Origin of the sequence: Endobacterium panacihumi, from assembly GCF_050847465.1 — a bacterium.
GTDB lineage: Bacteria > Pseudomonadota > Alphaproteobacteria > Rhizobiales > Rhizobiaceae > Neorhizobium > Neorhizobium panacihumi.
Map to the genome: position 1 here is coordinate 1 of NZ_JBOZRA010000011.1, position 57,671 is coordinate 57,671.

Consider the following 57,671-nt stretch of genomic DNA (forward strand, 5'->3'; position numbering starts at 1 on the left):
CGCGCCCATTTCATGGTTGCGCCGTCGGACCGCAGGACGGGTTTAGACATCTCCAGCATCTTGGTCAGATGGTGTGGTTTAGCGTACCATGAATGAGGCTTGATACTTGCGCGCCGACGTCCAGGAACGACATCAGGCAATTGATGCTCGCAACTCGTCCTCCGAAATATGACGGCGGACCCAGTGGGCATGGTTCGCTAGCGAAACGTTGGCCTCCCTTTCCACTTCGCCACCGTCGCCGATCTTGCGGGTAGGGATAACGAGCCCTCGGACGATATGTGGGCAGCGGGCCGCCAGCATTTCAAAAGCGGGCGTAAGATCGGTGTCATTGGTCACGAGCACCACCTGATCAACTTCACCGCGGATCGCATCGTCGTAGAGTTGAAGAGCCAGGCTCACATCAGACCGCTTCTCTTCGAGCTTCCAGACCTGAACCTTGTCACAGTCACGTGGCCAACGATTTGGATCGTCGGCCGGCACCACATGTTGGTTGGCCTTGTAGAGCGAGTATGAACCCATGACGAAGGAGACACGACCCTGGCAATGGGTTGTTAGCGCATTGTGATAGTGCGCTTGCGACGACACCGAGTCGTCGCCTTTGGCGGCACTTTCGATAATTTTTGCCGTGAAGTATTTGACGGCGCAGTCGGGGTCCAAGACCACTGTGGCCGAATTGCCCTTGGGGGTAGGGCGGTAGAGAATGCTGGGTAAGATCTGATGCTCAAACAGAGCCAAGACATCGAGCCATTTAAAAGCGGTTTGGCGCAGGCATCCGTAATAGAGATTGTAGCCGTCGATATAGACGCGTGTTCGTAAAGCCGGCACTCTCTGCCCCCAAGACATAAAAAAACCGGCTTGCGCCGGCTTTTTCCCCCAACCTCCCGGAGCCCAAAGTCTCTCAGGTTGCTGGGTTAGTTGTTAGGCGGAACATAGGCTGTACCCACGTCAAAGTCAATAATCGAGGCTCAGTACGGAGCAGGGCAGACAACAGATTTGCTGCGAAAGTCGTGACGTTGAACATTTGAAATGGGACTATCATCCGAGTTCGAGGTTTCGTGGAATAAGCCGATCAAGCCTGTGGCCAAACGATAACCGATTCTCTTCGCTCTATGGCAAATCCTACTCTGCTCGCTGATCTACAAGAAATCATTGTCAGCTGACAATTTGTTTAAGTTATTGAAAAACATATTTTTCTTAGATCTTTCGATTTGGTTAACGCGCGTTAACCAAAAACTGCTTGACGCAAAGGCGCTCTATGAGATCATTTGCGGAAATTCCAGGGAATTATTGGATTTACCGTGAATGGCGAATAAGACCGCAAAACGAGCTAAAGTCGAAAAAATCGAGCGTGTCTCGATTGATAAAACCATTGCTGATGATTCTGCAAAATTAAGCAGCAATCTCCAGGAGTTGTCTGCTCGCCTGTTCTCGCCGGATGAACAGAAGGCGCTTCGTCGATTCAGCAGCACGGAGGCGGCCAAGCTGCTCGGGGTGACCGATAGCTATGTACGCCATCTCGCATCACAGGAAGATTCCGTAACGTCGGAGAAAACATCAGGCGGCCGTCGGACGTTCTCTCTCTCAGAGATCAACACCATTCGGCAGCTGCTCGGCAAGACGAAGCCCGTCTACCTTCCTGGGCGCCGGGAAGACGATCATTTGCAGGTTATCGCCGTCACAAATTTCAAAGGCGGCTCTGGCAAGACGACAACATCAACGCATCTCGCGCAGTATCTTGCTCTGCGCGGGTACCGCGTTCTAGCGGTTGATCTTGATCCGCAGGCATCCATGTCTGCGATGTTGGGGTATCAACCAGAATTTGACGTCGGAGAAAACGAGACGTTGTTCGGTGCTATCCGATACGATGATATCCGGCGTCCGGTAGGGGAGGTGGTCCGCGAGACCTATTTCCCAGGGTTGGATCTAATCCCCGGAAATCTCGAGCTGCATGAGTTCGAACACGACACTCCGAGAGCATTGGCGGAACGTACTGGTTCTGAAACCGATATGTTCTTCATGCGCGTCGGCAATGCTCTTGCCGATCTCTCCGATCGATACGACGTGGTCGTCATCGACTGCCCGCCGACGCTAGGATTTCTAACGCTTTCGGCGCTGTGTGCGGCGACCGCGGTGCTGATCACCGTGCACCCGCAAATGCTCGATGTCGCTTCGATGAACCAGTTCCTAGCAATGACCTCTGATCTTCTCTCTGTGGTCAAGGATGCAGGTGGAAATCTCGAATATGATTGGATGCGCTACCTAGTGACACGTTACGAGCCGAACGACGGCCCGCAGGCACAGATCGTTGCCTTCCTTCGAAGCCTCTTTGGGGATCGTGTTCTGACCTCGATGATGGTCAAGTCGACCGCGATTTCAGACGCAGGTCTGTCCAAGCAAACAATTTATGAGGCTGCTCGGGAGTCAATGAACCGGCAAACTTATGACCGAGCGGTGGAGGCGATGGACGGAGTTAACCTGGAAGTCGAGGCTCTGTTGAAGAGCTCATGGGGAAGAGCATGAAGAAGGGTCGCGACATCCTCCGAAATATGGTCAGCACAGCTGGTTCAGAGCCGTCGAAGTCGGCTGCGCAACCTCAGGCGCCGCACAAGCCGGCTGGCGCCGTACGGGCAATGAACCTATCCCTCGGACGCCTCAGCGACGAGGCTGCGGCGGCGAAAGAGCTGCGCGTCGCGCTGGCGAGCGGCGACAAGGTCGTCGAGTTGAACACTGCGCAGATCGAAGCTTCATTCATCCAGGATCGCATTCCGACTGAGCATGACGCTGCCCTCGACGATCTTATCTCGTCCATGCGTGAAAGCGGCCAGCAGGTTCCAATTCTGGTTCGGCCTCACCCGACCAAGGATAATCACTATCAGGCGGCTTACGGGCACAGGCGATTGCGCGCTGCCATCATTCTCGATCGTCCTATCAAGGCTGTCGTGCGCCAGCTGTCGGATGAGGAATTGATCGTTGCGCAGGGGCAGGAAAATGGACCGCGCGTCGATCTCAGCTTCATCGAGCGTGCATTGTTCGCGAAGCGGCTGGGGGATCACGGGTTCGATCGAGATCGTATAGCCTTGGCACTTTCGGTCGATAAGCCTGAAACCTCTCGCCTGTTGCAGGTCGCAGAATCCATCCCGACGGACTTGATCCTTGCGATCGGCCCTGCTCCGAAAATCGGTCGACCGCGCTGGTTGGCATTCGCTGAGCTGTTGAAAGACAAGGCGGCATCTACCCGAATCGCCCAGGCCGTAGCAGAAACTCAATTCTCGGGGATCGACACAAACGATCGATTTGCGCGTTTGTGGGCGAAGGGACAAGGGCCGAAGGCGCCTAAGAAGGAAGCGGGTGGCAAAGTGCGCACCCGCAAAGGCATCGTTCTTGCTTCGGTCGAGAAGACCTCGAAGGGAGCAAGGATTACAGTAACATCAGAAGAGTTCGCACAGTTTCTGGACGCCCGTATGGACGATCTGGTTGAACAGTTCGAAAGAGAAAACGCTTCTGGATCAGATCATTAGATCAATTGTCAGCTGACAATTGATCGCCAACTAGGAGATCAAACCGCAAAAGAAAAAGGCCCCCAAACGTCGCCGTCGTGGAAGCCCTTCTCGTCTGTGTAGCAACTAGAGAATCGCATTTCCCCGAATCCCAGTCAAGAGTCTTTGGCGCTGTTTTGGCGAGCGGATTTCTTTTGCCTAATTGGTGAAGGCTGAAGAGATGCAAACGGGAAATGTGACGACGCCTTTCGGGCGGCGGCCGATGACGCTTGCCCTGGTAAAAGGGCAGCTGGATGCGGCCGGACCTCGGCCGGAACGGGCCGTGGAAAAATGGAAAGTGTTTCGTGATGTCGCGGAGGCGCGTCAGCTGCTTGGTCTGCAGGACCGGGCCGTTGCCGTGCTCGATGCGCTCCTGACCTTTTATCCCGGCAATGAGCTGAAACCCGATGGCAGCCTGGTGGTGTTCCCTTCGAACGCCCAGCTGTCGATCCGCGCGCATGGCATTGCCGGCACGACTTTGCGCCGGCATCTGGCAGCCCTCGTCGAGGCTGGCCTGATCCATCGCCGAGACAGTCCGAATGGCAAACGCTACGCGCATCGCGACAATGACGGCCAGATCGAGCAGGCTTTCGGTTTCGATCTCGAGCCTCTGGTGTCTCGCGCTGCCGAACTTGCCGGCCTTGCCCAGCAGGTGGCGGAGGAGGGGAGGGCGTTTCGTCGTGCAAGGGAAGCGCTGACGATCTGCCGTCGTGATGTTCGCAAGCTGATTTCCGCTGCCATGGAAGAGGGTGCTGACGGCGACTGGGAGATGATCGAGACGATGTATGTCTCCATTCTCGCCGGCCTTCCGCGCACGCCAAACCGCGTCCAAGTCGAAAATACCCTCGAAGAGATGGGACTCTTGCGCGAGGAAATCATCAACCGTCTGGAAATCCAGCTTAAATCTGAAAAAACAGACAGCAATGACGTCCAGAATGGGCGCCACATACAGAATTCAAATCCCGAATCCAGCTATGAACTTGAACCTTGCTCTGGAATGGAGCAGGGGGCGAAACCTGAGCCAACCAAGCCCCGTGTTGCCGAGCCGATAAAGGCATTTCCGCTTGGGATGGTGATGCGGGCCTGCCCGCAGATCGCAGATTATGGGCCCGGCGGTGAAATTGCGAACTGGCGCGACCTGATGGGGGCCGCGGTGGTGGCCCGATCGGCGCTCGGCGTCAGCCCGTCGGCCTATCAGGAGGCCTGCGAGGTGATGGGGCCGGAAAATGCGGCCGCGACGATCGCCTGCATCCTCGAGAGGGGAGGGCACATCAATTCGGCCGGCGGATATCTGCGCAATCTGACTGAACGCAGCCGGAAGGGTGAGTTTTCGCTCGGGCCAGTCCTGATGGCGCTGTTGCGGGCGCATGGCGGTGGAGAGGCACTTCGTGCGTGAAAGGCTGGCAAGTTCTAGCTTTCGTGGTAGAGTGCTGAAAGGTAACACCTAGGAATACGCCATGCAGATCACGACCAGTCTCAAGCTTGATAGCGAAATAAAGGACCGCGTCCAACGGCTCGCATCCGCCAGGCAGCGCAGTGCGCACTGGCTGATGAAAGAGGCGATTGAGCAATATGTCGAGCGAGAGGAAGAACGTCAGAAAGCTCGTGACGATGCTTTCGCGGCCTGGCATCAATATCAGGCCGATGGTTTGCACGTGACCGCCGAGGAAGCCGACGAGTGGCTCGCCCGACTGGAAGCCGGTGAGGATGTGGATCCACCTGAATGTCACGGTTGATCTGGTCTCCGAGAGCACTGCAGGATGTGCGGCGTCTTCATGCCTTTCTGGCATTGAAGAATAACGAGGCGGCAACCAAAGCGGTTCGGGCAATCAGGCAGGGCGTGAAGTTTCTGGAGCAGCATCCAGAAGCCGGCCGACCTGCCGAAGAGATGCCGGTCGAGTTTCGAGAGTGGCCTATTGATTTCGGAAGCGCGGGCTATGTTGTGCTTTACCGCGTGGATGAGAAGGGCGTCGTCCTTTTAACTGTACGGCACGGGCGAGAAGAGCGGCGGACGTAACGGAAAAACTGGGAGACAGAGAAGGCGCGGGGACGCATCCGCCTTCTCCGATAGTGGTGGCCGTTCTGCGTGGTCCGGCCCAGCTAGAGAACTGCGTCAGATGCAAGCTTCGAGATCGTGCTAACCATCAGGACTTTCTCTTTAGTCTACGTATTTGAAGGTCTTAAGCGTGGCCAAATGCTGCAAACCTGCCTTTATCTGTTGGAGACGCTCTTTTGAATCACCGCGGATGATGTTGGGTCCAGAAGAGGGAAGCGGATAGTTCGCGCGAAGATCAAATGCGACATAGAGCCAGCCACTTTCTGTCAGGAGATAAAGACCAAAGCGTAAGCCTTTCACCCGACCAAAATTGCCCCACCACCGCCAGAACGTTGCGCCAACGATGTCACGATGCTCGTCTCTAGCCAAAACTCCGCAGCTGCCGTCACTAAAATGGTAAGAGTCGGTTGGTATAGCCTTTCCATGTCCGCCTAAGCGCCAATCCCGACGAGCCTCAAAAGTAACTTGCGGGGAGATCAGACTTTCTGCTGGCAACATTGGGGGGAAAAAGCTCTCTGCGACGTCGATAGAGCGCTTGCCTCCCAGCGTTCGCGCCACGGGGCAAGTTCTGGAATGTTTTGCAGCTCAGTTGGATATGGATGCCGCATCTCCATGCCAAGGTCAAGAAAGCTGCCCGGTAACTCTGCTTCGGGAAACAATGTTGCGAAATCAGTGGCAGCTTTACTGCCTTGTCGATCCTGATGCTTTTTCGAGCCATCTACGGCGAAATTACCGTGTTTCAGCTGAGCCCGTAGAGTGTTCCAGTTCGAATGCCCGGTGAGTTTGGCGATGATTTTCAACCCTTCGCCGAGTGAAAGGTCGATATTTTTCTCGCGCAAGGATGAGACAAGAATCTTTGCGAGCGAAGTCGCGTTTTGTGAGATCTTCACTGAGTTTCCCTTCAATGGGTCAATCTCAACGTCAGTGCTCACGTTGCTGACGTGATCGACCCGTTCAAGGAAAATCGCCGTCGTCATTTGATGCTTCTACCATTCCCTGCGGGGTGTGAGCGGTCGGCAGCATCAGCCTTGTGGAGAGGATGAAATCGCGCGCGCCTTATGTCAAGGTGCCTAACTGTGGATGTCGGATCCTATCGAGTTCCCGATTATTGCAGAATCGCTCTGCATCATGATAGCTGATCTTCGATGCGCAAGACGTGCTGACCCTGAAACAGGAACAAGGTCACGTCATGCCCGAAATTCAAACATCGTCCGTCGCAGTATCGCAGGACGATAAAAAGTCGCTCTCCTCCATCGAGGGTCAGACCGCGAACAACTCAACGCCCCTTCAGTCGGAGCCGCTTCAACGCAAGTCGAACGCGCCCGTGTTCCGGGATCGACTACTTTCCGACAAGGATGTCGCGGCCCGTTATCAGGTCGAAAAGCAGACGATCTGGCGCTGGGCCAGGACTTCAACCAGTTTTCCCAAGTCGTTTAAGATCGAGGGTACTGCCCGTTGGTCGGAGAACGAACTCGACGAGCATGATCGCAAACTGAAGGAGGCACGCCAGTGACCTCTTTCAATCGACTACCAGCTCTGCCGACCCCGATCGGTGATTTTGCGCTTCGTCTCGCGACAAAAAACACGAGCTGTGAAGATAAGACGCCTTGCGAGCTTGCAAGGGACGTGGCGAAAAGCCAGTCACCGGCATCCACCATGAACATCTCACGCGCTACTGTAGCTAATGGCCAAATCGGCAAAGCCGTAAACGTGCGGCACGACAGCCGCTCCCGTGCTCACGTTATGACGCTTCAGATCGTTGATTTGCAGAACGTCTTTAAGCATCTTAAAAAGATTGCACCGACGCTCGGTTTGAAACGGGGCTGTCTGAATACCCTTGAGGCTTTGGCATTTTCTCATCGAACCCACAAATTGGCGTTTGGAGAGCCGTTTATTGTGTTCCGCTCTAATCGATCGCTTTCCGAGAGGACCGGGTCGCCGGAGTCGACATTGCGGGACCACTTCAAGGTACTAATCAGGCTGGGCTTTATGTCCCGTCGGGATAGCCCTAATGGTCAACGACGCTCGCCTCGCGGCCGTGATGGCGATGCTTACGGCTTTGATCTGTCGTTGTTGCTTTCGAGGGCCGATGAGTTTGCCGAGCTCGCCCGCGATATTGAGGAAGAGGAGAGGGAACGCGACCACGTGAAACGTGCCTTAGCCAACTGCCGTTCGACTCTGACCAAAGTCATCGAGGATGCGATGGTACGGAACCCGAGCGAGGAATGGCAAGACCTCACGCTTCGCTTCGAGGCATCCTGGGCGAAGCGGATGCGAAACCCGACTCTGAACCAGCTGATAGAAAAGCTTCGCGAAACCCAGCTGCTACGTGAAGAGGCGGAAGCGCTGTGGATAAGGTCCGGTCAGGCGCCGGAAACCGGTGCCAATGGCAGCGAAATCCAGCGGCATATACAAAGTACAAGTCTAGAATCCTTGTCTGAAAAACAAGGCGAGGAAACGCCGGCCTTTAACGCGGCGGCCAGGTCGGCGACGGCTAAAGTCATCTCGCACAAGGGTATGACCGTGGACCAGATCTGCCGTGCTTACCCCTCCTTGGAAGATTACGGACCAAGTGGGGCGATTGTCAGCCCGTATGACTTTCAGCGTGCAATCGATACGGTTACCAAAATGCTCCAGATTACGCCCAAGGCCTATGACAAGGCTTGCGAGATTATGGGGCGTGATAACGTTGACATCACCATTGCGTACATCCTGCAACTTGGGGAGCAGGTTAGGTCGCCGGGCGCATATTTGCATGCGCTGGCCAAGCAATTTCAGCATGGCGACTATTCGCCCAGCCTAACCGTCAGCAAATTTCTGGTTGGGCCGCGCGGTTAGCGATTCTTGCCGCGCGAGACCGTTCGCGTCGTGAGAGAGCTGGTAACCTCTTGGGTTGTCGGCCTTGTAAAAGGCCGACCCCTGCTCCTCTCGGAAATTAGTCAGTGAAACGTCGGACCGTTGATAAGTTGCCATACGTCAACGTCGTCTGCGTCATCAGTAGCCAGGCTATCCTTCGCGGCCGCGTCAGACGCGATCTCATCATCAAACCTGAATTCACGCAGACGGCTTTCAACAAACTCCAACTGGACGACCTGCCGCATGCAAATTGGCTCGAGCATGCGCCACAGCGGCTCCCGCATTGGCCTCTCTCCCTTCGCCAGCTTGCGCATGTACTCTGGAGACCTGTTCATGTGAAATGCCATGCGTCCGGTCCACGCTTCCCCGAACAACGCCGTACCAAGGGCTGCAAAGTCGCGACCGCTAAGTTTGTCGATGCATGCAGAAGAATTATCGGCATGCGTAGCTCGTTGCTTCTTCCGGCGTTGCACCAGACGCTCGTGCCAGCGCAGGATGTGTGTCATTCTTTCCACAGTGAGCCTCTCCAGATCCGGCCACAGAGAAGGCGGAATGGGGGCTCTTCCGTTTATAAGGCTTGTTACATATTGGCGGCTCAAGCCAAGATGCTGAGCAAGAGAGCTTGCGGGACGTGCTGGAAACATGAAGCGCCCAGCAACCTCGAACATTGTCGAATTGAATTTCAGCATTTCATCCAAGGATTGTCGAACTTCGATCGATATGGCTACAGAAAACAAACAAGAGAGACGAAAACAATCATAAGTAGATCTTTAAAGCTACTCATGCCCTCTCGTTGATGAAACAATTATAGACCTAAATGGTTGGTTATGATATATAAATCTGTGATGAGAGTGTTTATTTTCGCCTGAATTTCTTACCCCTGCGCTTTTGTGTTGACTCGGGTGTGTAACCTTTGATTGAACGTGCAAGATGATGAAATATCGAGTATCTAACTACAACCAGCCCTGCGAATTGATGCAGGTTTCGGCGTTTCTGTCCCCTGTAACCGTTGTTTTTGACAAGGCGATCCCGCGCGCTTGGGCGGCGCGCTGGGCCAGGTTGTTTTCGGACATCAGGAGCAGGTCTGCAGCAACACTGTCCCAGCTATGGTCGATGTAATGAAGCAGACAGGCAAGGCGAAGACTTCTCCTCCTGAGCCCCGACGCAGGACTAAGGGTGCCATGGATTACCATCCCCGGATGCTGCCAAAACTACGTGCGTTATTGGATGCAGGGCGCGATGAAAGCGAGATCGCTGCCTGGTTCGGCGTGAGTGTTCGAACGCTGCGAAGGTGGGCCGATGAGCATAGCCCACTCAAACAAGCTTTAGATAGCCGAGAAGATATTCGGGAGTGGGACGAGCCGCGGAACCTGAAAATGGCCTACGCACTCTCGTCTCGCGGGGCTACGTCGGTTGAAATTGCGCAGGCATTCAATGTTTCATCCCGCACGCTCGCCCGGTGGCGGCAGCGATGCCCCGAGTTCGACGAGGCTCTGACGATGGGTTTCCAGGCTCAGCTGAAGGTCGCAGAGCAGACGCTCTTCAATGTTGCGACGGGTTATGTTTACGAGCAAGAAAAGGCTATTTCCACAAAGGATGGCGTGACCAAGGTCATTGAGCAGAAGATCAGCCACCCCAACCCGGCGATGCTTCGCATGTTCCTCGAAGCCAATAAGCCTGAAAAATACCGGGCCAGCGCGAAGGCGCCGGAGGAGGGAGATCTGCTGAGTGAGCTTCTCCGCGAGGTACAGGAACGAGAAACCAGCCAAGTCAGCATCAACTACAAGGATGCTGGTTGAACGCGGTTCGATCAGAAAATCAACGGAAAACGAGGGCTGGGTTTGCGCCCTAATCAGCGTGAACGATACCTCTTTCCTGTATTGGATCTATCGTATTTGGTATTCCGGATACATTACGTACAGGCGACACAATCTTTGAGCTCATCAAAAAAAGAAACTGTGCGGGTCGAAAATTCCCTAGACATGATCGGAGATTATGGAATTCTGTTGCAGCTGGCCAGTCATCCGGCAAAATTGGGGGAGTGGTGCGTGAACTGGCACTCCTGCCGCGCTGCCCGCGGCAATCGAAGGATTGCCTAGGAATGGTTAGTTGTGCTTTGCGAGATGGAGACAGGTGTGGGCTCGGTACCGTCCTGTCTTAACAGGTTAATCCCTTGACATCATGGTGACCGATATCCGGTTTTGCGCGCGGTTGCCGCAAGACCGGCATCGGAACCGGTTCTCGACCTCCTGCACTCGTGCAGTCGGCAAGAACTGTCTTTTGATCCTGCTCCAATAGACCTTGCCAACATGACCGCATTTTCCGCAGCGACCTTCCAGCATGTGCCATTCCGCCAGCTGCGACACGCTCTCAGTTACTGACAGGTCGACGCTGCTTGCATGTTTCATCAGGGATCCTCGACCGTAAAGCTGATGGACCAGCCGGCACCGACATACCGTCCGCTTGCCATGCGCTCGACCTCCAGAAACATCATGGCATTCGAGATCTCGTCGCTGCGGTCAACATGACTTCTGAGGAAGGTTTCCACTTCGCCGGCGAGCACGACCTCGTCGTATTCCTCGTCACCGCGCGTGAAATGAACATGGATCATGCGATCTTCAGATTTTGCTTCCGGCATCATTGCCTCCTTCGATCAGGATCTGCGCTTGCAGCAGACAGGGAAAACACGCCTCGCAGCCGTCTGTTCCGCGGCGGTCGCAGCCGATCGAGAGGATGCGACGCAATTCGACGAACGGCGTGGAGGCCCCGAACTTTTTCACCAGTGCCTTGCGATCATATTCGCCGTGCCGGTCACAGCGCCGGCAGGTCATGTCGATCCGCTCGCCGCGGAAATCCTTCAAGGTCGGCAAGCTCATATCGCCCTCGCAATCGGCAATTCAGATATTCTTGTCGTGTATCGTGGTGTGCGCATGTCCGCCTTTACCTCAAAGCCGCGCCGTACGCCCTCCGAGGCTAAAACCACGGTCTTCTTGCCCCAGCGATCGTTGACCGCATCGAGTGCCTTTGACAGCCGTGCTGCCGGCGCATGTGCATGGGCGAACAGATCGACCGGCGCCAGCTCCTCCGCCACAAGATCGCTCAACAGGACGCCGGCCTTGAGATAGGCAAAACCATTGCCGCCGGGATCACCTGGCCAGCCGCGCTCGACACTTCTAAGCGCCGCATCGACAAGCGCAAAAGTCGTGCTGGAAGGCGGCGAAAGTTTTGCCGATCGCGAGACACTGCTCTGCCTTGAGCCGTTATGCGGATTGGTATGGAAGAAAGTGGTGATATGGCTGGCGACAAGTCCGTGCCGCCGCAGCTTCTCTGCCGCGCGCGTTGCATGCGCAGTCACAGCTTGCTGCAGCACGAACAAGGTCGTCATCGGTGTGCCTGTCGAGCGTGTCACCGCCATGCCCTTGCGCTGCGGTTCGATATCCTCGATCTCCATGCAGCGCACGCCCTGCAGCTCGGCGACCGTGCGCTCCAGGACAACGGTGCCGATCTTGCGGGCCAGCGGCATGGGCATGTCCCGCAGCTGCGCCACCGTATTGATACCAGCAGCGCGCAGCTTGGTCGTAGTCTGCCGGCCAACGCCCCAGATCTCGCTGACATCCGTGCGGCTCATGCAGAAATCGGCAACTGTCTGGTCAGTGAGATCGCAGACGCCACCAAAAACCGGATTTTTCTTGGCAATGAAATTGGCGAATTTCGCTAGCGTCTTGGTCGGAGCGATACCGACGCAGGTCGGCATGCCGATTTCACGTCGCACGGCTGCCCGCATCTCGGCCGCATGATCGAGCATGCGGGAGCCAAAGCCGGACAGGTCCACAAACGTCTCGTCGATCGAATAGACTTCCGTCACCGGCGAAAACCGACCGATGACGGTCGCCACGCGCCGGCTGATATCGCCATAAAGCGTATAGTTCGACGACAGCAGCCGGATGCCATGTTCCTTCGTCTTGTCTTTGAAGAAATGCGCCGGTTCGCCCATCTTGATGCCGAGCGCCTTGGCTTCTTCGGAGCGAGCCACCGCGCAGCCGTCATTGTTCGAAAGCACCACGACCGGCCGGCCATGCAGTCTCGGATCGAACAGCCGCTCACAGGACACATAGAAATTGTTGCAGTCGATCAGGGCGATGGGGCTGGAATTCGTATAAGTCATGTCAATCCACCGGATAACGGCGGGCAATGCCGGCGACGACACCATAAATCTCGGTCGCCTCGGACACTGCGATCGGCGGATAACGGTCCTCTGAGCGAGCTTCCAGCCACAGGCGGCCGTCACGTCTGGTCAGCAGCTTCAAAAGCATGTCGCCATTGTGCAGCGCCAACACGGTGCGGCCTGGCACAATCTTGCCGGCCCGGTCGATTGCCACGAAATCACCGTCCATGATGCCGAGGTCTGAGAGCGAGTTGCCGCTGACCTGATACCAGAAGGTCGCATGCTCATGGCGGATCATCCAGGCGACGAGATCGACCGGACTTTCCAGATCGTCGCCGGCGGGCGAGGGGAAGCCGGCCGAAACCTTGAGGTTCGACGAGCGGATTTCGCGGGTGATGTATTCGACCGATACCGGTTGTAACAGGGCGGCGCCAGAAATCGGCACGAGTTCTCTCCTTCGCGCCGAAGCGCGTGCTAACAGACAATGATGTAAAGGGAGCTCACCGCCGCCAAGCGGCCCCGCGTGTTCTGATTATGTTCTCGTGGTAGCGCGAGTCAATAAGCTGTCGCTGAGATTTAACCGAGCATTATTCGCATTTAGTCTGCGATGCATTTCTTCGTCTCCCCATTACAACACGACAGTAGACGAATTTCAAAACATGACGCAGTATTACGTTGTCACGATCCTGCGGGCGTATGCACCTGCAGAAATAGCGTTGTTAATCGGAGCCAGGATATGAGCACGTCGATAACCAATGAGTCTGAGCTACTTGCCGAAACCTTGGCCTGGACCGTGGGGATGATCGCACAAAGCAATACGATGGATCGGGAGCGGATCGCCGAGGCTTACACGGAAGCACAGCAGGTCGTTGCTAAAATTCCCAAGGACAACGGTGATGCCCGACCCCGAATTGTTGCGTGCTTCGCGCGCTCCGATGCCTACAGGCTAAGCATGGATGTCGCATGTGTCGGGTGGACGCTGACAGCGATTGAGGAGCGCATCAACGAACGCGATCTTCCTGACTGGCGCACGTTTCGAAAGGTCATCAGGTCGTCGGTTGGGCTCTTGAATAGCGCGCGCCCCACTGTCCATTGATCGGGTCGCGTCACCAGCAGGCAATATGTCGGTCAGGTCTGGGAGAGCTCGTCGATCCAGGCCGTGATGTCTGTGGACATCCACCGGACTGAATGCCCCAGTTTTTTCGGCGGGGGGAATGTACCTTCTTTGACTCTGCGATAAATCGTTCCTCTCGACATCGACAGGTATTCCGCGACGTCTGCGATCCTCATTAGTTTTGGACCGGACAAGATATCATTGCTGTGTTGGGCATCCGCAGGTTTCTGCTGGATGCGTGCGGCATCCGGTTTAACCTGACTACGCTCAGCTTTTTCCACCTTCTCGGCCAAGGAACTTATCTCATCCTTTTGCGCTTTCATCCGGACGATGACGGCTGCGAACGCCTCAACGATTGCAAGCATTTCCGGATCGAGTTCGGCGATCGCACTCGATGGTGAGTGTTTCGTTTTCATGAAGGTGCTCCGAAATTGTGAAGCTACCCTGATAACCCAACAGCATGTCGAAGCTGTGCCCGTCAGCAGAGCTCGTACAAGTGAACGGGCGCGGTAATGGAAATCACGAGTGGTGGAAACGATCCGTGGTTGCCACCAGAATCGTTGAGCCCGGCGAGGCTTATGACATACATACGCTCGCCAGGTCTCTGGTTTCGGCTAACGACAAAGGTGATGATAGCGGGCGCGTTTCGTACCCGTTACCAGAAACGAAACAGCAGGAGCTGACTTTGGTGTCACGCCACGTGCTGCGACCGATCGATTATGGACGGTCGATTTAGTAAACATAGCGGACAGGCGCCGGCTGTGAATGCGACTACTTTGGTCCTACTTCCAAACGCTGCTTCAGCAACTAGTCCCATAATTCCGGATTACCAAGTGCCGCTCCCTCGACATCCGAATGGTTCACACCTTCCAAGACGGAGAGGCGCGCATTCCGCTTCAGTGTTTTGAGGCGCTCATACATGATAACCGAATCGGACAGAGGAATAACGTCGTCCTCTGTTCCGTGAAAGACCCAGAAGGCAGCCTTCTCGTTTGTTCTGCTCAGATAGTGCCGATTGCCACCACCAGCGATGGGAACGACGGCTGCGAACGTGTTAGGAAACTGTTCCGCCATGGCCCACGCTCCAAAACCTCCTCTGCTGTAACCGACGACATAGATACGTGAGCGATCGACGCGGTATGCGGATAGCACGTCCTCAAGGGCCGCTTTCACCGCCTCAATAGGGTAGAGCAATTCTTCGCTAGGATTTTGTGGCGAGAAAACGAGGAAGGGCAACTGCTTCCCATCCTCGATCAGTTTGGGAATACCGCTCGACTTGACTTTTTCTATGTCGCTACCGCCCTGATCTCCTCCATGCAGCCATACGATGAGTGGATATGTATCACTGGATGTCTCGTAGCCAGCCGGCGTGTGCATTAGATACCGAATGTCAGCTTTCACGGTTGCTGTCGAGGTCATAGCCACCTGTTCGGCATATGCGGGATAGGCGGTAAATATCCCCAATGCAGCGACCATAGTCGCAGACAGAATTTCTCGTCTCATCGTTCATCTCCTCCTCAATAAAGTCGGAGGATCGCATAAGTGGCTGGATCTGGACACCTGTCGAAACTTAAATGGATAACAAGAGGCGCACAGTGTGAGCCTCAGTTTCCGGAACAAAGATTCGCTTTGTCGCACAATTTCTGATTAGTGCGACGTGCAGGTTGTGTCGCACTAGTCGGCCATGGGTAGGGTACTGGCTTCCTCTTTCGGCCCGAAGCAACCATACGGAGCCTCAAGCCGACATTGCAAGGATTGTAAGACCGATAGGAGGCGCCGCAACGGTCAGTAAGTACGCCGCGCTATGCTCGGGTACCCGAACTGCCTCCAACGCTGCACCAGCACGATCGCTCTCGATAATATTCCCGCCATCCGTCACCACGAAGACAAAGAGAAGGAGGCCGGCGCCCAGAGAATGAGCGAATTGCCGATCCTGGATGGGTACTGTGACGTGTTCGATAAGCAGATATGTGAACAAGATAGCGACGGCTCCTGAGATCATGAGAAAGGAGCGAACGCTCCAGCTCAGGATGATCAGCAGGAAGGGCAAGACGTAGGAAGCCAGCGAATGAGCCAGGTCCGGATCATTGATCGAACACAGATCCCCCGGAAGACCTGTAGGGCATCGACCGCCATTGTCGGCCGGCCCGCATCCTATCGCGGGAAACTTGCGACCAAGCCCCTCACTTCCCGCGCTCGAGCACACCAATGACCTTGCCACCGTCTCTTTCAGAGCCGCCGGCAGTGTCGGTGTGCTGTCGTTTGCGGCTCAAGCGTCTTGTCCCATTCGGGTCACGGCTACGGAATCGAGTGTTGCACCCCGATTTTTGATATCCCGCTTCCCGTGAACCTCAAACGATCTTACTAATCAGCGCCATTGATGGGGATATGGGGGCTACATTGGCGAGAAGAATAGTGTCGGCCGAGGCCGGTTCCAGCGCGTCAGGACTGAGGCTGGACGACAGAATCGATATTCAGTGGCAAAAGTTGATCGATGATCGCGACGATTGGAGCGACGAAATCAAAATCAGGGATGCCACGTGGGAAATCACAAAGACGGGGGAAAAATATCGCCTCGCCGGTTCGTACGGCATGATCGTAGATGAAGATGACCGGCGTTGGATAAAAAGGGCGCTGGAGGACGACGCTCCTGTCGTAGTGGTATCACCGTACGTTGCGCGCGTGAACGAGATCCAGACTGATGACCGACGGGAACCCCAGATCATCAAGATAGAGGTCATGACCGGTCCTGACGCCGAGGCGTTTCTCACGACGGAAAAAACTGGCGAGCAGATCGACACGCTGAAGAAAAACTGGCTGCTGATCCTAATTGCGATTGGGGTCGCATGGTGGTGGTTCTTCTAGCTTTGCAGCCCAAGCCAGAGGGGCGCAGGTTGCGGTTTTTACCCTGCTTTCACAGCTGACATTGCATGTGCAATTATTAGCCTGTTTCAGTTTCACATGGGACGAATTCATAAGAAAAAGAGCCTATGCGCCCTGGGGCTCGTTACAGCGTCATTCACATCCGCTTTCGCACAGTTTCCTGTCATCATGGAAATGCGGCAAGCTCGTAGAAGGCCAGAAAACGGTCCTGCAGCTGATCGAGGAAGGATATTAGATCCGTGGCGCACCTGGTCCGCTGCTTCTCCTGCAGAAAGATAAATCCCTCTTTGGAGGCTCTGCCTATATCATCGGGCCGGCCGACATGAACCGTGCGGAAATATCTGCCAACAGGATCCCATGCTCCGCCATCCGATAGCAAATCGTCGCCCTTTGCGGCAGATCAGAGACCCGAGATATCTGGCTTAGAACGGAATATCGTCCGATGGCCCAAAAGATATTTCGGGAACCGCTCCTGCGGGAAGTGGAATTCTGGTGACGACGAAAAGGTTTAGAATGTCGTCCCGATCCATGAAAAGGATTTGCGCTCTCCTGCTCTGGTCCAGCTTCCCCCCGAGCCAATTACGCGCTTGCTTGGTGATATCGCCACCAGCAACGATGAAGGCGTGATCCACAAGGACACGCCTGTTGAGCTCAGGGTCAAAGATCTCGTGGCCAAGCATCATTGAGACCTGATTATAGATCTCCGCAACATTGGCGTTACCACTTTTAGTAACGCCGGAGGAATCGATCTTGCCTTTTTTTGCTTGGATGCCGAAGTAAATCACATGCATTGTAGGCAGGGTAAACCGCATCCAGATATCTTTGCCGTACTCAAGCTGCTTATCTGCATGCCCAGCCGCGGTGATGCGGTGATAGCCAAGCTGCCGGAACATTGGCAGCAAAACCTCTTCGATTAGTTCGTCTTCACTGCATGTGTCGAGGTAATCCGATAATTGCCCCCTCTTCTTGATCTCTTCCGGGGCAAGTGGTCGGTGTGGGTTCGACACTTCAGTGATTTTATTGGTCCTGATGTGCCGGAATTGTAGCGTTGCGCTCTCGTCAAAATAGGCTTCGAACCCTTCTTTTCGGAAAGGCACGTTCAAGACCTCAAGCGCCTTCGTTCGATCGGTGTCATCACCTTCCGCCTCGGAACAATCCATAAGCGTTCTGAACAAATGGACGAACCTAGATGGTAGGGTGTTTGGCTGCGAAGATGGCTCAGCCAATAGCTCCACCAGTCTGTCTGTCGCCCAGATGTAGCGTGTCGTGCCGTCGTGGCGGAAGGGAAGATCGCAATCTTCGAAGAACTGGCTGATGTAGAAGCTGGAGCGATAAGGAAAATGCTCCGCGTCTCCTATTACGCAATCCGCGAGCAGTCTCATATTTTTGGATTTAAACATTCTTCCCCGACTTCTTTGAACCGAAAAATATCGACCCGCTGTAAGATTGTTCTTCTCATAAGAAACAAGAAGGGCAAAGGGCCTTGGCTTTTTGTCTGAGGAGAAAGACCGGCCGCCGGTCTCTCCCCACAAGCTCAAAATCCTACCCCCATCCTTACTCACGCGGCCGCGGCCGCGATCGTGTAGGAGCCGCCAGGATCCGCATGCGCGGATCGTGGCAGCCCCTTCGGGTGGGTGATACCGCTCCCGATTTTAAGCTTGTCCGCTCTCTCCCAATCGGATCGCCGATTGCTGCGGATCAGGAGCGCAGCCCCTGCCCGACCGGGCAAGGCCGCTTCGCGGAAAAGGAGAGCAGGACAATGGCAATACTCACAAAGCAGCAGCGCAAGGCCCATGTCGAAGCCGAAGCAATCTTGACCAAGGACCGTTTGACCGAGGACGAGCGGGAATTTGTATTCCGCAACAGGCACGAGGGCGCGGAGTTCAGATGGAATCTGCCAGCTCTTCCTTCAGTGCAGCCATCAAAGACTCTAATGGGTCTCGCGTTCCTGTAGGATATAGTGCCCTGTGCGCCACGCGAGGGAATGTGTCGCCCCGCCAGAACCGACGTGGGATGAAACTGAATTTGGCAACTAACCTACGTCCAAAATCCATTTCGGCCTGCTGGTAACTTCCTGAAGGTCTTACATCATATATCTCGGGATATTCCCCAAGGAGATAACCCTCTTGCAAATGCGGTCGCATCGCAGAAGGGGGGCAAGCGCTCGAGAGGCGCACAATCTGCATAGATGCCTCTGAACTTGCGGTCACTGCGCCGCTCAAGTTTGGCACTGCGAGAACATACACAAAAGCTTCGGTGTCTTCTTCTACGGTGGCGAATGACGCTGCGACACGAAGCGACTGTGAAACGTCGAGAAGTGGAGTGGGACACACGTCATAGTGTTGGAGGATTGACCACCGAAGTAGACGGTGACGCGCCAAGCGGTCTGCCCCTACCAGTTCTTCGCCTTCATAGAGAGAAAGTAACCGCGTTTCAGCGGTTCGCAAAGTTTCAAATCGTGATCGTAAGGCGTTGGTCGAAACGTTGGGGCGTCCTCTTCGAGGCCGAAAAAGTGTCGGCTTCATCGTCGTCAGACCTGCGGGATTTTTGTAGTCTGTACCTTGTCCTCTGAAGAGAAGGACATGTTCTCGGTTCAGGAATTGGAGTGCGGCGACTTTTCTTGCCAAATCGACGTAGCTTGTCACCCTATGCCCGTCTGACCTTCTAACCCCTGAGTTGGACGCGATCACTGGCTCATCGTGTTCATTGTCGAATATCGACCAGATGGTTTGGCTTCCAATCGTTTCCATTTGCTCCCCGCCTGCCCGTTCAAGATCCTGCACGCGTCCTAGTTTTTTGTACTCGGCTGCCTGCGCGCTTCTGATTGAATGACACAAGAAGAGAGCAATTTCGATGGTCTTTGGCAGTCCGCAAACGATTGTCAGTCGTACGTTTGGATTTAAAGCTGCTTTCGCTTGCCGAATGATGGTGCCGAGGGCGGTATCCACGGACTGGAGTGGCTTCGACAGTCGCGCAAACCCCATCAAAACATTAGCCGGCTAATTAAAGTCGGGTAATCTGGGTTATGGAACCGGGAGTTCCCGTACAATCTCTGAGACTTAAAGAATCGTGGTCAAAGTCGATTGAGGTAATTGCCTGATCGTTAATCAACTCAATGCTTGAAGCAGTTTTCACGATGCCACTTTAGAAAATGAGGATGTGGTCGCTCAAATGAGCGTTGTGGCACGATCGCCCTTCCCGTCTTGTTGATCAAACCCTCGATGCTTTCTCGATCGTTCGCCTGTCGCGAAATAAGGATGTCGAGTTCATCAGATAGGCTGATCAACCCCCGGTCGAACATCCAGTGCGCGGTGCCGGAGAGAGCGATGCCATTGCTAAGAATATCGGGGCCGTTCGCCTCCACCGGGCGGATATGCGCAGCATCGACTTCAGCACGTCCGCCACCATTAATCAGCTTCAAGCCTGTGATTGCGCAGCGTTTGTTGTAAGCCTGCAGAACGAGCCGGCGAAACAGCCGGTTCCGGACGATCCGTGACGAGAGCTGCGTAACCCTGTCGCGGTCCTGCTCAAATGCGAAAGGCTCCTGAATCTGGTCTCCGAATCCATAGGCATGCATCGGCACACCTGGCACATCCACTCGGGGCAATTCCGGTTCCTGCTCATCAAGGCCAATGGATACAATACGATTGAAATCTACCCCGGATATTGCGCGCACTGCCGCCTGTGCCCTACCGGAAATTCTACCTTCTTCGTTCAGAACCCCGCGTTCGATGACACCGTCTGGCCCACTAAATGGAACAGGATTGACGAAATCAAGGTAGCTACCGCGCTCTATCAGCGCGAGGTACATGCCGAACGCCTTTGGATCCGGTATTACCTGAGCCACTTTGGCGACGGCGAAATAGCCGCGCGTGGCTGCGACCTTGCGCGGCTCGTAATAGATGATCCAGTCGCCGACACAGGCTCTCACGCGGTCCAGATACTGGCTTGGAAACTGATACTGTTCCGCCGGGCTGTCGTCGTAGATCGAATCTGAGCGATGAATAAAAACCCCGAATCCCATTTCAGATGCTTAGCACGGCCACAGCGTAACGGCATATGCGGGATTTATAGCGCGGGTTGATATCCCAGCAGTTTCAAAATCGGTTGCCGCGCGATTCTAGCCGGCGCCGTGCTTCGCCATTTCCGCCCACGGTTTTTAGGCTCTTGACTGGATCCGAACCACCGTCATCATCCGTCACGCCCTAATTGGCCGTTTAATCAGCATATTCGGCGCATCACAAATGTGAACGCAGCAATTCCAAGCCGACTGATACAAGACGCATTGTCGGGGCCGGATGAGAAACTTCCTCGCCGCTTCAAGACGGCATGAGAGTGGGCCGGGCTGATAGCGGTTTATGAAACCGTTCGACAAGTTGGCCGATCGCCAGATCTCTCGCCAGCAGGCAAGCGCCCAGAACTGTCGCCTCGGCACCCTTCTGCGATATCTCCAGTTGCGTATCCTGATTTCGGCTCTGGAATTCATCAACGATGATCTGGGCAAAGGCTTCGTTGCGGGTGAGACCGCCGCCCAGAACGATGATCTCGGGATCAAGAATGGTCGCTGCGGTGGCGGCAAGGCGACCGAGCGCCACGCCGTGTTCCGACATCAGCGTCCTTGCCGTCTCATCACCGTCGTCCGCCAGCAGAAAAAGAGCTTCGGGCGAGACGGGCACGCGATCGGCTGCGAAGGCCCCGGACACCGACTGCATGAGCCCGAGCGAGCCGTATTTTCGTTCGATGGCATCGACCCCGGAAACAACGTCGTTTCGCCAGGACAGAGGTATCTGTGCCAGTTCTCCGCTACCGCCCTGCCCGCCCCTGATCAGCGCGCCGTCGGCAAAAAATCCAAGACCGATACCGACACCGATCTGCATGTAGGCCGCATCATCATGGCCGCGCATCAGGCCATCCTGATGTTCGGCGACAGCGGCACAGTTGACGTTGTTTTCCAACAGGAAGGGAATGCTGCGCGGCAGCAAGGATGCCACAACGAACATTTCTGCAATCTCGAGTGCCAATGGACGCGGCCTGCCCTCGCGCACAAGCCGGCGGGGCACGACCTGGTTGAGCGCAAGCGCGACCGCAAGCGGCGGCGTTTTGATCGCCTTCAGCGCGGCAGAATTCGCAACCAGCTGTCCTGCCAGCCCACCGAGCTTTTCCGCCCCTCCATCGTGCTTGCGGCTGTCATGCGCCAGAATGCGGCCGTTGAGCAGACGGGCAGAAAAACTGACCTGGGTCGAGCCGATATCGACACCGAGAATCCAGCCGGAATCGTCGCTCACGCCATAAACGATCGTGGCACGCCCGCGCGCGCCTTGCTCGCGGCGCAACTCGCAGACCATGGATTTTGCAGTCAGCTCTGCCAGCGCCACAGTCACCGTCGGAAAGCTTAATCCGGCAGTCTCGGCGAGCAGTTTTCGTGTCGCCTCGCCCACATCCAAAAGATGCGAGAAAACCAGCTGCGCCACTTCCGAGAGGGCACGATCCGCAGCAGCGCTCATTAATTTCTCCATCAAATCACACCCTTGTGTAACCGACCCGGGGATTTTGCAAAAGGTGCTTGACGCATTTATTAAAGTCGATAACTTTAATTTATCTCAAGGAGGGGGTGGAGAATTGAACACGACGGTTTTTCCCAGACGCGAATGGATTCCGGCACAGGCATCTTATGCCACCCAGGCCGACGAACTCATCGCGATGGTCGACAGGCTCGACGATCAGCTCCATGAGGCGCGCCTTGAAAAACCGTCGCGTGTGACCGTGGTCGGCATCGGTGCAAGCCACGCGGCCACCGCCACCGCCGTTTACGAAATGCGTCGCCATGGACTGGATGCTCACCGTTTTCTCCCAAGCGAGCTTCCGGCAGGACTGTCGGGCCATCACGGCTTGACAGTCCTGATTTCCCAGAGCGGCCGCAGCGCCGAGGTTGTCGATCTTGTGCGCAATGGCGCCAGCGCCGATCAGGTGGCCATCACCAATTACAGCCCCTCCCCGCTCGGCACATTGTGCGGCCGAGAAGTCAACCTCGGCAATCTTTCCGACAGTTCCGTCTCTTTCGTCAGCTTCACCGGCACGATACTGGCGCTGGCCATGCTGCTCGACCAATGGACGGGCCGGAACCGGACCGGACACTGGAAGCAACAGATCGCGCTGGCGACAGAAACGGCCGATCGCCTGGACGCTGAAATCCGCAGCATGGCGGAGATGCTTGTTGATGCGGCGAGCATCGATATCGTAGCGCCCGCTCCTCTCATGTCGGTCGCGGAAGAAGGCGTCTTGATGCTGCGTGAGGGGCCGAGGCTTTTTGCGACGGCGATGGAGACGCGTCAGTACCTGCATGGGCCAATGGACGCTGCTGGTCCGGGCGCACATCTGCTGTTTGGCGCAAATCGCGAAGCCAAGCTTGTTTCGCAGCTTTCCGAGCGGACGAAACGCCTTGCCTTGGTCACCGGTGCGAACACGGTTGCGGATGCCGACCATGGCCATCGGCTGGTTCTTCCATTCGACCTCAGCGATCCCCTGCCCTTTGCGATCGCCTCCACTTTTATTGCCCAGAAACTGACGCTTCACGCTGCAGACATTCGCGGCTTCGACATTAACGAGCCCGCGTTTCAGCGGATCGACACCAAAACTGACAGTTTGACGAAAATATAATGAACGATCTTCAAACCCCTCTGCTTGTCGGCATCGATGCCGGCGGCTCCAAGATGCATATCCAGATTGCCTCGGCGCTGGACGGCCGTGTGTTGGCCGATGAGGTTCAGCCGAATACCGGCTGGGCCAATCTGGACGACGTGACGCGCGCCGACACTCTGCTCGCAGTCGTGCAGGCCTCGACCGCAGCTTACGGACGACCTGTCGTGATCGTGGCCGGCGTGCATGGCAATGACAGCCCCGAACAGGAGGCCGTCCTGCGCGCGCCGCTCGCGGCCCATTATCCCGTCGTGCGCATCCTCAACGATTCCAACCTCCTGATCCTGGCCTACGGCAAGGCTTCTGGCACCGGCGTGATTGCCGGCACGGGATCTTCTGCGACGGCCACCATTGGCGACACGGCATTGACCGTGGGCGGTTGGGGCTGGATTTTTGGGGATGAAGGTGGTGCGGTCGGGATCGTCCGTGATGCCGCAAAACAGGTTCTGGACGCCTATGACAAGGGTGAGCAGGATCTGCTGAGCGACGATCTTCTTGCCCATTTCGGCGTCGATCACCCGCATGGCCTGACTCATGCCTTCTCGACCATCGATCCGCGCATCTGGTCGCAGGCGGCACATTTGGTGTTCGAAGCAGCCGAACGCGGCTCCTTGCGTGCGCGAAAAATCATCGATGATCATGCGCTTGCGCTGGCTGAACTCGTCGCGCTTTTGCAGCGCCGCGGCGGCGATGTCGAAACGATCGTCTGCGCCGGCGGCGTCATCACCGGCCAACCCGCACTTTTCAACGCGTTCACCCGAGAAGTCCGCCGCCTGCTCGGCGCTTCAACGGAAACCGCGCTTCTGATCGATCCACCGGTCGGAGGCGCGCTTAATCTTGCCAAGCATATCCACATAACATCGCAAACGGGAACTACGAAGACGGATCAGCCTGTGGCAGATCGCGTTTCAATCTGAACGGAGGGAATTTCATGCAACATTTCAGCTCGAAGCTGCTGACCGGCGTCGCTTTTGCCATCGCGCTTTCCACGGCACCGGCCGCCATGGCCGAAACGCCGAAAAACCAGCTGGTGATCGGCACTTCGCTAGCGCAGGTCCTGTCGGTCGATCCGCAGCAGGGCACGGAATCAAAAACGCAGGAAATTCTGGCGGCCACCTATGACCGTCTGGTCTATTCCGATGACGCCGACGGCAATACCGTCAAGCCGCAGCTGGCCGAGCGTTGGGAAGTCGACGAGAAGGGTGTAACCTTCCATCTTCGCGATGCAGAATTTGCCTCCGGCAATCCGGTCACGGCAAACGATGTCGTCTTCTCGCTGACCCGTCTGCTGAAGCTGAACCAGTCGGCCTCGCAGTATCTGAAGAGCGCCGGTTACACCGCCGACAATATCGAGACGCTCGCCAAGGCGGTCGATGACAAGACGTTCCGCATCGACCTGACCGACCGCGTCATCGCCGAAGACCTGATCTACCGTCTCGCCATGGGCGTTTCGAGCGTGGTCGACAGCGTCGAAGTTCAGAAACACGTCAACAACAACGATTACGGCAATGAGTGGCTGCGCACCAACACCGCCGGCTCCGGTCCGTTCGTGCTGCGCCGCTGGGTTCCAAACGAAACCGTCATTCTCGAAGCCAACAAGTCCTATTGGGGCAAGGCACCGACCATGACGCGCGTCATCATGCGCCACGTGCCGGAAAGCCAGACCGCACGCCTGATGCTGGAGCGGGGCGATATCGACATCGCCAACGCGCTGAGCGCACCCGACGTCAAGTCCTTCATGACCAACACGAAGTTCAAGATCGAGCAGATCAAGATCGGTGGCTTCTTCGTTCTCGCCATGAATGCCGGCAAGGAGCCGCTTTCCAACCCGCAGGTTCGTGAAGCGATCGCTTACGGCATCGATTACAAGGGTATCGCCGACACCATTCTTGGCCCCTATGGCCGCCAGCGCAACGTGCCGGTGCCGGAAGACTGGAAGGGCGCAATCGCCAACCCGGACTATTCGCTGCAGCCGGAAAAGGCCAAGGAAATGCTGGCCAAGGCCGGTTACCCGGACGGTTTTTCGCTGACGCTGAAGACCATCGCCCAGGCGCCTCGCGTCGATATCGCCACCGCCCTTCAGGCAAACCTTGCGCAGATCGGCATCAAGGTCGAGATCAAGCAGGGTAATGGCGCCGATATCGTCGCTTCGCACCGCGCCCGCGATTTCGATCTGCTTCTGCCGCAGGCAACCGCCGTCATGCCGAATGCGCTCGGCTCGATGAACGACTTCGTCACCAACCCGGACAACCGTCTGGAAGCCAAGAATGCCGGCAACTTCGTCTGGCGTTCGGCCTGGGACATCCCGGAACTGAACGACCTGCGCAACAAAGCCAACAGCGAACGTGACGAAGCCAAGCGCGCCGAGATGATCAAGCAGCTGCAGGAAATGTTCATCGCCCAGAAGCCGGCCGTGCTGCCGATGTTCGAATCCTTCACGCCGATCGTTCTCAACGCCGGCGTTCAGGGCTATGCCACGAACCTCTGGTCGCTGAACCGACTGGAGAACGTAACCAAGACTGACGCGAAGTAAGCGAGACGGCCGGTCATGAAGGAATTTACCCTTTTGGAAGTCGCGCGGCGGCTCGGACAGCTGGTGGTCAGCCTGTTCGCACTGCTTGTCGTGACCTTCGTGATCGGCCGGGTTCTCCCGACCGATCCGGTCGGCGCGATCGTCGGTGAGCTGGCGGACCCTGCCGCATTCGAAGCGATGCGGCAGAAGCTCGGCCTCGATCTGCCCATCTACCAGCAGTTCTGGATCTATGTGACCTCGCTCCTGCAGGGCGATCTCGGCACGGCGATCCTGACCGGCAATCCGGTCACCAAGGATCTGGCGCAGGCTTTCCCGGCAACCTTCGAGCTGGCGACGCTCGCGGTCATCATCTCCACCGTCATCGGCGTGCCGCTCGGCATGGTCGCTGCCTTCTACCGCGACACCTGGATCGACCAGTTCGCCCGCGTCATCTCGTTGGTCGGACACTCCATCCCGGTCTTCTGGTTCGGCGTGGTCGGTTTGGTGATCTTTTACGCAGGCCTCGCCTGGGTCGGTGGACCGGGCCGCGTAGATACCTATCTCGACGGCCTGATCGAACCGCAGACAGGTCTGCTTCTGATCGACAGCCTTCTGGTCGGCGACACCGAAACCTTCTGGAATGCGGTCCACCACATCATTCTGCCGGCCTGTATCCTTGCCTATTCGGCGATGGCCTATATCACCCGCATGACCCGCAGTTTCACGCTTGAGCAGCTGAACCAGGATTATGTGACGGCGGCCCGCGCCAAGGGTGCATCCAGCGCCCGCATCGTTGTTGGCCACCTTCTGCCCAATATCGCCGTGCAGCTCGTCACCGTGCTCGCGATTTCCTACGGCAACCTCCTGGAAGGCGCAGTCGTGACGGAAATCGTCTTCTCCTGGCCGGGCATCGGACAATACATGACCAATGCCCTGATGATCGGCGACATGAACGCCATCCTCGCCGGCACACTCATCATTGGCGCCATCTTCATGGCCTTGAACTTCATCTCGGATCTTGCCTATCTGGTTCTCGATCCGCGCACACGCGAGGTGACGCAATGAGCGCTCAACTCCCCTCTTCCGAAACCGTCACCCGCCCGCGTTCAGCCATCCTTTCGGCGCTTGCACCTATTTGGGAAAAGCTGTCGCGCGAGCCCGTCGGCCTATGCGGTTTCTTCGTCCTCTTCCTTCTCCTTGTGCTTGCCGTTTTCGCACCGTTGATCGCACCCTATGATCCGGCCGTGCAAAACCTGCAGGCGGCTTTTCTGCCTCCGAGCCTTTCGCATCTGGCCGGCACCGACGAGTTTGGCCGCGATATCTTTTCGCGCCTGGTCTACGGCGCACGCATCACCATCTCGACGATCATGTCGGTGACCCTGATCGTCGGACCGATCGGCCTGATCGTCGGTGTTGTTTCCGGCTTCGTGGGTGGACGCACCGATGCGATCCTGATGCGCTTTACCGATATCGTCCTGTCCTTTCCGTCGCTGATCCTGGCGCTTGCCTTTGCGGCAGCATTGGGTGCCGGTCTAGGCACGGCCGTCATCGCGATATCGCTGACCAGCTGGCCGGCGATTGCCCGTCTTGCTCGTGCCGAAGCACTGATCGTGCGCAACACCGACTACGTTGCGGCGGCCCGGCTTTACGGCGCCTCGCCGATGCGCCTGCTCTTCCTTTACATCGCGCCGATGTGCATTCCCTCTGTTGTCGTGCGCCTGACGCTCAACATGGCCGGCATCATCCTGACAGCGGCATCGCTGGGCTTCCTCGGGCTCGGCGCGCAGCCGCCGGCACCGGAATGGGGCGCGATGATTTCGAGCGGACGCAAGTTCATGCTGGATCACTGGTGGGTAGCGGTCATGCCGGGCCTTGCCATCCTGATTACCAGCCTTGCCTTCAACCTTGTCGGCGATACGCTGCGCGACCTTCTGGATCCCCGCCATGCACGCTCCTGATCAAGACACCATTCTTTCGGTCAAAAACCTGTCGGTGCATTTTGGCCGCTACGCGAAACCCGCCGTCGATGGCGTCAGCTTCGACCTGAAGGCCGAACGTCTCGGCATCGTCGGCGAGAGCGGCTCGGGCAAATCAACGCTCGGTCGTGCGGTGATGCGGCTTCTGCCACCGATCGGCCGTGTCACCGCAGACACATTGACCTTTGACGGCATGCCGCTGCTTGCCGCCAAGGAAAAACAGATGCGCTCGCTGCGTGGCAACCGCATGGCGCTGATCATGCAGGATCCGCGTTATTCGTTGAACCCTGTCCTGCCGATCGGCAAACAGGTGGCGGAAGCGGCGATCCTGCATCTCAAGGTCGGCAAGGCCGAAGCCTACAAGATGGCGGCGACCATGCTGGAGCGTGTGCGTATCGCCGATATCGAACGGACGATGAAGCTCTATCCGCACCAGATTTCCGGCGGCATGGGCCAGCGCGTGATGATCGCCATGATGCTTTTGGCAAAACCGCGCATGGTGATCGCCGACGAACCGACCTCGGCGCTCGACGTGTCTGTTCGCGGTGACGTGCTGAAGCTGCTCGATGAACTCGTGCGTGAAAACAATGCCGGCCTGATGCTGATCAGCCATGACATCCGCATGGTTGCTGCCTTCTGCGAACGCATCATGGTCATGTACAAGGGTCGCGTCGTGGAAACGCTGACCAGCCTCGAAGAGGCTCAGCACCCGTATACGCGCGGTCTGATCGCCGCCATGCCGGACCTGAAGGCACCGGTGCGGCGCCTCAAAACCCTCGACAGAAACGCCATCGATGCGGTGGAGGCACGACCATGATCGACGTTCAGGATCTTTCCGTTTCCTTCGGAAGCGGCGCGTCCGCCAAGCAGGTCGTCAAGGGCGTGTCCTTCTCGGTTGCCAAGGGTGAAACGCTCGGCATCGTCGGCGAATCCGGTTGCGGCAAATCGACCGTTCTGCGTTCGCTCGCCGGTCTCGACCGCCACTGGACGGGAAAAATCAACCTCGCCGGAACGGATGTGGACAAGGACCGCACCCGCGAACAGATGCTGCTGACCCAGATGGTGTTCCAGGACCCCTATGGTTCCATTCACCCGCGTCACCGTATCAGCCGCGTTCTGGCTGAACCGATCCGCGCCATGGATCGCGGCAAGGGCTGGGACAAGGTGGCAGCGGCTCTGGAACAGGTCGGCCTGCCGACCGCTTTTGCCGATCGTTTCCCGCATCAGCTTTCCGGCGGTCAGCGCCAACGCGTGGCCATCGCCCGTGCCTTGATGCTGGAACCTGAAATCATCCTGCTCGACGAACCGACATCGGCACTCGACGTTTCGGTTCAGGCGGAGGTGCTCAATCTTCTGGCGGATCTCAAGGAAAGCCGCAACCTGACCTATGTTCTCGTCAGCCACGATCTGGGTGTCATCGCCCATATGTGCGACCGTGTTCTGGTCATGAAGGCCGGGGTCTTTGTTGATGAACTGACGAAGGACGACCTTTATCAGGGCCGCACCCATCACGATTATTCGCGCATGCTTTTCGAGGCGAGCGCAATCTGAAAAATCAGTGGCTCCGGCGGAGCCGCTTTCACTCACAGCGACAAACATGACGAGGCCAATATGTATCTCGGAACACAGGTGGATGCCCGCGACGACGACGAATTTCGTGTCTGGGCGCAACTCGGCATCAAGAACGTCTGCGCCGATCCGCCGGGAAAACCGGCGAGCTGGAGCTTCGACGATATTCTTCGCCAGCGCGAAAAGGTCGAAAGTTTTGGCCTGACACTGGACATGATCCAGTTGCCGATGTCGTCGCGACCGATCGAAGAGACGCCTTATCAGGATATCCTGCTGGGCGGCCCCGATCGCGATCGCCAGATCGACGCCGTCTGCACGATGATCGAAAACATCGGCAAGGCCGGCATTCCGGCTGCAAAGTATAATCTCAACATCATCGGCATTCCGCGCACCGAAATGGAGCGCGGCCGTGGTGGTTCGCTCAACGAGGCATGGCGCTGGGACAAGGCCGACCATAATGCCGCCCCGGGTCTTGCCGGCGTGCTGTCGGAAGATGAGAACTGGGAACGTATCGACTATTTTCTGGAGCGCGTCGTGCCGGTTGCCGAAAGCAACAAGGTGCGCCTCGCCTGCCACCCACACGACCCCTACACTCCGCCGGGCTACAAGGGTGTCACCCGCGTGCTCGGCACTGTCGAAGGTCTGAAGAAATTCGTTGAGATGCGCGAAAATCCGTATCACGGCTTGAATTTCTGTCAGGGCTCGATCGGCGAAATGCTCGACAATCCGCGCGAGGAAATCGACGACATCATCCGCTGGTTCGGCAGCCGCGAAAAGATTTTCAACGTCCACTACCGCAACATCCGCGGCGGCAAGCTATCCTTTATGGAAACCTTCCCGGAAGAAGGCGACATGGACATGATCCGCTCGCTGAAGATCTACAGGGAAGTCGGCTACAAATACATGATCATGCCCGATCACGTTCCGACCATTTCCGGCCGCGATCCGGTCGGCGTCGCCTTCGCCTTCTGCTACGGTTATATCGCCGCCCTTCTCGAAGCGATGGACAAGGACCACATCTGATATTCTGAGCGGCCGGCGCAAACGCTGGTCGCATTTCCAATCCCATATTTCAAGGTTTCAATCTGATGGATCATCATCCTCGGAACGCGTCCGGTCGCGCTTTGAACGTTACCGTCCTGCCCGATGCGGACGCCGCAAGCGCAGCTGTCGCCGAGAAAATTCTCTCGACGGTTCGGGTCAAGCCTGCGTCGGTGCTGGGCCTTGCGACAGGCCAAACGCCCCGTCGTGTTTATGCGAGGCTTCTCGCTGCCGTGGCCAAGGGAGAAATATCCTTTGCAGAGGTGACAACATTCAATCTCGATGAATATTGCGGCCTCGCCGGCATGCATGCGGATTCCTTTGCGTCCTATATGCATCGGGAACTGTTCGGCAAAGCCGGTTTCGATCCCCGCAAGATCAATCTGATCGACGGCGCCGCCAGGGATGAGAGCGCAGAAGCGGAACGTTATGCCGGATTGCTCGCGCAGCACTCAATCGACCAGCAATTGCTTGGCATCGGCACAAACGGGCATATCGGCTTCAACGAGCCGGGTTCGTCATCGACAAGCCGGGTGCGCGTCGTTGAGCTGTCGCAGAAGACGCTGGAAGCCAACCAGCCAACGCTGATCGAACTTGAGAACGTGCCCACCCATGCGATCACCATGGGCATTGCCGATATTCTGGATGCCCGCGAAATCGTGATCTTGGCGACTGGCGAGGCCAAGGCTGAAGCCGTGCGTCGAAGCCTGCGGGAAACCCCGGATGATGCATGCCCGGCTTCGCACCTTGCCGCTCATGGCAATGTTAATTGGGTACTGGATGAAGCGGCAGCTATGCTCCTATAAATTATGTGGTCTTGAAGGAACTCGAACCCACGACCAACGGCTCAGATCTGCTAAGTATCTAAGATTGCTTCGGTTAAATAAGGCGAAACCCCGTCGAGGCATTACGCGCCTCCATGGAGCGCTTTCGAGATAGCGGTCTCGGTGTCGTATGGAAACGCTTCACTGCGGGCGAATTTCCAGCAATAACCAGCCCGACACCCGATCTATCCTGCCTGTGCCCTCTTTACTTGCAAGGCACCGATGTTCCCTTTATGTTCTTGCTCGATAGTGTTTCGGTGGATTGAAAACTGCAGTTTCCGCGTGCTGTAGCCGGCCGAGGTAAGGAACCGTTGGTGGTTTCCAAGCATAAAGTCGATGTGGACGACTTGCGCTACTATCTTATCTTGTCGCCCCCATCTGTAATAGGATGGCTTAACAAAGAGAGAAGACCGTGTCGAACGCCAAGCAAATCCTTGCCATGCTGAGAAGCCGCGCCGAGGGCGACGACGACCTGTTTTTCTCGATTGCCCTCCAGATCGCGGCTTCAGAAGCGCGACAAGGCCACAAGACAACTGCAGAGGAAATGCGAGCCGAAGTCGATAAAGCGCGGGCTCGTCGATCTCGTGGCGCCAGCGTCGCGATCCCGCTTGGTGCCCCTAGAGGCGACCTTGAGGGCCTACTGGAACTGAGGGAGCCGCGCTTTACGCTAAGCGATATGGTTCTAGCGCAGCCGCTACTCGACAATCTCGCCGACATGATCCGTCAGCAGCGGAAGCGCGACTGGCTTCGAGAGCATGGCCGCACCCCCAATCGTCGGGTGCTCTTCGTAGGACCGCCCGGCTCGGGTAAGACGATGTCCGCTGAAGCAATCGCGGGCGAGCTCAAGATCCCCTTCTATGTTATCCGGCTCGAGGGTCTGATCACCCGATACATGGGTGAGACAGCAGCTAAACTGCGACTGGTCTTCGATGAAACGGCGCGCCGCAGAGGCGTCTATTTATTTGATGAGTTCGATGCTGTTGGTGCGAACAGAACGGCTTCCAACGATGTCGCAGAGATGCGGCGCGTCCTCAATTCCTTCCTGCAGTTCATGGAAGAGGGAAACTCCACCGACAGCCTGATCGTCTGCTCCACCAATCATCCATCCCTTCTCGACCGTGCTTTGCTGCGTCGATACGACCTTGTCCTTGAGTTCGAAGCCCCTACGGCCGATCAGATCAAGCGCATTATCGCCAATAACCTCAAACCGATGTCGTCTGCGCGGCTTGGGTGGTCGAAAATCGTTAAGGCCGCCGACGGCCTTAGCCAGTCTGAAATCGTTCGAGCCACAGACGATGCTGTCAAGACGGCAATTCTAGACGAGAGGAAGTCTATCGCGACCGACGACGTCTTGCTGCGGCTCAACCAAAGACGGGATATGCGTGAGGCATTCCTCGATGAAAGGCGTCCTGATTAAGCATGGCTGGCCGATTCACGCTTCCTCACATCGATGTTTCGGCCCTTCTTTCCGCAAGCCCTTATAGCGGTACAGGCAGCGGAGGCTCGAGCACACCGCGCATCCGAGCAGAGCACGGCCGCAAGCTCGCGCACGAGCTAGATGTCGCACTCGCGGCAATCACAGAACTCAGAGGCAATGATCCTCGTCTGCAGCCAGCGGACGGTGGTTACATAGAAGTTGAGCTGCGCGCCGGTAGTAACGTGGACCAGGCCCTTTTGTGGAAGAAGAAAGGCATACGTCCTGGCGCCACCAAAGACGCAAATAACGTTCGCACAGTCGCGCTCTACGTTCCAGATGCTTCGCAGGAAGCACTGAAACAGATCCTTGACGACTATCTACACGGTCCATTGTCAGCGGTTGCCGGGAATCCACCACATTCGGCGCGGGTCGAAAAGATTGAGGAAATTAGACGAGCGCGTCTTGAGGTGTTTTGGACAGACGATCCAGCCGCTCTACCCGAAGATCCCCATCATCTCATGTGGTGGGCGGTTTGGGCACATCGGCAGAACGAGGGGGCGTTGGAGACTGCCTGCGAACGCCTCGGACTGCGCGCGGCAGCAAGCGATCGCCGTCTCTACTTTCCCGAGGCCGTAGTCGTTCCAGTCCTTGCCCGTCGCGCTGCGATAGAACTGATGACTTTTGCAACAGCGGTCGTCAGCGAGCTTCGCCGAGCAAGTGACACCCCTGTTTTCTTTTTGGAAGATGCAAAAGATAGCCAGAACGCGTGGGTCGACGATCTTGCCGAGCGTATCACATGGCCCGGAAGTGAGGTTCCGGCGATCTGCATTCTGGATACCGGCATCAATCGTGGCCACGCCCTGATTGAGCCGGCGCTCACAACGGCCGATCTGCACGCCATTGATCCGGAATGGGGTATAGACGATCACCACAGCCACGGGACAGCGATGGCCGGTCTGGCGCTCCATGGGGACCTGACATCGGCACTAGCCGATCAATCGTCTCGGCAACTGACGCACCGTCTGGAATCGGTCAAGCTGCTTCCGCCGGCGGGTGCCGACCCGAATGACCCGAATTCCTATGGGATCATCACCCAGATGGCGGTTTCTTTGGCAGAGATCACCGCGCCAGATCGCAGCCGAGTTTTTTGCATGGCCGTGACCAATCAGAACATCACAGGCGCTCGGCCCTCGACCTGGAGCGCTGCGATCGACCAAGCCGCCGCCGGCGCCATGAATGCCGATGACGACGACGCACCAAAGCGGATGTTTGTCGTCTCCGCTGGAAACGTCCCACCGGAGATTGAATACTCACGCCTGCCCGAAACGGACGACTTTCCGGCTGAAGATCCGAGCCAAGCCTGGAACGCACTTACAGTCGGTGGCTATACGGATCTCACGACGATCGCGGACGCTGGATATGAGACATGGTCGAGCCTTGCCGGGGCCGGTGAACTGAGCCCCCACAGCCGTACGAGCGTGAACTGGGGTCACTCCCGGGCGCCAATCAAGCCGGAGGTGGTTCTTGAAGCCGGTAATCGTGCGGTCAGCCCAGCCAAACGTGAGGTTTTGACCCTCGATTCGTTATCGCTCTTGACCACGTCGTCGACGCCTGGCGCAGACACGTTGACAGCCTTTCAAGCGACAAGTGCGGCGACCGCACAGGCAGCGCGGATCGTTGCGCGATTGACGGCCAACAATCCCAGCTATTGGCCAGAAACGGTGCGTGCCCTTGTAGTGCATAGCGCCGAATGGACCGAGCCCATGTTGGCGCAGCTAAACAGCCCCGCCGGAAAGAAGGACCGATATCCTCTCGTTCGCCGTTTCGGCTATGGCGTGCCTGATTACGATCGGGCCGCTGCCTCAGCTAGTGACCATTTGGCGCTGATCGCTCAAGCAGAAATCCAGCCCTTTAGATTGAAAGGCAAGCGGGAGTTCAACGAATGCCACTATTACAGGCTTCCCCTTCCGGCTTCGGTTTTGGAGCAGTTGCAAAACACTATAGTTGAACTGAAGGTCACGGTTTCATATTTTATCGAGCCGAACCCAGGATTTTCGGCAAATGTCGACCCCCAGCGATATCAGTCTTATGGCCTTCGCTTCGACCTGCAACGACGCGGCGAGCTGCCGGCCCGGTTTAAGCAACGCGTGAATGCCGCGGAACGAGAAGACGGCCTGAGGCCGCCACCTCATCCTGATGACGCGAGATGGGTTTTTGGTCCAAGTAGCATTTCCTCAGGCTCGTTGCATTGCGATATCTGGACTGGTCCAGCGATCGAGCTCCTCAGTCGAGAGCTGCTCTGCGTAAAGCCCGTTGTGGGATGGTGGCGCAATCGAGCTTCAAAAGAGATCGTTAATCGCAAAACGCGATACGCTCTTGTCGTGACCTTGAAGGCGCCAGGGGTCAATGTCGATCTCTATAGCGCCGTCATCACCGCAAAGGCTCGGATCGAAAGCGAGATCGCTGCCGAGAGCGAGATCGAGATCTGACCTTTACGCGCGTGCGTCAATTGCTCAACCCGTTAGCGCCGCGTCTAAAGCTCGGTACACAGCGGTCCAATTGGCTCACATTTACGGTGAGCCAAAATCGAGATCAAACAAACAAGTTGGTTGCCGATTCTTAACTCATTCAACGCTACGTAGCGACAGTCTGCTATTGGAAGTCATTTTCGCATAGGTGAGCTTTGCCGGACGTTATCACAATTGACTTGAACGTTATCGATAACCCATCGATGGCTTCCTCTTCAGACGGCTTCATTCAAATTGAGGCGCGTGAGCAAGTATTTCGTTGCTTGATCAAGGATATCAGCAAGCCGCCACGCACCAAAACGTCTGCCGACAGACCGTCGGAACTCGACGTCCTGACTGACCGGCGCCACGATGCTCTGCTCGTCACCGCGCGGCGCGGTGAGGGAAAAACAACGTTTCTTACGCAGATCCTGTCGGCAATTGTCGACCAAAGCTACAAATCCTACGTCGAGAGCGTATCGACACCGAGATCCGCCGTTCCAGAGCTTTACAGCTTGGGAATAATTGACCCGACACTGATAGAATCCAAGCAAAACATTATCGTCGTCATCATCGAGAAGATCAGAAAGGCCGTCCTGCACCGCAGAAGAAACATCGTCGATGCAAACGATGAGTATCGGCAAGTTGAGGGAGCGCTCCGAAAATTAGCTCAAGGGCTCTACCTCCTGGATGGCATAGGAGAACAGCTCTACGGGGGAAAAGATTGGGTCGATCCGGATTTCGTCCTAGACGAGGGCCTGGAAAACGCCGCGGCTGCTCATGATTTTGAATTGCGCTTCCGTCAGTTCATTTCCAGTGCCGTCTCATATGTTGGTTGCGACGCGTTTGTGCTTGCCATTGATGACGTTGACACTTGGTTTGAACGTGGGTGGCCGGTGCTTGAGGCTCTACGGAAGTATCTAGCAACGTCGCAGTTGAGAATTATTCTCTCAGGCGATTTAGACCTGTATACCTTACTCGTCCGGCGTCAGCAGTGGGAGCAGATGAACCCCTCGTTCCTAAGAGCCGAGGAGATGCGATCAAAGATCGATGGGGACGCGGCGATAATTTCCAAAATCAGCCGGATGGTCGATTCTCTTCAAGACCAGTATCTCGTAAAGATAGCCCGACCTGAGAACCGAATAGAGCTGAGAAATCTAGAGTTCCATGCTGATGGCGTGGGCCTAGCTTTTCGTGGTGACAACATCGAGGGCTTAATAAGCGAGCGGCATTTCCTCACCAAAGTCGTGTCCGAGGTGTTTGGCATAAATACTCCGAAAGACGTAACACTCTATAGGCAGCAAATACTTCGACTTCCGACGAGAAGTGCTCTTCAGCTGTTATCCGGAGCTAGCCGCGATCAAGGCGCGGGCAACGGTCGGCCAATCGCTCTCGATACGTTAAGGCATATCTCTTGGACAGCAGTGACGTCACTTGGCCTGGATGTGAGCGACACCAGAAATCCGAATCCAAACGCCCTTATTCCATCACTGACTCATTGGTTGACAAAGTCGCGCCTATGGCTCCCGCTGGCGAGGTGCTACCCGGACGGCGCCGAGGCGGACAAAAACCTTGCCGCGATGTACGTGGGCGCTGCCCTACTCGATGTCTTCAAGCGTTCGCCGGGAAAAATGATCGACTACTGGATCAAAGTGTCATTGGTAAGAGAAAAACTTGACCGTGGTGAAATTCACTATCGTGGATCAGAAGCCGAAGCGACCGGCGATCTCGAAAGCTTTATTACCCACGTCAACGCCACTGCCCTAGAGAGCCCGGTTCAATTCGCAAGTCGAGTAGCTTCATGGGAGGCGACCGAACGCGGCCGAGAAGGCACGAAACAGTTGGTACGGGGTATCCGATTAAGCGGCGCGTCTGTACCACTTGCGCGGATACGGGAAACTGGAGCAGCCGCGCGAGAACTCTATGGCCTAGAGTACGATGGCAGCAAGAACGGCTTTGACCGAGAAGCCTTCCGAGCAATGGCTACAGGTAGCCGCGATGATTTTAGTCGGCTCCTTTCGAGTTTGCCTCCAGCGCTACGTGGCTTCCACACACGGCTTTGCGCGGGCGGTTGGCAGTACGGCTCTCGGCGTGGGACAGAAGCCGCTTTCCAGGTGTACTTTGCGAATGGAATCGAGGACCTTGCTCAGCGTCTCAATGGTAGCGCAAGCAGGGCAGCGATGCTTCCCCTTAGTAGGATCGTGAGTGGGCAGCAGGCAGAGTCAGGAAATTACTCTGTGCTACGGCTCTTAGGCCTGATGGCAGATGCTTTGGAGATTGGTCGCGCTCCAAACAAGAGTCAACTCCAAGCGCTGACTGAGTTGGTGAACCAATGCAGCCAGGCCAGGAGCTACCCAACACCGATTGCGTTGGACGGCGCTAACTCCGAGAACTATATAGAATTCGATTCACACCAGGACGATTTCGCGGACTCCGACCATTCAGATGGCCCGAGGAAAGAAGCTCACCAGCTTGAAAGAGCGCTTTTGAAATGGATGAGCTCAAATAGCGTTCAAAGCGCAGATTTTGGGCTCGCGCCAGTTACTTTGGCCCGTGTGTGGACTCGGTTCACGTACACATTTGCCAATATACGCGACGATCTCAAACACCGCGATAGCCGCTATCTCGGAATCTATATGCATCGGACTATCATCGGATTTCTGCATGCTCTTGGCTACGAGCTGATGCGTTCAGCCAACGCTCGAACTCCCGCGAAAGCGGCAAGCAATCCAGTTAGATCGGGGGAGGTATTCGTTCAGCTTCTGCGGGAGATCTATCAAGGTCTTCCGGGGTTCCGTGATACAAAAGAGTTTAGGTTCTTCGATTTGGTTTTCTCATGCCCTTTGTGGGGGTTCTTCCTTGCAAGGGAGGAGTATGACGAGGTCGACAAACCACGCCGGCTGGAACCAAATGATAGTATTTATCAGTTTTACGCTGACAGGCTGTCAGCCTATCTTCCGGAAGACGCTACAAGTTCCATTTTTGCTACGCGTTTTAGTTCGTCTAAGGCCGATGAGCCTCCGATTACCTTCGATGGATTGTTTTTCCTTCTGAATACCGTCCAGATGCAGGGCACTTCAGAATTTGATCGCACCGCCGGAAGAGTACTTCGGCAAACCACCGACGCTTGGCGCAAACGTCAACCCCCCTCTGCTCGGGCAAATCCTTCAGCCTAGGATCGGAATTTTGAGTGCACTTATCTACAGGAAGGTATTCGCGGATTTTCCGTCACTCGGCGACTTGGCACAAGGGCGAGTTCCCTCAGTCGACGAGGTACTGCGTCGTATTTTCGTATTTGAGAGGCGATCAGATCCGTACCGCCCTGACCACTTCTATAAAGGGTACTTGGATCACCGCTTGGGCGAGGCTAAGACAATCGGTGATCTCACCCCCATTGTTCTAAAAGCGCTTGCAGAACGGTTTATAGAGAGGCGCGCGGGTCGATTGGCAATCCGATCCTCGGAGTTTCTAGAATGGCAACGACTGCTACCAAGCATCTCGCCTCTCGCGGTAATTGTCGCGTTCCTTATATTTGAGGGCCGAGGTCCAGCTCTAGGTATAGATCCGCGTCGGTTCCTCTACGCGGAAATAGGTGACACTGCCATATTAAGCCCAGTCCTCCCGGAGCTTGAGCGCCTTGAAGAAATCACAGGACTGAACGAACTTCACATGCACCTGAACGGGTCGACTGAACTGGATATTGTTTGGCTTGACGCTGTACGATTTCCGAAGCTCTATCACGCCGAACTCTCGGCCGCGAGACGTGGATCGGGTCTTCCAGACGAACTTTATGACCAAATGGAGTTCAACCTCCGTCCGTACGAACTGTATCGTCGTCTACGCTCTGCTCGCCGTGTGAGGCACGTCGTTGCCAACATCGCTCTCGGCCACAGCGGATTGAATATCACTCCGCATCAGTTGGTCGGCCTGATGACTGCGAGTGTACCGGACTACGATTGTGACCTTACTCAAGGCATCACGCTTTCGAAAAATCCCGGCGTCGTTGCTTTTGGTGACGCTGAGAATCCACCACTCATCGATGAAGCGGCATTTCTCTACTTAGCTATGCTGAGCTGGACGACGGGACCAAAGCACTCGCGTGACCTGATAAACCTCGGTCTCTATTTCAACTTCCTAGTGCTAAATCAGATCGCCAGAATCACCGTTCAGCAGGCAGACGAGGTGGGGTTTGATCAATTCCAAAAGTACACAGTGGTCGGAACGCGAGAGAAGCTCGAGCGTGTCTATTCGCAGCGCTTCCGTCAGCTAAATAGAAAGGCTCCGTATACTAATATTGCCCACCTAGAGGGCCGTTTTGCCCCGAAGAAGACGCTAAATGACATCATGGTTCTTCTTGATCGTATAGTCAGCGGGTACCTCGATTTTCGTGGCTGTAGTGAGCGAGTATCGTGGAATCGTACCGCCCGGCTTCCACAGTGTGTCTCGGGACAATGTGACCAAACACAATGCAAAGGATTCAAGCGGGGCCGCCGAGACACAGAGTTTGCATTAGTGGCACATTTCATAAAGCGCATCGGAAAACAGAGCGGCCGATATAGCCAATCTCGCGATGGTCAAGCAAGAAGCGACGCTCTCCTCCAGGCGCGGTTGTTAAGGCATATCATCAAAAAATCCCCTGTAGCTCGGCAGCTCATTCGCGGTATTGATGCCGCTGCAAATGAATTGCATGCCCCGCCGGAGGCTTTCGCTCCAGCCTTCAGACTACTCCGACGAGATGCCGTCGACCATTCCACGTACCACGTTGGCGAAGACTTCTTACATATCGTATCAGGCATCAGAGCGACCGTAGAAGCCGTTGAGTTTCTGGGGCTTCGCATAGGGGATAGAGTTGGCCATGCCACCGCGCTAGGCATTTCACCGCAACTCTGGCTTGATCGCACCGGAGATCGGATCGTAGTGCCGCGGTCTCAGTGGCTCGATAACCTTGTCTTCGCCGGAAAATTCTTGGCTGGCCGCGGCGAGCATACTGCGCTCGTTCAGCGTATCCATAACGATGCCTGCACCGTGTCGGCGCTGGTCTATGGTCGCGAACAAAGTATCGCAGTCCTCCACCAGGAGTGGTGTTTGCGCCATCTGGACATCCTCACCGTTCTGCGATTAGAGCGCGAATACGGAGAGCTTCGTGAACCTCACCTCGTCGCTAAGGCAGCAAGAAGCTTTGCCCAAAAGGTCACGGATGTCACCGTTCGCGCGGAGCTTGAATTAATAATGAGCGCGGCAGAGCAACACCCAGCGGCTTACGAACTGTTTCGACAAAGACATCGCAAAAGCGAATACGTCTGTAAGCCCATCGAGATTGAAACCAGCTACTTTCCAGTTTCTGCTCTGATCACTCTTCAAGACATGGCGCTGGAACGATTGAACGACAGGGGAGTCGCGATCGAGACCCTTCCCACCAGCAACGTGCGAATTAGCCTCTACAATGACCACAGAGAACACCACATCTTCAGGTGGCTGGGAGTTGCGGCTGAACCCACGGGATCAAAGCCGACCGTCTGTGTGGGGAGTGACGATACTGGGATATTCGCGACCAACATTCACAACGAGTATGCGCTCCTTGTGCAGGCGCTTATTGACCACCATGGGAAGACCGCGGGCGAAGCGACCGAGTTGGTCTGGAAATTGAACGAGAACGGCGCCGCTCGTCGTTTCAAACCTCTGCAGATCTTCGAATCACCCTGACCTGAGATCCATCAACAATCCGGTATCGAGGAAAGTTTTTACGCTGACGAGCCCTAGGCTCACTTGTCAGTGTCACCCTGGGTGTCTACCTTTTCCTTTCCGGTCTTGACGATTGACGTTTTTAGGAGCGCGATCTTCTGCTCGATTTCCTCAGCAGAAACCTCGACCCGCAGGCGCTCCTGGATAAAGTTTAGCCGACCTTCACAATCTCGAATGATCTCAGCCCAAGTTTTCACCCAGACCTTGTGGTTCTCCTTGTCAAGGAAGAGGCCAATCGGCCTGCCTGTTTGCGTGACTCTATCTTTGACGTGATCGTCGTATTCCGTCGTAACCAAGTAAAAATTCCAGACGGTGGACGTTGTCGAGAAGTCAGGCTGTTGGATCAAGGCTCGAACGTAGTCCTCGAGCTGATCCAATTCCTTCCGGGTAACCGTCAGCGATGGCCTCTTCAACTCGATCAGCAGAAACTCGCGGTGGCCTGTATCTGCGTGCGGCACCATCCGGCCCATGAAGGAATCTATGCGGCCAATCTTGCCGTCGGGCTTGCGGCCTTTACTGTGGCGAGACCGGGTCTTGCCAAGTTCCTCCGAAACGCGAGCCATGATTTTCGTCAGACCCGATTCCTGCATCGTGAAATGGAAGTTTTCGCCGAAGATCCAGGTGTTCTCACCGACTAGGACATCGAGTTCGCCGCGCTCCTTGATGGTCGACCGGTGCTTCGGGTCGAAAACCATTTCGCGCAGTACCTGCAGCGTGACGAACCGTTCGGCGATCAGGCTCGACGCGGATATGATATGAGAGAGCTGCGTCCTTTCCAGAAGATCCGAAAAATCGTCCTGCTTGTTCTTGGGAAGATTGAACACTGCCCTGAGGATGCGGGTCACCGATTCCGGATTGTGCGCCAGAGCTTCCTTCAGCAGTCCCAAAGTTATTTTCTTCAGCGCGTTCTCGGCTTTCTTGAAATCACGCGAATAGGATTGAACGGCGTGGGTCGCGATATCGAACACCTGTCGTTCCCGGCGCTCGATTTCATCTTTGGGATCACCCTCATAGGGATAAACGCCCGCTTCCTTCAACGACTGAATTAGTTCGCTCGATTTCTCAGCCTCACGGTCTCGGAAGTAGTCACCGACTTCGTCGCGGATGTAGTCGACCACACGAGTGAAATCAGGATCGCCAAGACCGTCGAGCTCCAGCAGGTTGGCGTTAGCAATCTCCTGAAAGAAAGGCGAATAGGCGTAGACAGAGAACGAGTAATCCGGCGCCGTAACATTTGCGGGAAGCGTCCCCAGGACCACCCCGGTTTCTCCGCCGAAATGAATGCGCCGGGCGGACACTTTTGACTTCCATTCAATGACCTTCAGAGAGAGGTCGCTGATAACGCGGGTTGCGCCGATAACTGACTTGGTCTTGAAGTCATGCGATCGCTGGATCGACGTCTTGGGGTCAACCGGCACGCCATCATACAGGATTTCAATCCCCGGGTACTGAAGCACGTAGGGTGCAAAGGTCGCATTGAAATCGGCGCTGGCCTGTTCGCCGGTTAGCCATTCAAAGCTTTCCTTGAGATTGGTAAGTTCGACCACGGTGCCGGTTTCTTCAGCCGGCACTTCGACGGGCTCTGAGACTGTCCCGGTGTGCAGCCTGTTCGAGTCGACGGAGATCGACAGCGAAAAGCGTTTGCCATCTGTCTCATACACCGTATTCCAGTTCGCCTTTTGCGCCAACGAAAAGAACTTGAGGCGACCTTGCCCCTCCTTCCCGTGGATGGCCCGAGCGTGGACCTTTGTTTGCTTGGCCTGGCGTTTCCAGGATTCCCCGAGGCTCTCGAAATCATCCTCCGCACGATTCTTGGAAATCCCGAGCCCGTTGTCGGAAATAACAATGGACTGAACCCCGCCGAGCGGATTTCTCGGGAAATCGACCGAAACCCTTGTCGCATCCGCGTCCAAAGCATTCCAAACGAACTCGGCAATGGCCTTGACCGGGTCGCGCGTGCTGGCGACCTTCTCAAGATGGTCATGCTTTGCCTTGAGCGTAATGGTCGACATCGATCCCCCTTTGATTGAGAAATCACCAAGCAGACAAGCCGAGGGGCTGTCAATGACTGACTTTGCAGCCTCTGCGACTCGCCTATCTCAAAGTTCACGTGGGCATGATGATGCTGACGGCGTCGGATCGCACCGGTCCTATTATCGCTCTGGATCGTGCCAGATCTCCATAATGAAGGTCACGAGGGTATGTGCCGCATTGACGGCCAGACGCGCTTCCGAGACCGAAATCTTAGGCGGCGCAACTCCTCGTCCATGTGCTGAACCGATATGTGTCCGGTAGGCGCCGACGCCGTCGACGACCGATGCCAATCCCTGCAGCATCTTTCTCTGATCTTCAGCAAGCGTTGCGTCCGGGTTGAGGCCTAGATGGCTTTGCACCGTGCGCCACAAAGGCATGACCGTTATTTTCGAAGGCAGCTCCAGCGCAAACGTCTCGATGTAGGTTTTGCAAAGGGCTTCAATGATCGCACAAGCCGCTGTAATTGCGGCATACGGATCGCCGACTAGCTGCTCATAGGCGCGCTCGAATTCGCGCTCCACCGACGCGAAATCGCCACGCTTGAGCAGATCACTCAAGCCTATGGCGACCGGCGCGCTGCCCGCGTGCGTGATGCGTCCATTTGTGTGATAGGACAGGCTGTTCTTTGCCAACGCGTCTCGAATCCGCTGCTGCCCCTTCTCGACCTCGCCGTTATACGGCTCAAGTTCCATGAAATCCTGTATCACCTCACCTAGGACATCCAGGGCGTCGACGCTGTCATCCTCGTTGCATCGCCTGAGCCAGAGCGCGCATTTGGATTCGCAATTGCCGACCGGTGGCTCTCCCGGAGCCCCGCTTTCCATGAAGAGCGTGTCCAGCTTGCTATGGCTGTAATAATGCTGGCCGATCACCGATGCGGTTGCACCGATAACCGAGTTCGGAATCTGCCGCCCCATTCTAAAATCCTCCGCTACGATGCCTTCCTATATCACGCCCCACGCCCGAAACCTCCCCCTCCCCGTCATCTCGCGAAGCCCGAGTTCCAAAACGATCCGCCGCGCCGCCTGCGGCGTGACCTCGAGCGTTCTCGCCACCATCGCCGCCGAGACGAGCGGTTTGGCCATGACGAGCTCGACCAGTTTTGGCAGTTTTGAAGACGCTCTCCGCCCCTCCAGCTTCCGCTCCATCAGTGTGCGCGCCAAAACCAGCCGGTCATGTTCTTTCATGCCGATCTCGGCGGCCGCCAAAAGGCCGTGGGCGATGGCGAGCAGCCGGGTTTCGCGATCGCGACTTCGGCGCCGATCGACCGGAATGGTTTTCAGGCCGAAATTGATGGCGGCGAGATGGGTACCGGTGGTGATACCGGCTTCCCGCAGGATCGAGGCGGCAAACAGGCGGCCGAGCCACGGGGCATGCTGCAGGACCGACAACTCGCTCCAGGCATCGAGGGCAATGATCGCCCTAAACATCGCAGGCAAGTCTTGCGCCTGCCGCAGCACACTACGCCATTCGTCGAGCCGGGCATCCTCGTCCCAGTCGAGATCGTAGATCATCGGGTCTTTGTCTTTAACGCTGCCACGGCCGGGTCGCTTGGCGCTCTCGATCGCCGCCTCCGATCGGGCGAGCACCGCATCGATGGCGGCAAAATCCACGCCGGGCAGATTTTCGGCCTCGTCGTTATCGTCCCCCTCCCCTTCTCGATCGACGGCAGGCGCAGGTCGCATGCTGCCGACCGGCTCTGCCGCCTCGGCGCCGACCGCCCCGGTGTCCGACGTTTGTCGCAAAACCCGGATACCGTCTGGGGATAGCGCCCAGTCAGGTGACTGGCCAGCAATGCGTCGGCGAGTGCGCAACACGTCGCGGGCGATGGTGAGTTCGTGGGTTGGGGTGCGGATATCGCGAAAGGCGTCGTGGAGGACGAGGTCTTCGAGATGGACGAGCTCGCCGTCGATCCACAGCGAGCCACAGGCGTCGGCGAAATTTTGCCGCTCGAGGAAGCCGGCGCCGACCGGCGAGCGGGCGATGCGTTCGTCGAGACGGGTCAGGGCGACCGCCGCGTCAAAAACCGGCCCAACCAAGTTTGAAATGCTGATTTTCGCGAGATCGTAAGCCATTGATATCATGGTAAACGATCTTTTAAACGAACTCTATATGAATATTGATGTTCGCCACATGGTATGATTGCCGGTTGAGGTTATAACCATCGATAAGTATCCCTTATCGATGGTGAATGCGGCTTGCCTGTCTCAGTTGTCGCGCGCTTTGATTATGATTGCAGATCGCAACCCGCTGTAACCACTGCCAGCCGATATCAAGACTCGCATACCTCTATGTGCATCAGCGTCGCTGCCACTAAAAGCGGCATCGAACGACTGCTGCGAACGCGCGAGAATGATCGAGAGCCCCCCATAGGCGGCACCGACATCGCCGAAGCGCAAAGAAGGGTAGACAGGCTCCACCCCGTCCTGCAAGCAGAATGGATTCAGTCGGTGCATGGCGAAAGACAGCTCCGTCGCGCGGTAGCGACTGTTGTTCCAGTCGGCAATCCAGGCGTTGATCCATTTCGTCTGCCCTTTGGGTGCGGCCATGTCGGCGGCCGCAAATGCCGCATCGCTGAGCGCCGTGAATGCGCTCTCGGCCTGCTCGTATTCCAGTGTGGGTTCAACGAAGTTGCCGGCGCCCAGGACCTGCGGATGCGACGACACATTACTCTGATCCGAGAACAAAAGCATGCCTGCCGCCTCGCCGGGAACAAAACCAAACTGGTTTTGCTTGCTGAACAGTCGTTTCTGGTCGTTGAGACGATTAAGCCGACGGTGATCGCTGTAGCTGTCGACAGCTGCGATCATAATTATAGGCGAATCGTCTGTCCTCCTTTCCAGAAAACAATCAGCGATGGCCGACCCTACACCGGCGTGACCGACAGCGCGCATCACCGTCGAGGAAAAACGAAGGTCGCAAGCATGATTGACCGCATGCTGAATGTTGGCGGCCAACTCCTGCCCGAGCGTGGCAAGCGAGGCCTTGTCCAGACCACCGGCTTCGTCAACCTCAGGAAGCAACAGGATCAGCTTGATCGCATTGCGACGCGCTTCCGATAACGCCGAGACAGACGAAGACAGGCGGGCGATGAAATCTTCGGTCGCTTCCGCCAGCAATTCACGGGCACGATCAGCAAAACGACCGATCGCGTCTCCATCCCGAAACGCGCAAAGTTGCGGCTGAAAATCCTGCCCGAGAAAACGCTCGTTGCGAAACAGAACTGTCTTATCCGCCGTAATCGCGGCAAGCGTGGCTTCGGCACTCGGAGCAAGCGCCGTTGAGAGGCCGCATTCAATAAGCGCGAATGTCACGGATCAACCATCGCTTTCGCTGCGGACATTCAGATTAGCTATCCGCCCACCGGCCACCACATTGAGGAATTCAAGCATCCCGTATTTCTGGTCGCCGTAATCTCCGAACAGAAGTTCGACCTGACCATTATGCTGGCGTGTAAAGATTTCGGCCTCGTTGTCCGGGATATCACTGTCGAGATTGCTGATGGAGGTAAACACGCCACTGCCGAAGAGACTGAGGAAACAATCCTCGACTTCGTCGAGATCGCCTGCGGGAAAGTCCTGACCCGCGCTTGATGTGACGATCAGCCTGTCGCCGGTGTAGTTCTCGTTGACCTCATCCCGAAGAGCGGCAAACGCAGGGAAGGATATGCCCTCGCCGGTAAAATTCAGAACATCGGTCGCCGCAGCCTCCCCTTGTTCGGCAGCTTTGACATTGGAAATCTCCAGTGACGCGACGTTTTCACGAAAACTCGTCGGTTGTGACAGCGCATCGGCATCCTCACCGAGAAGCGTGCGCATGGCTTCATATCCTTCCCGGCTTGTGTGATGAAGGCGCGCCACGATCCGAATGGCCGCGACAAGTGCGTTGTGATGCACACCTTCAGACGAAACGGCCACCGACATATTGCCTTCATCACTCCAGCCGACATGGACTTCGGCCGTTTCGCGCGTCGAGAATCTCTCCCAGCAGAAAAAACCGAGACGCAAGGCATCTTCAAGCTCGGAAAATGCTTCTTCGAGCACTTCCCGGCGCTCTTCGTCGGGGGCCATGCCGTCGTTGTAGATGACGTCTAGATGGAAACTGCGCAGGTAAAGCGGAAAATTTGAAAGTGGCTGTTTCAGCGTCTCTTTGACCAGGCTGGACACGCGGTATTCTCCGATGAAAATGTTTATTCGAAACGGGAAAGGTAGGCTTCAACCTTATCATTATGGGTCGGCTCACCGGTTCCCCCGAAGGCGAACGCCTTCAAACAGTCAGCCGGCATTTGCACTGGCGAAAGATAGGCCGCAACAGCCCGGTAGGAGTCGATAGCCTCACCCTTATTGACATCTCCCCAGATGGGCTCGGAACCCGCCGTAATACTCAACACGGAGTCCGATTTATCGACCGCAATATCGGGTTGGCTTCTGAGGTCTTCCGTCGGCGGAAGACGATCCCAGAACTCCTGACCGACCAGAGTTCGCCAGCCAATATCCGCAATGCCGGCCTGTTCTCCGGATTTCCAGCGATAAGCTGAACCTTCGCGCAGCACTCCATCCATCACCATCGAGGGAGAAATCTCGATCGCCGCTTTAAATCGCGCGACGGCAGCGCCCATGATGAATTCGAGACTGTTCTTATATGGCGGCAGAAAGAAGCCAAAACCCATTACGCCGGTTATCAGGTGCACCTTGAGCAACTGCTCCGTCACGAAATCCGCAAACTCAGGGATCGAAGGCGCTGTCTCGGGAAGATCAATTTCCAGAAAATGGAAATGACTGCGCTGTTCGACGCAGAAATACGGAACCGCCGGTTCCTTGAACTCCTCAATCGCATATCCATAGCGACGAATACCTTCACCATATTCGGTATTGTCACGCCGAAAATAGTTCTGGCCGTCCGCAATCAATTCAGGATTGGTCCAACGGATCTTCCCCGTATGGCCGGGAAAGTTGTAGGAGGTCACATTGGCGCTCTCTCCAAACGCCGCCTCGAACCGACTGTAAATCGCTGCCAATGCACCACGGCTCGGCTCTGCATGAATATCGCCTTCGACAATCGCGATGATCCTGAAGGCAGGCACAGCAGAGGGATTACCATTGTACGAAAGTAGGTCGGTCATTCAAAACTCCGGATTTTTGAGGTCAGGCGGACGGGACGACGAGGCCGCCCTTCTTATCGCAGTCGCAAGTGGCGTTATCCACCTTTTTCGGGTTTTGGCCCGAGGCCCTGCGATACGCTTCTTCCTGCTTTTGTTTTTCCTGCCAGTTATCCTGATAGCCCGTATCGGGATCGTCGAACTTGTAGTCGTAAACATCGATAAGATCGCCGTCTGGCCCCTGAATTGCGACATCCGGAACAACCTTGATGGCCTTATCCATGATCATCTCCGATTGCTTGATCGTGTCGTAGATTTCGTAACCGGTGTAGGCTAGGTCTGCAGCATCGACGATGGTGGAAAGTATGTTCAATCCGGGAACAAGCTTCATCCAGGCCTTGCCCGCCATCTTGACGCCCTTCTGGACGATCTTGCGTTTGACCAGCTTGTCGACCTGTCGCTTGATAGCGCGCTCCAGGCCCGCGCGGTCGTAAATCTTTCTTGCTCCCTCGAAGAGCTTGTCGGCAGACGAATAGAACGCCTTTTCCGCATGGCCGATGGCGCCCGGATAACGGCGTCCAATCGCTCGGGACAACGCGCTGTCTCCTTTGTTGAGCGCAGCAGTCGTCCGGTCCTTTGCGATGTTAGAGGGTGTTCGGCAATTCCCGCCCTTTTTCTTGCAATCGTGCCACTCTTCGCGAACCTGGCAGAAAATCTTGCAGAGTTCTTTCATCACTTCCGAAAGGCCCGCAGGCGGCTCATAATGCCCGCCCGCGCCGGAAATGCAGTTCTTGTTGTTCATGAACAGCTTGTCCGACAGGCGGCAGATATTCTTGCCTTCCGCGTAGACGTTCGGTGAATAGGTGATCCACGTTGATTCATGCAGGTTGGTACCCGACATCACCCCCTTGGCGGTCCCCGGCTCATCGCCATAACCCGGCGTGTGCGCTGATCCCCTGATCGCCACCGAATGACCGCCATCGGCGAAAACGGTGCGTGTGCCGCGGATCAGGTCACGCGAGAACGAAATGATCGAATACGGCACCGGGACAGGCCCGGACGGCGTCAGGCAGACATCCGGCGTCGAGTTCTTCTCATAACCACCCGTGCCCTTGTGGGAGATGGTGAAGCCATTGGCGGAAACGGTATTCGGCATCTTCAAACCTCCATGCCGAGGCCGTCGAAGCACTCGGTATCTTCAGGCCGCACACGGAACCCGGACCGCCCCCGCAATGCCAACTCGCTGCGTTCGACCAAAACGTCATTGGCAGCGCTCATCAGCGGCATGGCACCGCAATAGGACAGTGTCAGCAAGCCGTCGTCAGGGAAAAGATGAATGGTTTGCAGCGCCATTGGCGTTTCCTGCCAGCGGCTTTTGAAACGCGTCATCAGCTCGAATTGCAGGGTCGGCAGTTCGGTCGTGAACTGTCGAAGCGACGCATCTCCGCCGTCGGGCAGCATATTGGTCAAAGTAACGATCTGGCCTGAAGAGGGTGCATGGTCGAGCTGCTGGTCCACCGATACACTCTGCCAATAATCCTCATTAAGATCGTCAGGCAGAAGCGGTGATTTCCGGCGCATCCAGTTCTGGTCGTAGGTACCGGAATGCTGCGCACGCTGCGGCCATGATTTAGGAATGGCGCAAAAGCCAACCGGCTCGGCACTGCCATCCCACTGTCTCAAGGGCTCCGCGCCTTGCGCATACAAACGCGGCAGCGCCTTGCCTTTTGCCGCAGCCTCGGTTTTCCAGTAACCCAATCCGAGAGGGTTGCCCGGATGCACCTGTGCAAGTTCCGTGTCGCTTGCCTGATCGGTGCCGCCGAACGTCTGGCTGAAGCCAAGGAAAACGGGATCATCGCCGCTCTGCAATTGCGGCTGCAAACGCTCTGACCATGTCATGGCAGGCTGGACCGAAAGGGACTTCGACCACTCGCCGATGGAGGCGGACACCGTGTAGGGCTCATCAATCGCTGTCGTCGCCGGTCGATAGGCATGGCCGGTTACGACGATATCTGGCCGAACCTTTGGAAGCCCGATATCAAGGTCAGCGACCAGATCGCTGACGCCGACACCTTCACGCCAGACCGGTGCGCGAAAAAGATCGACCTGCTTGCGCTCGAAAAGACAAGTCCGCTGATAGCGCATGCGAAAGGTCGCCTTCGCCCACACCAGCCAAAAGCTTCGCCCTTCCTTGTCGCGATCAAAACCCGAAAAGGCGGCAAAGGGTGTACGGTTGGCCAGCGTCCACATAGCGCGGGTCTCCCAGAATCTCAGTTGAGTTCGACAACGGCGCCCTTGAGGCCCATCCGCCCAAGTGCCTCGATGGAAATGTCGTCACCCAAAATGCGCACGCGCCCATCGGGATACAGGCGCAGTTCAGAGCGTCCGCATTTGAGGGAAAGAGGCGTATCCGCTGGTTTATGCGCCGGAGACAACGCGCCCTGAGAGAAAGCGCGTGCAATTGCATGAAACGGCACATGGCCGATCAGAAGGACGGGCCCGGCCGCCAGGTTCATCCCGATCGCCAGACATCCGACCGTGTCTGCTCCAAACTGGATGCCGGATATGACGATTGCAGGATTCACCCCTGCAAGAACCGGAACACCTGCGTCCGATACTTCCAGAATGAGATGAAGGCAAAACTGACTTCTATCCGCAGCGGCATCGATTGACTGGGAAAGCGGCAAAAGATTGGTTGCAAGATCGTACTTCATGATAGGGCAACTCCACAATATCCGCAGGAAGTATGCTGTTTCAAGTCGAGGACGAGTTTACGCATCGGCTCGCCCAAGAAACGGTTGAACGCACCGGAGGCCACAAAAGCGAGCAAGGCCAAACGTCTGAAGAACATACGAGAGCTGATCAGGCCAAACAGGAAAGACACGGGCGTCCTCCAATTTGGAGCCTGTTCGCCGGCCAAAGGACCCAAGTCTCGTTTCCGGCTCTCAGTCTGCCAAGGCGTGAAATACGGAGACATCAGCGTCCCACTGCCCTCAGATCAAATTGTCGCTCGATTTCACTGCGTTCTTGCCCAAGTGATATCTTGGCAACCGAGAATGCTGACACACCAGTCACCCAACCGTTGAAAATCATCTGACGGGCTTCCGCATCAAACGACCGGATGTTTCGCCGAGCATCGTACGTATTCAGTCCCAGAACTGAGATCGACGGCGATGTATTTTTCTGGACATAGATTTCGGAAACGAAATGTCCGCCGGCTGCCATATCCCAAGCGCGCGCGTAAGCATGCGCGACGGTTTCACCAGACGTGTTTTTGATGGTTTGCATCTCTGCATCACCTGAAAATGCCGTTTGCCCGCTCTGATCGATCTGCTTGGTAAACTTGGATATCATCTCCGCAGCTACCTCTCGACCTTTCGTCAGATCAACCGGGCGAATGTGGACGACCAGATTGGGATATTCCTCCCCATCAAGTGACAGGTTGTAATCGCTCGTACCTTGGGGCTTACCGCTGCTGTCGACTTTTTTGACGTCCCAGTTCTTAGGATAAAGAAAAGACTCTCCACCTTTGGCTTTTTCCTCGCCCAGGCTCGCAAAAGCATCGCCGTCGTCCTCCATCCGGATCCCGCCGAAAAAGCGGGACAACGCATCCTCGTATTCCGGATAATCCTCGTACTCGAATGCCGCGTGAATAACGAGCACATCACGCCCGTGACTGATTGCGGCAACTCGGCTCATGCGGCTGTAGCCAGCGCCTTCCTTAAACTCGCTGCCGGCGAGAAAGCCGAAAACACTGTTGCCTTTTTCCTGATCTTGGAGGATCCGATTATAGCCATTGATAGCAAGGAACCCGTAACCGGCAGTTTGCGCATCGGCGAAAGACGGAAACCGGAGACGATGGACCTCGATCATGAGCCTGTCACGGTCCTCTGGCTCGTAGATTCGGGCAATAACGCCCTCCTTCCCCTGAGGAGCCTCTTCTGTCCAGATATCCATCTTGTCGTTCAAGATCGACGAAAAGCTGAAACCAGTTTCGCCGAGATCAATCTTCTTCCGAGTGTATTTGCCCGACTCTTCGGTAGAGATCGCAAGAATTCTTTCAGTCGAATAGGTCTGGGCCATGGCCACCTCGGAAATGAAAATGGTAAAGAGTGATGACGCACCAACCGCAAATGCCAGCACGGCCTTTCGACACATTTCACCGAGTTTATAAGGTTTGTTGTATTGCTGGTGCATGTCAGGTTATTTCTCCGGTGTTTGCAGGCCGAAACCAGCCTTAATGCCAGCGCCAGGACCAAACGCCGCCTTGCCTTTTAGTCTCGCGCCGACTTTGCCGTCCTCGAGATCACCCATCTCTCCCTCCACGGCAAGCGCCCCGCCAATACTTGCTTCTCCGCCAATTTCGACAAAAAATCCCCAGTCCCATTCCTTGCCGACTTTATCAAGTCGAGTGTCCCACTCCGCCCATTCTGCTACGCCGTTGAAGGAATGAACGACGAAATTTAGCGCGCGGGCAGGGGTGACGGATACTCCGACTCCGCCGTTGATCTGTCCAAGCGTCGCGTCTATGCCAGCCTTGCCAGTGGTAACAAAGGTGGGGGAGCCGTTGTAAGTGCCGACTTTAATGCCAGCTTCAAGGGCACCTTCCAATTTTCCAACCTCAAAGCCACCTTTCGCGTTGAGCAACCCGTCTTGGTTAAGGGTACCATTCCCCTCGATCAAGCTTACTGCACCAGACACTCCTGCTTTCGCGGTGACGTTCGCATTGCCGCCAACCCAGTCGTCCGACCCGGTGTAGCCGACCGTCGCTTTGCTTGACGCATTGAAAACGCTCAACTTTCCCTGAGCGAAGCCATCCTTGTCCTCAAGGACCTTGTAGGACTCATCGTAAAACTTCTTGTCTAGGTTCGAGCCGGTTTCGTACTTGCCTCTGATTGGCTTTCCGGTTTCCTTGTAGGTGGAAGTGTGTCCCTTTTTTCTCTCAGTGGAACCATCCTCGTATGTTGTCCGAGATCGTTCATACCCTTCTTCGGATTCCACCTTGCTTTTGGCCGAAGTTGTCACTTCCGGATCGTGCGTCTTGTCCTCGTCCTCTTTTTTCTCTTCTTGTTTTATCAGTTCGTTCGCCGGCCGCTGTTCAGCTTCCTTGGCAACCTGTTGGGGATTCCCCTCAGTCTCTATATGAGATGCATCTGTAGCAAAGCCGTCAGAAGACAGCATCGTATTCTGATGCTCGCGCGGTGTTTGCTCGCCAAGCAGGGGGCCGGCCGCCCCATCGGTCGAAGGAGAGAAGCGCCAGGGTTTTAGGTAGGAGCCCGGTTCGTAGCCAGGTTTGTAGGGCGGGCGAACGCTCTGTATCGCCGCCGGTGCGGGACAAAACCCTTCTAGGTCCTTGCGCACCACCTGACGCAATGCTTCTTCTTCACGCGACGAACGCCGGAAGAGCGGTGGTAAGACAGGCCCGAAATTTGGATTTCCGCGCCAATAATCGAGATTAGAAGCTTGCGGTTGGTTTTTGTCGCTCATGACGATCAATTCTCGTCAATACGATCAGCCTGGAAACGGATCCGCTTTGCCTTGATCGTCACATCACCTTCCTTAGACATCGTAATCAAAACGTTTTCGCCGACGCGAATGTTGAACTGGTGACCAACATTGATGTTATGAACTCGGCCGATATCTGCATCATACCGCCCCCTAACGATCAGGCTCATTTTCTTGCCTACCGTCGTTTGTAGGAGGTTGCCAACGATCGTAGACTTCGCGACGCCGACAATTTCCGAACTCCCACCATGAACTATCTCAGATTTGTTCTTTTCAATGAACATCTGATAGTTGCCCTTGGCAAAATTGAAGGGGTCTGGAATTCGCATCTTCTGCATGAAGTCGGAAAAATTACCAAACATGTTCATGGTGCGCGACAAGAGGTATTCGGTGAGTTTGTTCTGCCCGACAGCTATAGAAACGTTGCCCGTCACAACCTGCTCATAGTCACCACCGACGAAACCAGTCTTGTCGTTTGCCACGTGCTGATGGCGGTCATGCTCAATCCGCTCTCGAGTGTCGTTGAGAACGTGAATGTCGTGGTCCTTCTGGGCGTGCAGGAACAGTTGCTCTTTTCCGGCTTCATCCTCGAAGGACATTTCATTGAAGCCCTGCCCCTTGTGCGTATTCGAACGCATGACCATACGCGTCTTGTTGGCCGGCAGATCGTAAGGCACACCATTGGCCGTATTTGGTACAACACCCGTTACCAGCGGCCGATCGGGATCACCATCGACATAGGCCACCATCACTTCCATGCCGATGCGCGGAATGGTCTGGCCACCCCAGCCACCACCCGCCCAGGTCTGTGCGACACGCACCCAGCAAGTATCCGACCCGTCCTTCTTGGCCTTGCGGTCCCATGGGAACCAGACTTTGATGCGGCCGTACTGATCCGGGTGGATCTCTTCGCCTTCGGGTCCCGCGACGATCGCCACCTGTGTGCCTTCGATGCGCGGACGTTTCGCTTCCCTATGCGGCGTCATCGGCACGCGGGAGGGGGCGGCTTCGAACTCGTTGCGATATTCCGGCTCGTTGCTGTTGGTTTCGTAGGAGCGATCCACCACCGTCTGGATAGACTTGATGATCACATGCTCTTCATAGGCATGATCAGGATGCGCGACTTCGTAAGGGGTAAAACGACGGCCGGTTTCGATGATGCGGCTGGTGGAGGCGCCGAACACGCGGTCGTGGTCGGCTTCCGATGCCTGGGCGCGCAGTTTTTGCGCACGCTCGGCCTCTGCCACAGAGGAGATGCGCGCCGGGTATTCGTAAAGCTCGCGTTTTGTGGCATCCGGCATCTGCACCAGAGACGGTGTCATCGTGCCCGGCACCATGCGCGGCGTTTCAAAATTCCAGTCGGCGCCGGCGCGCTGGCCCGGCACGTAGGAGAAACGGCGGGCCCATTCGTTGATATGGTTACGGTCGGACGAGCCCTGCGCCAGGCGCACTCGTTTCTCGCCCTGTGCCGAGGCTGACGGGCCGAGCCAGCCATTGGCGGTATCGGCAACATGCAGCTTGTGTTTGCCGTCCTCGTGGCTGAACCAGTAGAACAAGCCGTCCTCTTCAAAACGGCGGCAGAGATAGTCAAAATCTCGCTCGTTGAATTGGACACTGTAATGTTGCGCAGGCGGAGATGTGATGACACCGGATGTATCGGGTGCCGGGATGCCGTGTTCAGAGAACAGGATTTCGGCGATCTCGATCGACGTCTTGTCCATCCAGATGCGGCAGTCGGAACGACGGGTGAGCAGCCACATCTGCGGGCGCAGCACCATGGCATAGGAGCGCAGGCCGCGGGTGATTGGAGGACCTTCGTTGAGTTCGGTGACCAGGCCGTTGAACGGGCGGCGGATGGCCGGGATATCTTCGCCGTCCCCCTGCTGTACTTCGACCGAAACATCGAGGAGACGACCGATCAGCTCTTCCGGCTTGATCTGCTCCTTCTTGGTGCGGGCGACGAGGCGGATCTCAAACAGCGAGGAGACACTCTCCTCAATGGTGACGCGCTCGGGCAGAAGCTGGTCTTCGCCAAGCGGAGAGTTGATCTTGAGAATGCGGCTCGCCTGGATGAAATCGGCGGCGGAAGATGCATTGTCCATGGTCGGCTCCGGCAATCTGAAAACCAAGAAAAGCACCACAGGAGTCAGGAAACGGAAACCGATGATGCGAAAAATGCACGTCTTAATCGCCGCGAAAACTAGAGCCGCACTCCGTCAGGTCAACCCTGAATGGGCAAGGTTTCGCAGATTGGGGGAATTTACGGAGCCTAGCAGTTGCAAAGGCTGCCGCGAAAAGCGGACATTGTCTGTTGCAAAAATCGGCGAGACCGGCATCTTTGGTGCCGCGCTTCGATCGAACCGGTTTCGGATTGGTGTGCGGCATGAGGCAAGTCAGGCAGGCGGGCGAACGATTGGCCAGGAAAAAAGACGTCAGGCAAACGATCGCGCCAATCGCAGATGATGCCGACACCTACGCACTCAATCGTGAGGAACCAAACGAGCGGCGTGGCGGTGGCTGGACGGTGGCGTTGCGCCGGAGGGCCAAGAAGATCGTGCGGCTGTTCAAGGACAGTATCTATGGTTCGTCCGATGCCGCCTATGCCCAGGCACGCGCCTATCGTGATGCCATTATCACTGCCCTGCCCCCGCCGACCAATCTCGAACAGGCAGTCAAGATCCGCAAGAATAACAAGAGTGGCATCTCAGGAGTTCGTCGGGTCGAAACAGAAGAAGGTGACGTCTGGCAAGCGACACTGATGACCAATGAGGGACAGAAACGAGAGAGTTTCTCCGTCGGCCGGCTGGGTGAGGAGACCGCCAAGTCGATGGCGATTGGACAGCGCATGCGTTGGCTAAAGGCACTCCCAGTCAAACATCTCGCCTTCGCCCATCATTCCGAAGAGATCACGCGGCAAAACTTTGACCATCAGCTTGACGTCGTTGCCGACGTGGCACCGCAGGTGCAGATCAGCGAGAAAGAGGTCGTTGCCCGCATCGCTGAGATCAATGCTCGTTTTGATGCCTACCGCCCTCCCCGGTTGAAAGTACGTGTCAAAAGCTATGGGCCGGCGCGGCTGGCGGTCGCCGTCTCTGATGGCGGCTTTCCGGCTAAGCGCAAACTGGCACACGTCAACACGGTAAAGATGATGCATGGTGGCGCGCTGGCCGCTGCCGGCAAAGTTCACGAAGTCGTCGAAGAGATCTACAATGCTGACGTTGCCCGCTGGTTTGCCAGTGAGCATGGCAATGCTCTGCTGGCGCCGGAGAGCTTTGATCCTGCGGTCGGTTTCAATGTCACCGTCTGGGTGCCGGTGGAGTTGATTGGCTGATGTCGCAGAAACGCAAACCGGCTGCATCCCTCTCCTCCGTTGACCGCCGCGCGGCCGAGCTCGATACGATCGCCGCGGTTCTCCCGATCGACCGCCGTGACGAGCTTGCCGAGCTGCTGACTGATCAGGATGTCGAAACACTCCGGCATCTGGTCAATGAAGGAATGGGTGACAATACGCTGCGTGCCCTCACCTCCGATCTTGCCTATCTGCAGGCATGGTCACTGGCATCAACAGGCGCGTCCCTGCCCTGGCCGGCGCCGGAAGCGTTGCTCTTAAAATTTGTCGCCCATCACCTGTGGGATCCGAACAAACGCAACACCGATCCCGATCACGGCATGCCGGTTTCCGTTGAGCAAAACCTCCGCGCCCAACGCTTCCTGAAATCCGCCGGCCCTCACGCACCTGACACCGTGCGCCGACGGCTTGCCTCGTGGTCGACGCTGACCAGATGGCGAGGTCTGACTGGCGCTTTCGCCTCCCCTGCCCTCAAGTCGGCAATCCGCCTTGCCGTGCGCGCCACGCCGCGACCGCGTAAACGCAAGAGTGCCAAGGCTGTCACAGGTGATATTCTGGCCAGGCTGCTTGCGACCTGTGGCACCGATAGTTTGAGGGACATCCGCGATCGGGCGATCCTGATGGTGGCCTTTGCCTCAGGCGGCCGCCGCCGCAGCGAGATCGCCGGGCTGCGAAAAGAACAGCTCACCAATGAGCCACCGATCACCGCCGAGGATGGCACCACCCTGCCCTCGCTTGCCATCCATCTCGGCCGCACCAAGACATCCGGTGCCGACCACGATGAGGTTGTC

The 57,671-nt window shown here is 56.3% G+C and carries 51 protein-coding genes (1 of these 51 running past the window's edge); 25 read left to right on the forward strand and 26 right to left on the reverse strand.

All coding sequences use genetic code 11. From position 1 onward, the window contains the following. Positions 1-132: 132 nt before the first annotated feature. On the reverse strand, positions 133-825 hold the full coding sequence (locus ACRQ1B_RS27870) for an NYN domain-containing protein (protein ID WP_432297498.1): 693 nt from the start codon (positions 823-825) through the stop codon (positions 133-135). A 477-nt stretch (positions 826-1,302) separates the two neighbouring features. Here ACRQ1B_RS27870 and repA point away from each other — a divergent pair, with 477 nt between their 5' ends. From repA to ACRQ1B_RS27895, 5 genes are all read left to right on the forward strand, one after another. After that, a complete protein-coding gene (gene repA / locus ACRQ1B_RS27875) occupies positions 1,303-2,520 on the forward strand; it encodes a plasmid partitioning protein RepA (protein WP_432297499.1) in 1,218 nt (405 codons plus the stop codon). Beyond that, complete coding sequence (repB, locus tag ACRQ1B_RS27880) at positions 2,517-3,518, forward strand: plasmid partitioning protein RepB (RefSeq protein WP_432297501.1); 1,002 nt, start codon at positions 2,517-2,519, stop codon at positions 3,516-3,518. The genes repA and repB overlap by 4 nt, the downstream gene beginning before the upstream one ends. A 199-nt stretch (positions 3,519-3,717) precedes the next feature. Then, a complete protein-coding gene (gene repC / locus ACRQ1B_RS27885; protein WP_432297502.1) occupies positions 3,718-4,932 on the forward strand; it encodes a plasmid replication protein RepC in 1,215 nt (404 codons plus the stop codon). A 61-nt stretch (positions 4,933-4,993) separates the two neighbouring features. Next, a complete protein-coding gene (locus ACRQ1B_RS27890; protein ID WP_432297504.1) occupies positions 4,994-5,272 on the forward strand; it encodes a CopG family ribbon-helix-helix protein in 279 nt (92 codons plus the stop codon). Continuing rightward, positions 5,260-5,553 carry a type II toxin-antitoxin system RelE/ParE family toxin gene (locus tag ACRQ1B_RS27895; protein ID WP_432297506.1) on the forward strand — a complete coding sequence of 98 codons (294 nt, stop codon included), beginning with the start codon at positions 5,260-5,262 and terminating at the stop codon, positions 5,551-5,553. Before ACRQ1B_RS27890 ends, ACRQ1B_RS27895 begins: the two co-directional genes overlap by 13 nt. Positions 5,554-5,694: 141 nt before the next feature. Here the strand turns inward: ACRQ1B_RS27895 and ACRQ1B_RS27900 are convergent, their stop codons facing one another. Further along, positions 5,695-6,090: a hypothetical protein gene (locus ACRQ1B_RS27900; protein ID WP_432297507.1), complete on the reverse strand. Its 396-nt coding sequence runs from the start codon at positions 6,088-6,090 to the stop codon at positions 5,695-5,697. After that, the gene (locus ACRQ1B_RS27905; protein WP_432297508.1) at positions 6,069-6,569 is read right to left on the reverse strand and encodes a hypothetical protein; all 501 of its coding nucleotides are present in this window, start codon (positions 6,567-6,569) and stop codon (positions 6,069-6,071) included. Before ACRQ1B_RS27905 ends, ACRQ1B_RS27900 begins: the two co-directional genes overlap by 22 nt. A 179-nt stretch (positions 6,570-6,748) precedes the next feature. On the opposite strand from ACRQ1B_RS27905, the gene ACRQ1B_RS27910 reads away from it, so the two are divergent. Both ACRQ1B_RS27910 and repC (ACRQ1B_RS27915) read left to right on the forward strand, forming a co-directional pair. After that, positions 6,749-7,105, forward strand: coding sequence for a helix-turn-helix transcriptional regulator (locus ACRQ1B_RS27910; protein ID WP_432297510.1), 357 nt, complete (start codon positions 6,749-6,751; stop codon positions 7,103-7,105). Continuing rightward, on the forward strand, positions 7,102-8,430 hold the full coding sequence (repC, locus tag ACRQ1B_RS27915) for a plasmid replication protein RepC (RefSeq protein ID WP_432297512.1): 1,329 nt from the start codon (positions 7,102-7,104) through the stop codon (positions 8,428-8,430). The genes ACRQ1B_RS27910 and repC (ACRQ1B_RS27915) overlap by 4 nt, the downstream gene beginning before the upstream one ends. A gap of 101 nt (positions 8,431-8,531) precedes the next feature. On the opposite strand, the gene ACRQ1B_RS27920 is transcribed toward repC (ACRQ1B_RS27915), so the two are convergent. Then, positions 8,532-9,137, reverse strand: a complete 606-nt coding sequence (locus ACRQ1B_RS27920) for a hypothetical protein (protein ID WP_432297513.1) — start codon at positions 9,135-9,137, stop codon at positions 8,532-8,534. Between the two features lie 492 nt (positions 9,138-9,629). On the opposite strand from ACRQ1B_RS27920, the gene ACRQ1B_RS27925 reads away from it, so the two are divergent. After that, the gene (locus ACRQ1B_RS27925; RefSeq protein WP_432297514.1) at positions 9,630-10,247 is read left to right on the forward strand and encodes a hypothetical protein; all 618 of its coding nucleotides are present in this window, start codon (positions 9,630-9,632) and stop codon (positions 10,245-10,247) included. 608 nt (positions 10,248-10,855) lie between these two features. Here the strand turns inward: ACRQ1B_RS27925 and ACRQ1B_RS27930 are convergent. Genes ACRQ1B_RS27930 through ACRQ1B_RS27945 form a run of 4 tightly spaced genes read right to left on the reverse strand, consistent with a single transcriptional unit; the run spans position 10,856 to position 13,058 of the window. Next, positions 10,856-11,059, reverse strand: coding sequence for a hypothetical protein (locus ACRQ1B_RS27930; protein ID WP_432297515.1), 204 nt, complete (start codon positions 11,057-11,059; stop codon positions 10,856-10,858). 7 nt (positions 11,060-11,066) lie between these two features. Further along, a complete protein-coding gene (locus tag ACRQ1B_RS27935) occupies positions 11,067-11,324 on the reverse strand; it encodes a hypothetical protein (protein WP_432297516.1) in 258 nt (85 codons plus the stop codon). Then, on the reverse strand, positions 11,321-12,613 hold the full coding sequence (locus ACRQ1B_RS27940) for a Y-family DNA polymerase (protein ID WP_432297517.1): 1,293 nt from the start codon (positions 12,611-12,613) through the stop codon (positions 11,321-11,323). Before ACRQ1B_RS27940 ends, ACRQ1B_RS27935 begins: the two co-directional genes overlap by 4 nt. Before the next feature lies 1 nt (position 12,614). Continuing rightward, positions 12,615-13,058: a LexA family protein gene (locus tag ACRQ1B_RS27945; protein WP_432297519.1), complete on the reverse strand. Its 444-nt coding sequence runs from the start codon at positions 13,056-13,058 to the stop codon at positions 12,615-12,617. Positions 13,059-13,349: 291 nt separating this feature from the next. Between ACRQ1B_RS27945 and ACRQ1B_RS27950 the strand changes: the two genes are divergently transcribed. Further along, positions 13,350-13,709: a hypothetical protein gene (locus ACRQ1B_RS27950; RefSeq protein ID WP_432297521.1), complete on the forward strand. Its 360-nt coding sequence runs from the start codon at positions 13,350-13,352 to the stop codon at positions 13,707-13,709. A gap of 32 nt (positions 13,710-13,741) precedes the next feature. Here the strand turns inward: ACRQ1B_RS27950 and ACRQ1B_RS27955 are convergent, their stop codons facing one another. Next, complete coding sequence (locus ACRQ1B_RS27955; RefSeq protein ID WP_432297522.1) at positions 13,742-14,143, reverse strand: helix-turn-helix transcriptional regulator; 402 nt, start codon at positions 14,141-14,143, stop codon at positions 13,742-13,744. 391 nt (positions 14,144-14,534) lie between these two features. Next, positions 14,535-15,230, reverse strand: coding sequence for a carboxylesterase family protein (locus ACRQ1B_RS27960; RefSeq protein WP_432297524.1), 696 nt, complete (start codon positions 15,228-15,230; stop codon positions 14,535-14,537). Positions 15,231-16,142: 912 nt separating this feature from the next. Here ACRQ1B_RS27960 and ACRQ1B_RS27965 point away from each other — a divergent pair. Further along, positions 16,143-16,592, forward strand: a complete 450-nt coding sequence (locus tag ACRQ1B_RS27965; protein WP_432297526.1) for a hypothetical protein — start codon at positions 16,143-16,145, stop codon at positions 16,590-16,592. A gap of 440 nt (positions 16,593-17,032) precedes the next feature. Here ACRQ1B_RS27965 and ACRQ1B_RS27970 read toward each other — a convergent pair whose 3' ends face one another. The 4 genes from ACRQ1B_RS27970 to ACRQ1B_RS27985 form a co-directional block, all read right to left on the reverse strand. Beyond that, the gene (locus tag ACRQ1B_RS27970; RefSeq protein WP_432297527.1) at positions 17,033-18,010 is read right to left on the reverse strand and encodes a hypothetical protein; all 978 of its coding nucleotides are present in this window, start codon (positions 18,008-18,010) and stop codon (positions 17,033-17,035) included. A 483-nt stretch (positions 18,011-18,493) separates the two neighbouring features. Then, positions 18,494-19,558, reverse strand: coding sequence for an FRG domain-containing protein (locus tag ACRQ1B_RS27975; protein WP_432297528.1), 1,065 nt, complete (start codon positions 19,556-19,558; stop codon positions 18,494-18,496). A 164-nt stretch (positions 19,559-19,722) separates the two neighbouring features. Beyond that, positions 19,723-20,634: an HNH endonuclease gene (locus ACRQ1B_RS27980; protein ID WP_432297529.1), complete on the reverse strand. Its 912-nt coding sequence runs from the start codon at positions 20,632-20,634 to the stop codon at positions 19,723-19,725. 295 nt (positions 20,635-20,929) lie between these two features. Then, a complete protein-coding gene (locus ACRQ1B_RS27985; protein ID WP_432297531.1) occupies positions 20,930-22,114 on the reverse strand; it encodes an ROK family protein in 1,185 nt (394 codons plus the stop codon). 115 nt (positions 22,115-22,229) lie between these two features. Between ACRQ1B_RS27985 and ACRQ1B_RS27990 the strand changes: the two genes are divergently transcribed. The 13 genes from ACRQ1B_RS27990 (at position 22,230) to ACRQ1B_RS28050 (ending at position 40,855) form a co-directional block, all read left to right on the forward strand. Continuing rightward, complete coding sequence (locus tag ACRQ1B_RS27990; protein WP_432297533.1) at positions 22,230-23,267, forward strand: SIS domain-containing protein; 1,038 nt, start codon at positions 22,230-22,232, stop codon at positions 23,265-23,267. After that, the gene (locus ACRQ1B_RS27995; RefSeq protein WP_432297535.1) at positions 23,267-24,223 is read left to right on the forward strand and encodes an N-acetylglucosamine kinase; all 957 of its coding nucleotides are present in this window, start codon (positions 23,267-23,269) and stop codon (positions 24,221-24,223) included. Before ACRQ1B_RS27990 ends, ACRQ1B_RS27995 begins: the two co-directional genes overlap by 1 nt. A gap of 14 nt (positions 24,224-24,237) precedes the next feature. Beyond that, positions 24,238-25,839, forward strand: coding sequence for an ABC transporter substrate-binding protein (locus tag ACRQ1B_RS28000; RefSeq protein WP_432297537.1), 1,602 nt, complete (start codon positions 24,238-24,240; stop codon positions 25,837-25,839). 15 nt (positions 25,840-25,854) lie between these two features. Next, positions 25,855-26,883, forward strand: coding sequence for an ABC transporter permease (locus ACRQ1B_RS28005; protein WP_432297538.1), 1,029 nt, complete (start codon positions 25,855-25,857; stop codon positions 26,881-26,883). Continuing rightward, positions 26,880-27,776 carry an ABC transporter permease gene (locus ACRQ1B_RS28010; RefSeq protein ID WP_432297540.1) on the forward strand — a complete coding sequence of 299 codons (897 nt, stop codon included), beginning with the start codon at positions 26,880-26,882 and terminating at the stop codon, positions 27,774-27,776. Before ACRQ1B_RS28005 ends, ACRQ1B_RS28010 begins: the two co-directional genes overlap by 4 nt. Continuing rightward, a complete protein-coding gene (locus tag ACRQ1B_RS28015; protein ID WP_432297541.1) occupies positions 27,763-28,611 on the forward strand; it encodes an ABC transporter ATP-binding protein in 849 nt (282 codons plus the stop codon). The genes ACRQ1B_RS28010 and ACRQ1B_RS28015 overlap by 14 nt, the downstream gene beginning before the upstream one ends. Continuing rightward, positions 28,608-29,345, forward strand: coding sequence for an ABC transporter ATP-binding protein (locus ACRQ1B_RS28020; RefSeq protein WP_432297542.1), 738 nt, complete (start codon positions 28,608-28,610; stop codon positions 29,343-29,345). Before ACRQ1B_RS28015 ends, ACRQ1B_RS28020 begins: the two co-directional genes overlap by 4 nt. 60 nt (positions 29,346-29,405) lie before the next feature. Next, a complete protein-coding gene (locus ACRQ1B_RS28025) occupies positions 29,406-30,386 on the forward strand; it encodes a mannonate dehydratase (protein WP_432297543.1) in 981 nt (326 codons plus the stop codon). A gap of 65 nt (positions 30,387-30,451) precedes the next feature. Further along, the gene (locus ACRQ1B_RS28030) at positions 30,452-31,210 is read left to right on the forward strand and encodes a glucosamine-6-phosphate deaminase (protein ID WP_432297544.1); all 759 of its coding nucleotides are present in this window, start codon (positions 30,452-30,454) and stop codon (positions 31,208-31,210) included. Positions 31,211-31,640: 430 nt separating this feature from the next. Next, on the forward strand, positions 31,641-32,645 hold the full coding sequence (locus ACRQ1B_RS28035; RefSeq protein WP_432297545.1) for an AAA family ATPase: 1,005 nt from the start codon (positions 31,641-31,643) through the stop codon (positions 32,643-32,645). Positions 32,646-32,647: 2 nt separating this feature from the next. Next, positions 32,648-35,134: a S8 family peptidase gene (locus tag ACRQ1B_RS28040; RefSeq protein ID WP_432297546.1), complete on the forward strand. Its 2,487-nt coding sequence runs from the start codon at positions 32,648-32,650 to the stop codon at positions 35,132-35,134. Between the two features lie 218 nt (positions 35,135-35,352). After that, positions 35,353-38,328, forward strand: coding sequence for a hypothetical protein (locus ACRQ1B_RS28045; RefSeq protein WP_432297547.1), 2,976 nt, complete (start codon positions 35,353-35,355; stop codon positions 38,326-38,328). A gap of 493 nt (positions 38,329-38,821) precedes the next feature. Beyond that, complete coding sequence (locus tag ACRQ1B_RS28050; protein WP_432297548.1) at positions 38,822-40,855, forward strand: hypothetical protein; 2,034 nt, start codon at positions 38,822-38,824, stop codon at positions 40,853-40,855. 59 nt (positions 40,856-40,914) lie between these two features. On the opposite strand, the gene ACRQ1B_RS28055 is transcribed toward ACRQ1B_RS28050, so the two are convergent. The 12 genes from ACRQ1B_RS28055 to tssI form a co-directional block, all read right to left on the reverse strand. Continuing rightward, a complete protein-coding gene (locus ACRQ1B_RS28055; protein WP_432297549.1) occupies positions 40,915-42,906 on the reverse strand; it encodes an ATP-binding protein in 1,992 nt (663 codons plus the stop codon). A gap of 141 nt (positions 42,907-43,047) precedes the next feature. After that, positions 43,048-43,845: an abortive infection family protein gene (locus ACRQ1B_RS28060; RefSeq protein WP_432297550.1), complete on the reverse strand. Its 798-nt coding sequence runs from the start codon at positions 43,843-43,845 to the stop codon at positions 43,048-43,050. A 27-nt stretch (positions 43,846-43,872) separates the two neighbouring features. Then, positions 43,873-45,003, reverse strand: a complete 1,131-nt coding sequence (locus ACRQ1B_RS28065; protein WP_432297552.1) for an RHE_PE00001 family protein — start codon at positions 45,001-45,003, stop codon at positions 43,873-43,875. 132 nt (positions 45,004-45,135) lie between these two features. After that, positions 45,136-46,242: a hypothetical protein gene (locus tag ACRQ1B_RS28070; protein WP_432297553.1), complete on the reverse strand. Its 1,107-nt coding sequence runs from the start codon at positions 46,240-46,242 to the stop codon at positions 45,136-45,138. Between the two features lie 3 nt (positions 46,243-46,245). Beyond that, the gene (locus tag ACRQ1B_RS28075; protein ID WP_432297554.1) at positions 46,246-47,094 is read right to left on the reverse strand and encodes a hypothetical protein; all 849 of its coding nucleotides are present in this window, start codon (positions 47,092-47,094) and stop codon (positions 46,246-46,248) included. Positions 47,095-47,117: 23 nt separating this feature from the next. Beyond that, entirely contained in the window at positions 47,118-48,050 is a 933-nt protein-coding gene (locus tag ACRQ1B_RS28080) for a hypothetical protein (protein ID WP_432297555.1), read from the reverse strand. A 22-nt stretch (positions 48,051-48,072) separates the two neighbouring features. Next, a complete protein-coding gene (locus tag ACRQ1B_RS28085) occupies positions 48,073-49,182 on the reverse strand; it encodes a DUF4150 domain-containing protein (protein WP_432297556.1) in 1,110 nt (369 codons plus the stop codon). A gap of 2 nt (positions 49,183-49,184) precedes the next feature. Continuing rightward, complete coding sequence (locus ACRQ1B_RS28090) at positions 49,185-50,276, reverse strand: DUF2169 family type VI secretion system accessory protein (RefSeq protein ID WP_432297557.1); 1,092 nt, start codon at positions 50,274-50,276, stop codon at positions 49,185-49,187. Positions 50,277-50,296: 20 nt separating this feature from the next. Beyond that, on the reverse strand, positions 50,297-50,740 hold the full coding sequence (locus ACRQ1B_RS28095; protein WP_132276779.1) for a hypothetical protein: 444 nt from the start codon (positions 50,738-50,740) through the stop codon (positions 50,297-50,299). Between the two features lie 262 nt (positions 50,741-51,002). Further along, entirely contained in the window at positions 51,003-52,223 is a 1,221-nt protein-coding gene (locus ACRQ1B_RS28100) for a hypothetical protein (RefSeq protein ID WP_432297558.1), read from the reverse strand. Positions 52,224-52,229: 6 nt separating this feature from the next. After that, positions 52,230-53,513 carry a hypothetical protein gene (locus tag ACRQ1B_RS28105; RefSeq protein WP_432297559.1) on the reverse strand — a complete coding sequence of 428 codons (1,284 nt, stop codon included), beginning with the start codon at positions 53,511-53,513 and terminating at the stop codon, positions 52,230-52,232. A gap of 5 nt (positions 53,514-53,518) precedes the next feature. Continuing rightward, complete coding sequence (gene tssI / locus ACRQ1B_RS28110) at positions 53,519-55,633, reverse strand: type VI secretion system tip protein TssI/VgrG (protein WP_432297560.1); 2,115 nt, start codon at positions 55,631-55,633, stop codon at positions 53,519-53,521. 239 nt (positions 55,634-55,872) lie between these two features. Between tssI and ACRQ1B_RS28115 the strand changes: the two genes are divergently transcribed. Both ACRQ1B_RS28115 and ACRQ1B_RS28120 read left to right on the forward strand, forming a co-directional pair. Next, positions 55,873-56,862: a hypothetical protein gene (locus ACRQ1B_RS28115; RefSeq protein WP_432297562.1), complete on the forward strand. Its 990-nt coding sequence runs from the start codon at positions 55,873-55,875 to the stop codon at positions 56,860-56,862. Then, positions 56,862-57,671, forward strand: partial view of a site-specific integrase gene (locus ACRQ1B_RS28120; RefSeq protein WP_432297561.1) — the 5' portion only. Its footprint extends 351 nt past the window's final position; the window shows 810 of its 1,161 coding nt (coding positions 1-810); it begins with the start codon at positions 56,862-56,864; its stop codon lies beyond the right edge, outside the window. The genes ACRQ1B_RS28115 and ACRQ1B_RS28120 overlap by 1 nt, the downstream gene beginning before the upstream one ends.

Excerpts from the sequence above, each read along its gene's own strand:
- repA (WP_432297499.1), top strand. The coding sequence starts at position 1,303 with ATGGCGAATAAGACCGCAAAACGAGCTAAAGTCGAAAAAATCGAGCGT.
- repB (WP_432297501.1), top strand. The coding sequence starts at position 2,517 with ATGAAGAAGGGTCGCGACATCCTCCGAAATATGGTCAGCACAGCTGGT.
- repC (WP_432297502.1), top strand. The coding sequence starts at position 3,718 with ATGCAAACGGGAAATGTGACGACGCCTTTCGGGCGGCGGCCGATGACG.
- ACRQ1B_RS27890 (WP_432297504.1), top strand. The coding sequence starts at position 4,994 with ATGCAGATCACGACCAGTCTCAAGCTTGATAGCGAAATAAAGGACCGC.
- ACRQ1B_RS27895 (WP_432297506.1), top strand. The coding sequence starts at position 5,260 with ATGTCACGGTTGATCTGGTCTCCGAGAGCACTGCAGGATGTGCGGCGT.
- ACRQ1B_RS27900 (WP_432297507.1), bottom strand. The coding sequence starts at position 6,090 with ATGTTGCCAGCAGAAAGTCTGATCTCCCCGCAAGTTACTTTTGAGGCT.
- ACRQ1B_RS27905 (WP_432297508.1), bottom strand. The coding sequence starts at position 6,569 with ATGACGACGGCGATTTTCCTTGAACGGGTCGATCACGTCAGCAACGTG.
- ACRQ1B_RS27920 (WP_432297513.1), bottom strand. The coding sequence starts at position 9,137 with ATGCTGAAATTCAATTCGACAATGTTCGAGGTTGCTGGGCGCTTCATG.
- ACRQ1B_RS27925 (WP_432297514.1), top strand. The coding sequence starts at position 9,630 with ATGGATTACCATCCCCGGATGCTGCCAAAACTACGTGCGTTATTGGAT.
- ACRQ1B_RS27930 (WP_432297515.1), bottom strand. The coding sequence starts at position 11,059 with ATGATCCATGTTCATTTCACGCGCGGTGACGAGGAATACGACGAGGTC.
- ACRQ1B_RS27935 (WP_432297516.1), bottom strand. The coding sequence starts at position 11,324 with ATGAGCTTGCCGACCTTGAAGGATTTCCGCGGCGAGCGGATCGACATG.
- ACRQ1B_RS27940 (WP_432297517.1), bottom strand. The coding sequence starts at position 12,613 with ATGACTTATACGAATTCCAGCCCCATCGCCCTGATCGACTGCAACAAT.
- ACRQ1B_RS27950 (WP_432297521.1), top strand. The coding sequence starts at position 13,350 with ATGAGCACGTCGATAACCAATGAGTCTGAGCTACTTGCCGAAACCTTG.
- ACRQ1B_RS27955 (WP_432297522.1), bottom strand. The coding sequence starts at position 14,143 with ATGAAAACGAAACACTCACCATCGAGTGCGATCGCCGAACTCGATCCG.
- ACRQ1B_RS27960 (WP_432297524.1), bottom strand. The coding sequence starts at position 15,230 with ATGAGACGAGAAATTCTGTCTGCGACTATGGTCGCTGCATTGGGGATA.
- ACRQ1B_RS27970 (WP_432297527.1), bottom strand. The coding sequence starts at position 18,010 with ATGTTTAAATCCAAAAATATGAGACTGCTCGCGGATTGCGTAATAGGA.
- ACRQ1B_RS27980 (WP_432297529.1), bottom strand. The coding sequence starts at position 20,634 with ATGGGATTCGGGGTTTTTATTCATCGCTCAGATTCGATCTACGACGAC.
- ACRQ1B_RS27985 (WP_432297531.1), bottom strand. The coding sequence starts at position 22,114 with ATGAGCGCTGCTGCGGATCGTGCCCTCTCGGAAGTGGCGCAGCTGGTT.
- ACRQ1B_RS27995 (WP_432297535.1), top strand. The coding sequence starts at position 23,267 with ATGAACGATCTTCAAACCCCTCTGCTTGTCGGCATCGATGCCGGCGGC.
- ACRQ1B_RS28000 (WP_432297537.1), top strand. The coding sequence starts at position 24,238 with ATGCAACATTTCAGCTCGAAGCTGCTGACCGGCGTCGCTTTTGCCATC.
- ACRQ1B_RS28005 (WP_432297538.1), top strand. The coding sequence starts at position 25,855 with ATGAAGGAATTTACCCTTTTGGAAGTCGCGCGGCGGCTCGGACAGCTG.
- ACRQ1B_RS28010 (WP_432297540.1), top strand. The coding sequence starts at position 26,880 with ATGAGCGCTCAACTCCCCTCTTCCGAAACCGTCACCCGCCCGCGTTCA.
- ACRQ1B_RS28015 (WP_432297541.1), top strand. The coding sequence starts at position 27,763 with ATGCACGCTCCTGATCAAGACACCATTCTTTCGGTCAAAAACCTGTCG.
- ACRQ1B_RS28020 (WP_432297542.1), top strand. The coding sequence starts at position 28,608 with ATGATCGACGTTCAGGATCTTTCCGTTTCCTTCGGAAGCGGCGCGTCC.
- ACRQ1B_RS28025 (WP_432297543.1), top strand. The coding sequence starts at position 29,406 with ATGTATCTCGGAACACAGGTGGATGCCCGCGACGACGACGAATTTCGT.
- ACRQ1B_RS28030 (WP_432297544.1), top strand. The coding sequence starts at position 30,452 with ATGGATCATCATCCTCGGAACGCGTCCGGTCGCGCTTTGAACGTTACC.
- ACRQ1B_RS28040 (WP_432297546.1), top strand. The coding sequence starts at position 32,648 with ATGGCTGGCCGATTCACGCTTCCTCACATCGATGTTTCGGCCCTTCTT.
- ACRQ1B_RS28050 (WP_432297548.1), top strand. The coding sequence starts at position 38,822 with ATGCACCTGAACGGGTCGACTGAACTGGATATTGTTTGGCTTGACGCT.
- ACRQ1B_RS28055 (WP_432297549.1), bottom strand. The coding sequence starts at position 42,906 with ATGTCGACCATTACGCTCAAGGCAAAGCATGACCATCTTGAGAAGGTC.
- ACRQ1B_RS28060 (WP_432297550.1), bottom strand. The coding sequence starts at position 43,845 with ATGGGGCGGCAGATTCCGAACTCGGTTATCGGTGCAACCGCATCGGTG.
- ACRQ1B_RS28065 (WP_432297552.1), bottom strand. The coding sequence starts at position 45,003 with ATGGCTTACGATCTCGCGAAAATCAGCATTTCAAACTTGGTTGGGCCG.
- ACRQ1B_RS28080 (WP_432297555.1), bottom strand. The coding sequence starts at position 48,050 with ATGACCGACCTACTTTCGTACAATGGTAATCCCTCTGCTGTGCCTGCC.
- ACRQ1B_RS28085 (WP_432297556.1), bottom strand. The coding sequence starts at position 49,182 with ATGCCGAATACCGTTTCCGCCAATGGCTTCACCATCTCCCACAAGGGC.
- ACRQ1B_RS28090 (WP_432297557.1), bottom strand. The coding sequence starts at position 50,276 with ATGTGGACGCTGGCCAACCGTACACCCTTTGCCGCCTTTTCGGGTTTT.
- ACRQ1B_RS28095 (WP_132276779.1), bottom strand. The coding sequence starts at position 50,740 with ATGAAGTACGATCTTGCAACCAATCTTTTGCCGCTTTCCCAGTCAATC.
- ACRQ1B_RS28100 (WP_432297558.1), bottom strand. The coding sequence starts at position 52,223 with ATGCACCAGCAATACAACAAACCTTATAAACTCGGTGAAATGTGTCGA.
- ACRQ1B_RS28105 (WP_432297559.1), bottom strand. The coding sequence starts at position 53,513 with ATGAGCGACAAAAACCAACCGCAAGCTTCTAATCTCGATTATTGGCGC.
- tssI (WP_432297560.1), bottom strand. The coding sequence starts at position 55,633 with ATGGACAATGCATCTTCCGCCGCCGATTTCATCCAGGCGAGCCGCATT.